Origin of the sequence: Streptomyces sp. Tue6028, from assembly GCF_002300165.1 — a bacterium.
GTDB lineage: Bacteria > Actinomycetota > Actinomycetes > Streptomycetales > Streptomycetaceae > Streptomyces > Streptomyces siamensis.
The window spans coordinates 57,672-114,468 of record NZ_MLCE01000017.1; the positions used below are offsets into that span (position 1 = coordinate 57,672).

Annotated in this window: 49 protein-coding genes, 1 tRNA gene and 1 riboswitch (2 of these 51 only partly in view); of the genes, 23 read left to right on the plus strand and 27 right to left on the minus strand. The window is 71.9% G+C overall.

Annotated elements, in window-relative coordinates; translation table 11 throughout:
* From BKI49_RS15160 to BKI49_RS15180, 5 genes are all read left to right on the plus strand, one after another.
* A protein-coding gene (locus BKI49_RS15160; protein ID WP_257004800.1) for a type III PLP-dependent enzyme domain-containing protein crosses the window boundary here: on the plus strand, positions 1-1,458 show its 3' portion. 66 nt of this gene lie to the left of the window's left edge; 1,458 of the gene's 1,524 nt are visible here — the last part of the coding sequence; its start codon lies off the left edge, out of view; it ends in the stop codon at positions 1,456-1,458.
* Between the two features lie 226 nt (positions 1,459-1,684).
* A complete protein-coding gene (locus BKI49_RS15165) occupies positions 1,685-2,083 on the plus strand; it encodes a hypothetical protein (RefSeq protein WP_028803869.1) in 399 nt (132 codons plus the stop codon).
* Positions 2,080-2,898, plus strand: a complete 819-nt coding sequence (locus tag BKI49_RS15170) for a hypothetical protein (protein WP_095934806.1) — start codon at positions 2,080-2,082, stop codon at positions 2,896-2,898. The genes BKI49_RS15165 and BKI49_RS15170 overlap by 4 nt, the downstream gene beginning before the upstream one ends.
* A 64-nt stretch (positions 2,899-2,962) precedes the next feature.
* Complete coding sequence (locus BKI49_RS15175; protein ID WP_095934807.1) at positions 2,963-3,478, plus strand: roadblock/LC7 domain-containing protein; 516 nt, start codon at positions 2,963-2,965, stop codon at positions 3,476-3,478.
* A gap of 16 nt (positions 3,479-3,494) precedes the next feature.
* Complete coding sequence (locus tag BKI49_RS15180) at positions 3,495-3,869, plus strand: roadblock/LC7 domain-containing protein (protein ID WP_095934808.1); 375 nt, start codon at positions 3,495-3,497, stop codon at positions 3,867-3,869.
* A 36-nt stretch (positions 3,870-3,905) separates the two neighbouring features.
* On the opposite strand, the gene BKI49_RS15185 is transcribed toward BKI49_RS15180, so the two are convergent.
* The 3 genes from BKI49_RS15185 to BKI49_RS15195 form a co-directional block, all read right to left on the minus strand.
* Complete coding sequence (locus BKI49_RS15185; protein ID WP_095934809.1) at positions 3,906-4,475, minus strand: hypothetical protein; 570 nt, start codon at positions 4,473-4,475, stop codon at positions 3,906-3,908.
* Between the two features lie 97 nt (positions 4,476-4,572).
* A complete protein-coding gene (locus BKI49_RS15190; protein ID WP_257004801.1) occupies positions 4,573-5,538 on the minus strand; it encodes a MurR/RpiR family transcriptional regulator in 966 nt (321 codons plus the stop codon).
* Positions 5,535-7,055 carry an aromatic amino acid ammonia-lyase gene (locus BKI49_RS15195; RefSeq protein WP_095934810.1) on the minus strand — a complete coding sequence of 507 codons (1,521 nt, stop codon included), beginning with the start codon at positions 7,053-7,055 and terminating at the stop codon, positions 5,535-5,537. Before BKI49_RS15195 ends, BKI49_RS15190 begins: the two co-directional genes overlap by 4 nt.
* Positions 7,056-7,197: 142 nt before the next feature.
* Between BKI49_RS15195 and BKI49_RS15200 the strand changes: the two genes are divergently transcribed.
* The 7 genes from BKI49_RS15200 to BKI49_RS15230 all read left to right on the plus strand — a co-directional run bounded on the left by BKI49_RS15200 (position 7,198) and on the right by BKI49_RS15230 (position 13,260).
* Positions 7,198-8,256 carry an ABC transporter ATP-binding protein gene (locus BKI49_RS15200; RefSeq protein ID WP_095934811.1) on the plus strand — a complete coding sequence of 353 codons (1,059 nt, stop codon included), beginning with the start codon at positions 7,198-7,200 and terminating at the stop codon, positions 8,254-8,256.
* On the plus strand, positions 8,253-8,894 hold the full coding sequence (locus BKI49_RS15205) for an ABC transporter permease (protein WP_095934812.1): 642 nt from the start codon (positions 8,253-8,255) through the stop codon (positions 8,892-8,894). Before BKI49_RS15200 ends, BKI49_RS15205 begins: the two co-directional genes overlap by 4 nt.
* On the plus strand, positions 8,894-9,556 hold the full coding sequence (locus BKI49_RS15210) for an ABC transporter permease (RefSeq protein ID WP_095934813.1): 663 nt from the start codon (positions 8,894-8,896) through the stop codon (positions 9,554-9,556). Before BKI49_RS15205 ends, BKI49_RS15210 begins: the two co-directional genes overlap by 1 nt.
* 13 nt (positions 9,557-9,569) lie before the next feature.
* Entirely contained in the window at positions 9,570-10,508 is a 939-nt protein-coding gene (locus tag BKI49_RS15215) for an ABC transporter substrate-binding protein (protein WP_095934814.1), read from the plus strand.
* Positions 10,508-11,929: a purine-cytosine permease family protein gene (locus tag BKI49_RS15220; protein WP_095934815.1), complete on the plus strand. Its 1,422-nt coding sequence runs from the start codon at positions 10,508-10,510 to the stop codon at positions 11,927-11,929. The genes BKI49_RS15215 and BKI49_RS15220 overlap by 1 nt, the downstream gene beginning before the upstream one ends.
* 102 nt (positions 11,930-12,031) lie before the next feature.
* Positions 12,032-12,697: a carbonic anhydrase gene (locus BKI49_RS15225; RefSeq protein WP_095934816.1), complete on the plus strand. Its 666-nt coding sequence runs from the start codon at positions 12,032-12,034 to the stop codon at positions 12,695-12,697.
* Between the two features lie 128 nt (positions 12,698-12,825).
* On the plus strand, positions 12,826-13,260 hold the full coding sequence (locus BKI49_RS15230; RefSeq protein WP_179332456.1) for a hypothetical protein: 435 nt from the start codon (positions 12,826-12,828) through the stop codon (positions 13,258-13,260).
* 448 nt (positions 13,261-13,708) lie between these two features.
* Here the strand turns inward: BKI49_RS15230 and BKI49_RS15235 are convergent, their stop codons facing one another.
* Positions 13,709-15,103 carry a cystathionine beta-synthase gene (locus BKI49_RS15235; protein ID WP_028803882.1) on the minus strand — a complete coding sequence of 465 codons (1,395 nt, stop codon included), beginning with the start codon at positions 15,101-15,103 and terminating at the stop codon, positions 13,709-13,711.
* 143 nt (positions 15,104-15,246) lie between these two features.
* On the opposite strand from BKI49_RS15235, the gene BKI49_RS15240 reads away from it, so the two are divergent.
* The 3 genes from BKI49_RS15240 (at position 15,247) to BKI49_RS15250 (ending at position 19,224) form a co-directional block, all read left to right on the plus strand.
* Positions 15,247-16,275, plus strand: a complete 1,029-nt coding sequence (locus BKI49_RS15240; protein ID WP_179332457.1) for an SGNH/GDSL hydrolase family protein — start codon at positions 15,247-15,249, stop codon at positions 16,273-16,275.
* A 611-nt stretch (positions 16,276-16,886) separates the two neighbouring features.
* Positions 16,887-18,107, plus strand: coding sequence for an acetyl-CoA C-acetyltransferase (locus tag BKI49_RS15245; RefSeq protein WP_095934819.1), 1,221 nt, complete (start codon positions 16,887-16,889; stop codon positions 18,105-18,107).
* A 319-nt stretch (positions 18,108-18,426) separates the two neighbouring features.
* On the plus strand, positions 18,427-19,224 hold the full coding sequence (locus tag BKI49_RS15250; protein ID WP_095934820.1) for a hypothetical protein: 798 nt from the start codon (positions 18,427-18,429) through the stop codon (positions 19,222-19,224).
* A 50-nt stretch (positions 19,225-19,274) separates the two neighbouring features.
* Here the strand turns inward: BKI49_RS15250 and BKI49_RS15255 are convergent, their stop codons facing one another.
* The gene (locus BKI49_RS15255) at positions 19,275-19,586 is read right to left on the minus strand and encodes a hypothetical protein (protein WP_179332458.1); all 312 of its coding nucleotides are present in this window, start codon (positions 19,584-19,586) and stop codon (positions 19,275-19,277) included.
* 104 nt (positions 19,587-19,690) lie between these two features.
* On the opposite strand from BKI49_RS15255, the gene BKI49_RS15260 reads away from it, so the two are divergent.
* On the plus strand, positions 19,691-19,921 hold the full coding sequence (locus BKI49_RS15260) for a DUF4287 domain-containing protein (RefSeq protein WP_095934821.1): 231 nt from the start codon (positions 19,691-19,693) through the stop codon (positions 19,919-19,921).
* Between the two features lie 159 nt (positions 19,922-20,080).
* Here the strand turns inward: BKI49_RS15260 and BKI49_RS15265 are convergent, their stop codons facing one another.
* The 3 genes from BKI49_RS15265 to BKI49_RS15275 form a co-directional block, all read right to left on the minus strand.
* Complete coding sequence (locus BKI49_RS15265; protein ID WP_028803888.1) at positions 20,081-20,962, minus strand: Bax inhibitor-1/YccA family protein; 882 nt, start codon at positions 20,960-20,962, stop codon at positions 20,081-20,083.
* Positions 20,963-21,274: 312 nt separating this feature from the next.
* Positions 21,275-22,450 (minus strand): 4-hydroxybenzoate 3-monooxygenase, encoded by a 1,176-nt coding sequence (locus tag BKI49_RS15270; protein ID WP_095934859.1) that lies wholly within the window; start codon positions 22,448-22,450, stop codon positions 21,275-21,277.
* 174 nt (positions 22,451-22,624) lie between these two features.
* Positions 22,625-22,707, minus strand: a tRNA-Leu gene (locus tag BKI49_RS15275).
* 387 nt (positions 22,708-23,094) lie between these two features.
* On the opposite strand from BKI49_RS15275, the gene BKI49_RS15285 reads away from it, so the two are divergent.
* Together BKI49_RS15285 and BKI49_RS15290 are read left to right on the plus strand one after the other, a co-directional pair.
* Positions 23,095-23,865 (plus strand): ABC transporter ATP-binding protein, encoded by a 771-nt coding sequence (locus BKI49_RS15285; protein ID WP_095934822.1) that lies wholly within the window; start codon positions 23,095-23,097, stop codon positions 23,863-23,865.
* 60 nt (positions 23,866-23,925) lie between these two features.
* Positions 23,926-26,454 carry an ABC transporter permease gene (locus tag BKI49_RS15290; protein WP_095934823.1) on the plus strand — a complete coding sequence of 843 codons (2,529 nt, stop codon included), beginning with the start codon at positions 23,926-23,928 and terminating at the stop codon, positions 26,452-26,454.
* A gap of 73 nt (positions 26,455-26,527) precedes the next feature.
* On the opposite strand, the gene BKI49_RS15295 is transcribed toward BKI49_RS15290, so the two are convergent.
* The 9 genes from BKI49_RS15295 to BKI49_RS15335 all read right to left on the minus strand — a co-directional run bounded on the left by BKI49_RS15295 (position 26,528) and on the right by BKI49_RS15335 (position 37,524).
* Positions 26,528-27,817, minus strand: a complete 1,290-nt coding sequence (locus BKI49_RS15295; RefSeq protein WP_095934824.1) for an SAM-dependent methyltransferase — start codon at positions 27,815-27,817, stop codon at positions 26,528-26,530.
* Positions 27,818-28,085: 268 nt separating this feature from the next.
* Positions 28,086-29,483 carry an NAD(P)/FAD-dependent oxidoreductase gene (locus tag BKI49_RS15300; protein WP_095934825.1) on the minus strand — a complete coding sequence of 466 codons (1,398 nt, stop codon included), beginning with the start codon at positions 29,481-29,483 and terminating at the stop codon, positions 28,086-28,088.
* Between the two features lie 520 nt (positions 29,484-30,003).
* Positions 30,004-30,960, minus strand: a complete 957-nt coding sequence (locus tag BKI49_RS15305; RefSeq protein ID WP_095934826.1) for a Ppx/GppA phosphatase family protein — start codon at positions 30,958-30,960, stop codon at positions 30,004-30,006.
* Positions 30,961-31,132: 172 nt separating this feature from the next.
* Positions 31,133-31,663, minus strand: coding sequence for a DUF501 domain-containing protein (locus tag BKI49_RS15310; protein ID WP_095934827.1), 531 nt, complete (start codon positions 31,661-31,663; stop codon positions 31,133-31,135).
* 29 nt (positions 31,664-31,692) lie between these two features.
* Positions 31,693-32,169, minus strand: coding sequence for an FtsB family cell division protein (locus BKI49_RS15315; RefSeq protein WP_095934828.1), 477 nt, complete (start codon positions 32,167-32,169; stop codon positions 31,693-31,695).
* A 117-nt stretch (positions 32,170-32,286) separates the two neighbouring features.
* Positions 32,287-33,573, minus strand: a complete 1,287-nt coding sequence (gene eno, locus BKI49_RS15320; protein WP_028803896.1) for a phosphopyruvate hydratase — start codon at positions 33,571-33,573, stop codon at positions 32,287-32,289.
* A gap of 495 nt (positions 33,574-34,068) precedes the next feature.
* Positions 34,069-34,743, minus strand: a complete 675-nt coding sequence (locus tag BKI49_RS15325; RefSeq protein ID WP_095934829.1) for a LysM peptidoglycan-binding domain-containing protein — start codon at positions 34,741-34,743, stop codon at positions 34,069-34,071.
* Between the two features lie 3 nt (positions 34,744-34,746).
* A riboswitch (cyclic di-AMP (ydaO/yuaA leader) is annotated at positions 34,747-34,910 on the minus strand.
* A 183-nt stretch (positions 34,911-35,093) separates the two neighbouring features.
* A complete protein-coding gene (locus BKI49_RS15330) occupies positions 35,094-36,068 on the minus strand; it encodes a LysM peptidoglycan-binding domain-containing protein (protein ID WP_095934830.1) in 975 nt (324 codons plus the stop codon).
* Positions 36,069-36,252: 184 nt separating this feature from the next.
* Positions 36,253-37,524, minus strand: coding sequence for a cytochrome P450 family protein (locus BKI49_RS15335; RefSeq protein WP_095934831.1), 1,272 nt, complete (start codon positions 37,522-37,524; stop codon positions 36,253-36,255).
* A 591-nt stretch (positions 37,525-38,115) separates the two neighbouring features.
* On the opposite strand from BKI49_RS15335, the gene BKI49_RS15340 reads away from it, so the two are divergent.
* A complete protein-coding gene (locus BKI49_RS15340) occupies positions 38,116-39,321 on the plus strand; it encodes a globin domain-containing protein (protein ID WP_095934832.1) in 1,206 nt (401 codons plus the stop codon).
* Between the two features lie 396 nt (positions 39,322-39,717).
* Here BKI49_RS15340 and BKI49_RS15345 read toward each other — a convergent pair whose 3' ends face one another.
* The 6 genes from BKI49_RS15345 to BKI49_RS15370 form a co-directional block, all read right to left on the minus strand.
* Positions 39,718-40,779 (minus strand): nucleoside triphosphate pyrophosphohydrolase, encoded by a 1,062-nt coding sequence (locus BKI49_RS15345; RefSeq protein WP_095934833.1) that lies wholly within the window; start codon positions 40,777-40,779, stop codon positions 39,718-39,720.
* Between the two features lie 185 nt (positions 40,780-40,964).
* Positions 40,965-41,624 (minus strand): SurA N-terminal domain-containing protein, encoded by a 660-nt coding sequence (locus BKI49_RS15350; protein ID WP_095934834.1) that lies wholly within the window; start codon positions 41,622-41,624, stop codon positions 40,965-40,967.
* A gap of 156 nt (positions 41,625-41,780) precedes the next feature.
* Positions 41,781-42,608 carry a glycoside hydrolase domain-containing protein gene (locus tag BKI49_RS15355; RefSeq protein ID WP_095934835.1) on the minus strand — a complete coding sequence of 276 codons (828 nt, stop codon included), beginning with the start codon at positions 42,606-42,608 and terminating at the stop codon, positions 41,781-41,783.
* A 310-nt stretch (positions 42,609-42,918) separates the two neighbouring features.
* On the minus strand, positions 42,919-44,406 hold the full coding sequence (locus tag BKI49_RS15360) for a serine/threonine-protein kinase (RefSeq protein WP_306453554.1): 1,488 nt from the start codon (positions 44,404-44,406) through the stop codon (positions 42,919-42,921).
* A 38-nt stretch (positions 44,407-44,444) separates the two neighbouring features.
* Positions 44,445-45,062: a hypothetical protein gene (locus tag BKI49_RS15365; RefSeq protein ID WP_095934837.1), complete on the minus strand. Its 618-nt coding sequence runs from the start codon at positions 45,060-45,062 to the stop codon at positions 44,445-44,447.
* A gap of 349 nt (positions 45,063-45,411) precedes the next feature.
* Positions 45,412-47,442 (minus strand): N-6 DNA methylase, encoded by a 2,031-nt coding sequence (locus BKI49_RS15370; RefSeq protein ID WP_095934838.1) that lies wholly within the window; start codon positions 47,440-47,442, stop codon positions 45,412-45,414.
* Positions 47,443-47,744: 302 nt separating this feature from the next.
* Between BKI49_RS15370 and BKI49_RS15375 the strand changes: the two genes are divergently transcribed.
* On the plus strand, positions 47,745-48,455 hold the full coding sequence (locus BKI49_RS15375; protein ID WP_095934839.1) for a hypothetical protein: 711 nt from the start codon (positions 47,745-47,747) through the stop codon (positions 48,453-48,455).
* Between the two features lie 68 nt (positions 48,456-48,523).
* Positions 48,524-49,273 (plus strand): hypothetical protein, encoded by a 750-nt coding sequence (locus BKI49_RS15380; protein ID WP_095934840.1) that lies wholly within the window; start codon positions 48,524-48,526, stop codon positions 49,271-49,273.
* A gap of 30 nt (positions 49,274-49,303) precedes the next feature.
* On the opposite strand, the gene BKI49_RS15385 is transcribed toward BKI49_RS15380, so the two are convergent.
* Both BKI49_RS15385 and BKI49_RS15390 read right to left on the minus strand, forming a co-directional pair.
* On the minus strand, positions 49,304-50,047 hold the full coding sequence (locus BKI49_RS15385; protein ID WP_095934841.1) for a GNAT family N-acetyltransferase: 744 nt from the start codon (positions 50,045-50,047) through the stop codon (positions 49,304-49,306).
* Positions 50,048-50,213: 166 nt separating this feature from the next.
* Entirely contained in the window at positions 50,214-50,939 is a 726-nt protein-coding gene (locus tag BKI49_RS15390; protein WP_095934842.1) for an HNH endonuclease family protein, read from the minus strand.
* Positions 50,940-51,099: 160 nt separating this feature from the next.
* Here BKI49_RS15390 and BKI49_RS15395 point away from each other — a divergent pair, with 160 nt between their 5' ends.
* Entirely contained in the window at positions 51,100-51,279 is a 180-nt protein-coding gene (locus BKI49_RS15395) for an Rv0909 family putative TA system antitoxin (protein WP_095934843.1), read from the plus strand.
* Between the two features lie 217 nt (positions 51,280-51,496).
* Here BKI49_RS15395 and BKI49_RS15400 read toward each other — a convergent pair whose 3' ends face one another.
* Entirely contained in the window at positions 51,497-52,432 is a 936-nt protein-coding gene (locus BKI49_RS15400; RefSeq protein WP_257004802.1) for an SCO6745 family protein, read from the minus strand.
* Positions 52,433-52,728: 296 nt separating this feature from the next.
* Here BKI49_RS15400 and BKI49_RS15405 point away from each other — a divergent pair, with 296 nt between their 5' ends.
* Positions 52,729-53,304: a TetR/AcrR family transcriptional regulator gene (locus BKI49_RS15405; protein ID WP_257004806.1), complete on the plus strand. Its 576-nt coding sequence runs from the start codon at positions 52,729-52,731 to the stop codon at positions 53,302-53,304.
* A 118-nt stretch (positions 53,305-53,422) separates the two neighbouring features.
* On the opposite strand, the gene mfd is transcribed toward BKI49_RS15405, so the two are convergent.
* Positions 53,423-56,797: the 3' portion of a transcription-repair coupling factor gene (gene mfd, locus BKI49_RS15410; RefSeq protein ID WP_095934845.1), read on the minus strand. 156 nt of this gene lie beyond the right edge of the window; the window shows 3,375 of its 3,531 coding nt (coding positions 157-3,531); its start codon lies off the right edge, out of view; its stop codon occupies positions 53,423-53,425.

A 56,797-nucleotide genomic window follows, 5' to 3' on the forward strand; every position in this document is an offset into this window, starting at 1 on the left:
CGGCGTGGCGCGCACGGGGCCGCTCCCGGCGGCGGTGGGACAGGCGCCCCGGGCGCGGGCGGACCCGTCCCGCCGCGGGCCCCGGCGGGGCGCGGCGGGACGGGCGGGAGCGGCTCGCCCGAAGGGGACGCCGACCGGGTCGCGCGGCGTGACGAGGCGGTACGGGCCGCGGTCGAGCAGGGCCTGACCGGGCCGGGAACGCCCGTCGTCGCGCTCCTCGACGTGCACGGCATCAGGGCGTCGGCGGCGGACCTGCGGGCCGCCTTCGCGGCGGTGACCGCCCCCGGCACGCCGGTGCTGCACGCCTTCGCGGTGAAGGCGACCCCGCTCGTCCCCGTCCTGCGGCTGCTGTACGAGGAGGGCATCGGCGCGGAGGTGGCGAGCCCGGGGGAGCTCGCGCTGGCGCGCGCGGCCGGAGTGCCCCCCGCGCGCACCGTCCTCGACTCCCCCGCCAAGACGAAGGCCGAGCTGCGCGAGGCGCTGGCGCTGGGGATCGCGGTCAACGCGGACAATGCGCAGGAGCTGGACCGACTGGACGCGGCCGTCCGGTCCGCGCCCACCCGCGCTCCCCTCGGAATCCGGGTGAACCCGCAGGTCGGCGGGGGTTCCATCGAGGCGCTGTCCACCGCCACGGCGACCTCCAAGTTCGGGGTCGCACTGCGCGACGAGGGCGCGCGCCAGTGGCTCGTCGAGGCGTTCGCAGGCCGTCCGTGGCTGACCCGGCTGCACCTGCACTCCGGGTCACAGGGCGTCCCGCTGTCCCTGATGGCGCAGGGGGTGGCGGAGGTGTACGCACTGGCCGAGGAGATCAACCGGCACGTCGGGCGGCGGCAGGTCGACACGATCGACATCGGCGGCGGGCTGCCGGTCAACTTCGGTTCCGACGCGACGACACCGACGTACGCGCAGTACGCGCGGCTGCTGTCGGAGGCGGTGCCGGGGCTGTTCGACGGACGGTACGGCCTGGTCACCGAGTTCGGGCGGTCGCTGCTCGCCAAGCACGGGACGGTGCTCGCACGGGTCGAGTACGCGAAGTCCGCCGGAGGGCGGAAGGTCGCGGTCACGCACGCCGGGGTCCAGGTGGCGGCCCGCACGGTGTACGCGCCGGCGTCGTGGCCGCTGCGGATCGCCGCGTACGACGCGAAGGGCCGGCCCAAGACGGGCCCGGACGTCGTCCAGGACGTCGCGGGCCCCGCCTGCTTCGCCGGCGACCTGCTCGCCGAGGGGCGCGCGCTGCCGCTGCTCGAACAGGGCGACCACGCGGCCGCGCTGGACACGGGGGCGTACTACTTCGCCCACCACTACGCGTACAACTCCCTGGCCCGTCCAGGGATCTTCGGGTTCGCCCGGGACGCGGGGGGCGGGGTGCGCTTCGCGGTCGTCCGCGAGCCGCAGACCGTCGACGAGATCGTCGCGGAGTCCGGCGGGGCGCAGCGGTCCGCCCTCACGGGACTCTAGGAGTGCCGTCGGGGGCGCTCACGGGAACGCACGCCGCCCCGCACTCCTGGGCGCCCCCGGCCACCCCTGCGCGACGACACTTACCGGCCACAGAATGTGGTCAGTTGACCCACCTTAGTCACCGCGGGCATGTTCCACAGGAAAATGCCGGATCCCTCACCCGTCACGCACACGTTGCGTAACTTCGGCGTCACTCGGCCGAACCCTTGGCGGGAGGGGAGAGACGGTGCCCGGAATCGACGAGTGCCTACTGGAAGCCATGACACTGCCCGGTGCGCGGGGTGCAGCGGTGGTCGACTGGACCAGCGGCCTGGCCCTGGGCACCGTGGGGGACGCGCCGGGCGGTGACCACGAGACGACGGCGGCGGAGGCCGCCGAACTCGCCCGGCTCGCCGCGGAACACAGCGCCTTCGCCCCATCGGACGGCTCCGACTGGTCGGAGCAGGAGACACCGGTCGAGGACCTGATCATCAGCAACCGCGACAGCTACCACCTGCTGCGGTTCGTACGGACGACCTTCGACAGCAGCGTGTTCCTGCACCTGTGGCTGGCCCGCTCCGACGGGAATCTCGCGCTGGCCCGGATACGGCTCGGCGAGATGGCCGGACGGCTGGTGCTGGGATGACGACGGTCAGAACACCTCCGCCGCCCCGCCTCCCCGTGCGGGACAGGGCGGCGGGCACCAGCGCCAACGGCGGCGTCTCGCCGATGCTCAGCCGCCTCGCCGACGAACGGGCCACCGGCGTCCTCATCCGCGAGCACGGCACCCTCTACCTCGCCGACGGTCAGGTGGTGCACGCCGAGAGCCCCTCCACCCCAGGGCTCGACGTACTGCTGGCCGCCCGCGGAGTGCTGGACGCCGAGGCGTGGCGGGAGGCCGTCGCTGCGGCCGGCGCCCGCCGCCGGGTCGGCCGGTTCCTCGTCGACCACGGCCGGATCGCCGAGGGCGCGCTGGAGCTGTGCCACCTCGGCGCGCTGTACGACGCGGCGTACTTCGTGCTCGGCCCGAGCGGCTCCCCGACCCGTTTCCGCTACGGGGCCGCGCACTGGCTGGGCCCCGTCCACCCCGTGCCCGTGGCCGCGCTGGAGCGCGAGACGGTGCGCCGCCGCGAACTGCTGCACCGCATCTGGCCCGACCCGGCGACGGACACCGCTCCGCTGCTGCGCTCCGGGCTGCCCGCCGGGCCGTCCGTGCCGCTGCGCCAGGAAGCCGTACTCGGCCGGGTCGACGGCGTACGGACCGCGGCCGACGTCTCCGTCGCGCTCGGGCGGCCGGCCTTCCACACCCTGGTCGACCTGCGCCGGCTGGCCGCCGCCGGACTGGTGGGGGCCGTACCCGCACCGCAGCCGCCTCCCCTGCCCGGCGTGCTCACCCAGCCCTCCGCCGATCCCGACGTCGCGCTGCTGCGGCGACTCCGAGACGCGCTGGAGGCCCTGTGAGTCCCAACCCGGGGGAGGCCTTGTGATCCGCGCGCTACGACAGCGTGCCGAGAGGAGACTGCTGATGGCGGCGGAGCCCGAAGTCCTGGACGAACTCCACCGGTTGAGGGCCCGGGTGCCCCAGCTGACCGGGGCGCTCGCGGCCAGCGCGGACGGTCTCGTCCTCGCCCACGACACCCCCGGTGTGGAGCCGGACGGGCTGGCCGCGCTCACCGCGGCGGCGCTGGGGGTCGCCGCACGGATGACGGACGCGACCGAACAGGGCGACTTCCGCGAACTGCTGGTCCGCGGCGTGCACGGCTATGTCGCCACGTACGCGGCGGGCACCTCCGCCGTGCTGACGCTGCTGGCCCAGGACCGGGTCAACGTCGGCCGCCTCCACCTGGAAGGGCGCCGTTCCGGAACCCGGATCGGGGAGCTCGTGGACGCCGCCACCGCACGCGGCGAACCGCTCGGCCCGGCCAGAGCCTCCGGGAAGGCCCCGTCCGGGGCCACGACCACACGTACCCGCACGGCGCGCGGCCCGGGGAACGCGCGCACCACCACCGCACCCAACACCCCGACCACATCGGAAAGCTGAAAGGAAGCAATCCACCATGGCGAACACCGAAACCACGCTGAAAGAGGCTATGGCGTCCATCGAGGGCGCGACCGGAGCGGCTCTCGTCGACTACACCAGCGGAATGGCGCTGGGCACGATCGGCGGCAGCAAGGGCTTCGATCTCAATGTCGCGGCGGCCGGCAACACCGACGTCGTCCGCGCGAAGATCCGCACCATGGAACACCTCGGCCTCAAGGGCGAGATCGAGGACATCCTGATCACGCTGTCCGACCAGTACCACCTGATCCGGCTGCTCAAGGGGCGCGGCGGTAACGGCCTCTTCCTGTACCTGGTGCTCGACGGCAAACGGGCCAACCTGGCGATGGCCCGGCACCAACTGCGCAGGATCGAAGCCGATCTGGAGGTCTAGCGCCCCGTCACGTCACCGGCACCCGCCATCTCGCGGTCAGCGGCGCCGCGCCCCTCCGGGCGCGGCGTCGCCGGCCGCGACGCCGGTGGCACGGCAGGCCTTGACGGGCTTGCCCACCGGTGCGCCCGCGCGGCGGCCGAGCCAGTCGACCCGCACCCAGATCAGCGTCTCCCCGGCGCGCTCGCGGCGCCCGAGCCAGCCGGCCTTGAACCACAGTCCGGTCCCCACGCCCGCCAGCAGCATGCCGCCCGCGGCGGGCACCGCGAAGGAGCTGCCGAACGCGGCCAGGAAGGCCAGGACGAGCCACCAGCGGTGGCCCCGGCGCCAGTTGCGCACCGTCACGGCACGGTCCTGGAGCACGTCCTGCTTGCCGGCACGGGCCGCGGAGCGGACCAGGGCCGCGTACCGCTTGCGGCGCACGCACGCCGTCACGGCGGCCGCCACGAGGAACAGCGCGGCCCCGGCCGGCACTCCGATCCGGCGGCCCGTCAGTCCGGGGACCAGCACCCCGATCCCGGCCGCGAACACCCCGCACCACCACAGTGGTGCGGCACCGGCCCGCACGACGACGGCCACCCGGGCCAGTCCCTGCCCTCCGCGCGCCACGCTCCGCCTCCTCAGCTCACCGTTCGCTCTGTCGGGCGGGCACGGTAGCCGAAGAAGGTGAGACGAGTCTGAGAGGCCGAGGGGCGTGCCGCGACGGCTACTCGGTGAACAGGCCCCGGGCCGCTGCCCGCGTGTCGAACTCCTCCAACCGCGCCTGCGCGTCGGGCAGGTCGTCGCACATGGCCTCCAGCAGGACGCGCCCCAGCAGCATCGGGGAGCACGCCGTGTCGAAGGCGAGGCCGGTGCCGACGGCGGCGGGCAGCAGCAGGTCCGACACCTTCGCCACCGGCGCGAAGGCGGAGTCCGCGACGGTGACGACGGTCAGCCCGGCCTGCTTCGCGTAGGCCAGCGAGTCGACGACCTCGCGCGGGTGGCGAGGCAGCGCGAAGCACAGCAGGGCCGTGGCACCGGCCCGCACGGCGGCGTCGATGCGGTCGTGGAGCATGGTGCCGCCCTCGTGCAGCAGCCGTACGTCCGGGTGGACCTTGGCGGCGAAGTACGCGAAGCCGTACGCCTGCGAGGCGGCGGCCCGCAGTCCGAGGACGGGCAGCGGGCGGGAGGCCGCGAGGAGCCGGCCCGCCCTGGCCACCGGACGGGGGTCGGCGAGCGCCTCCGCGAGGTGCCTCAGGTTCTCGATCTCGGCCTCGACGGCCTGCTGGTACTCGTTGTACGAGGCGGTGTCCGCGGCCGGCTCCGCGGGGGCGACCTCACGCAGATGCTTGCGCAGCGCCGGGTAGCCGTCGAAGCCGAGGGCGACCGCGAAGCGGGTCACGGAGGGCTGGCTGACCCCGGCGAGCTCGGCGAGCTCGACGCTGGACAGGAACGGCACGTCGGCGGCGCGCCGCACCATGCTGTGCGCGATGCGCCGCTGGGTCGGTGTGAGGCGGTGCCCCTCGAAGAGGGCCTGCAGCCGTGCGGCGGGGCTGTCGGACACGACGACGCCCGCGTCGTCCCCCGCGTCCGGGACGGTTCCCGCGTTCCCGCCCACGCCGTCCCCGTCCGCGGCCGTGCCGGTGCCCGCGTTCCTGCCCGCGTTCCTGTCCACGCTCTTGCCCGCGCTCATGACGTGCTCCCCCTCCAGATGTCCGTGAACCGGTCCAGCAGCGCGGCCGCCGCCGTCACGTCGTCCGTGAGCGGCCGGTCTGCCTGCTCCGGGTCGAGCACCGACTCGGCCAGCTCCAGCGCCCGGCCCACCGGAAGGTCCGGCTCGGGCCGCAGGTCGCGCTGGCGCAGCGCCCGTACGGCGGCGACCAGTTCACAGCCGACGACGAGACGGTACGCGCCGCACGCCCGCAGTGTCTGGCGCGCGGCGAGCGAGGCGAAGCTCGCCTGCTCCTCGACGCCCCGGGAGAGTACAGCGTGTCCGAGCGAGGCGGGCGCGGAGAAGGCCCGCAGGTCACCGAGCGCGGCACCGGCGGCGTACTCCAGGATCATCACCCCGGAGGACGCGGGCTCCGGGTCGGCGAGGAAGGGACGCAGGCGGGTGTAGGCCGGTTCGTTGAGGGTGGAGAGCCGGGAGGTGGACAGCCGCGCCACCTGGGTGACGGCCAGCCTGAAGTGGTCCAGGGCGAGCGCGAGTTGGGCCTGGTAGAAGCCGCCGTGGTGGTAGGCGGCCATGTCCTCGGGCGAGATCAGCGGGTTCTCGGCGGCGGCGTTGATCTCCACCGTGAGGACGCCGTCCAGCGCGTCCGCCGCGTCGTGCGCGGGGCCGTGGATCTGCGGCAGGCACCGGAAGCCGTACGGGTCCTGGATGCGGCCGAGCGGAGGCGTGGGCCGGTCCGCCGCGCCGATCAACGTCCGCATCCGCCGGGCCACTTCGGCCGATCCCCGGTGCGGGCGGGCGGCGTGCACGGGCTCCGCGTACGCCTCGTGGGACCCGTCGACGGCCAGCAGCGACAGCGCGGCCACCACCTGGGTGGCCTCGATCAGGGCACGCAGTTCGTGCAGCGCGAGGGCGGACTGGCCGAGGGTGAGCGCGTTGCTGCTGATGAGCGCGAGGGCGTCGTTGTTGTCCAGGGGCTGCGCCTCGGGGGCGCCCGGCCCGCGCCAGGGGTGCTCCCCGGCCAGCGCCAGGCCCACCTGGGCGAGTGCCGCGATGTCGCCCGTGCCCACCGAGCCGAATTCGTTGATCGCGGGGTACGCGCCGTTCTCCAGTGCCTCGCACAGGGCCGTGACGACGGTGGGCCGCAGGCCGGCGCCGCCCGCGAGGAGCTGGTTGGCGCGGACGGCGAGCATGGCGCGGACCTGGCGGGCGGGAAGCTCCTCGCCGATGGCTCCGGCGTGGCTGCGCAGCAGGCGCAGTCCGTGGTCGGCGGCCGCCTCGGTGGGCACATCCTCGTTCCGGTTCGCGCCGACGCCGGTGGAGCGGCCGTAGACGCGTCCGGTCGCGGCGATCTGCCGGGCGGCGTCCCACGACTCCTCGACCCGCTTCATCGCATCGGTGGCCGGCACCGGCCGCGCGGTCCCGTCGGCGAGGCGCACGACGTCCTCGACACCGGTGCCGCGCCCGTCCAGGACCACGAGATCGGTCACCGACAGGGGTGCCGCCGTACTCGACGTGTCCATAATCCGAGACGCCATTACGCCCGTACTCCCCTCAACCCGGACATTCAATCTTGCCTGGCGGTCATTGGTGACCAGCGATTAACGCCGGACCGTTGACAACCTATTCAGATACAGAGAACTCTGCATGACGATATACAGGCCGGGCAAGGGACACCTCATGATCCAGTTCGACACGGTCCACAAGCGCTTCCCCAATGGCACGACAGCAGTCCACGACCTCTCCCTGGAGATGCCGGAGGGTGGCGTGACCGTACTCGTCGGGTCTTCCGGTTGCGGCAAGACGACCACCCTCCGGATGATCAACCGGATGGTCGAGCCGACCTCCGGAACCATCCGCGTCGGCGGCAAGGACGTCCTGGAGCAGGATGCCGCGGAACTGCGCCGCTCCATCGGCTACGTCATCCAGCAGTCCGGGCTCTTCCCGCACCGCACAGTGCTCGACAACATCGCCACCGTGCCGCTCCTGCTGGGCTGGGGCCGCAGGAAGGCCCGGTCCCGGGCGGCCGAACTGCTGGAGACCGTCGGCCTGAACGCCGACGCCGGCAAGCGGTACCCGCACCAGCTCTCCGGCGGCCAGCAGCAGCGCGTCGGTGTCGCCCGCGCCCTCGCCGCCGACCCGCCGGTCCTCCTCATGGACGAACCCTTCGGCGCCGTCGACCCGGTCGTGCGCACCCAGCTCCAGGACGAACTGCTGCGCCTGCAGAAAGAGCTGAGCAAGACCATCGTCTTCGTCACCCACGACATCGACGAGGCGGTACGGCTCGGCGACCAGATCGCGGTCTTCCGCACCGGCGGCCACCTGGTGCAGTGCGCGGCCCCCGCGGAACTGCTCGCCCGCCCCGCGGACGACTTCGTCGCGGACTTCCTCGGCGCGGAGCGCGGTCTGAAGCTCCTGTCGCTGACGACCCTCGCCGACGTCCCGCAGGCCGCGGCCCCGCAGGACGGCCCCTGGACCCTCGTGCTCGACGAGGCGCGCAAGCCGCAGGCCTGGCGCTCCCGGTCCAAGGACGCCGAGGTGCCCCTGCGGCCGCTGAAGGACGGCGACTCCCTGCTGTCCGCGCTCAACGAGTCGGTCACCTCCCCGGCCGGCCTGGTGGCCCGCGTCGACGGCGAAGGCCGGCTCACCGGCGTGACCTCCCGCGAGGACATCCACGAGCACGCGGGCCGGGCGCACAGCGCGGCCGGTGCCGCGACCGGCGCGGGCGTGGCCGCATGACCGTCGACTGGTCGTGGATAGGCGACCACACCGACGACCTGACCTCGCTCACCGTCTCCCACCTCGAAGCCGCGCTCACCGCCGTGCTCCTCGGCCTGCTGATCTCCCTGCCGCTGGCCGTGCTCGCGCACCGCGTGCGCCCGCTGCGCGGTCTCCTCCTCGGGCTCTCGAACGTGCTCTTCACGATCCCGTCGATCGCGGTCTTCGTCCTGCTGCTGCCGGTGAGCGGGCTCACCCGCACCACCACGGTCATCGGCCTGACGATCTACACCCTGGTCGTCCTCCTGCGGAACACCGTCGAGGGCCTCGACTCGGTCCCGGCGAGGACGAAGGAGGCCGCGAAGGCCATGGGCACCCGCCCGCTGCGCACCCTGCTCACCGTCGAGCTCCCGCTGGCCCTGCCGGTGATCATGGCCGGCGTGCGGATCGCCACGGTCATGTCGATCTCGCTGGTCTCCGTCGCGACGTACATCGGCGACGGCGGGCTCGGCCAGCTGTTCACCGACGGTTTCCAGCGCGACTTCCCGACGCCGGTGATCGTCGGCGTCGTCCTGACCCTGCTGCTGGCCCTGGTCGCGGACGCGCTGCTGGTCGCGGTCCAGTACGCACTCACCCCTTGGACGAGGCGGCGCGCCTGATGTACGAACTCTTCGAGAACCTCGGCAGCTGGCTGGTCAGCGGCGACCAGTGGTCCGGCACGGACGGGATCGCCCACCGCCTGGCCGAACACCTCCAGTACTCCCTGCTCGCCACGCTCGTCGCCGCCGCCATCGCGCTCCCCGTCGGCCTGCTGATCGGACACACCGGCCGCGGCGCCTTCCTCGCGATCAACCTCGCCTCCTTCGGCCGCGCGCTGCCGACGGTCGGCCTGGTCGTCCTCGTCTTCCTGGCGAGCGGCCTGTCGATGTGGCCGGTGTACATCGCGCTCGTCGCGCTCGCCGTCCCGTCGATCGTGACGAACACCTACGCCGGAATGAACGCCGTCGACGCGGACGTGAAGGACGCGGCACGCGGCCAGGGCATGCGCGGCCACCAGGTGCTCCTCCAGGTCGAGCTGCCCCTCGCGCTCCCCCTGATCATGACGGGCCTGCGGCTCGCGCTGATCCAGGTCGTGGCGACGGCCACCATCGCCGCGTACGTCTCCTTCGGCGGTCTCGGCCGCTACGTCTTCGACGGCCTCGCCCAGCGCGATCTGGTGCAGGTCCTCGGCGGAGCGGTGCTCGTCGCCGTGGTCGCCGTCGTCCTCGACCTCGCCCTCTCCGCGCTCCAGCGCGTCCTGTTCCGCCACCGTCCCGCCTAGGAGCACCCCAGTCATGAACCGTCGCACCCTCCTCGGCGCGCTCGCCGGCGCGGCCGTCTCCGTCCCCGTCCTGACCGCCTGCGGCAGCGGCATCACCTCGCTCGACGGCGGGGGTTCCGCCGGCAGCGGCGGCAGCGGCTCCAGCAAGGGCGGCGTCACCATCGGCACCGCCAACTTCACCGAGAACCAGGTCCTCGGATACCTGTACGCCGCCGTCCTGGAGGCCGCCGGTGTGAAGACGACCGTCCGCCCCAACCTCGGCACCCGCGAGATCCTCATCCCCGCTCTCAAGGGCGGCGACATCGATCTGCTCCCCGAGTACCAGGGCGCCCTGCTCCACTACCTGGCCCCGAAGTCCAGGGCCACCGAGGAGGGCGAGATGCAGAACGCCCTCGCGATGGCGCTCCCGGCCGGCCTCCAGGTCCTCCCGTACGGCATGGCGGAGGACTCGGACGCCTTCGTGGTCACCCGGGAGACCGCACGGAAATACGGCCTGTCCACGCTCGCCGATCTCGCGAAGCAGAACGGCAGGCTCGTCGTCGGCGCCGCCCCCGAGGTCAAGAAGCGCGAGGTCGGCGTGGTCGGCCTGAAGGACGTGTACGGGGTGGAGTTCAAGGAGTTCAAGTCCCTCGACTCCTCCGGCCCGCTGGTCAAGGGCGCCCTGAAGAAGGGCGACGTCGACGTGGCGAACCTCTTCACCACCGACACCGACATCCAGGCCAACGACTGGGTGGTGCTGTCCGACCCCAAGAACCTCATCCCCGGCCAGCACATCGTGCCGCTCGTCGCCGACCGCAAGGCCGACTCCACGGTCCGCAAGGCGCTCGCCGAGCTCGGCAACGTGCTCACCACCGCTCAGCTCACCGAGCTCAACCGCCAGGTGGACAAGGACAAGAAGGACCCCGAGGACGTGGCGAACACGTACGCCCGGCAGCACGGGCTGGCCAAGTGATGGCGGGCGGCATCGTGGAGCTGCGCTCCATCGACGTGGTCCCCGACGAGGAACGCCACGGCACGGCGTTCTCCCAGTTCACCCTCTGGCTCGGCGCCAACCTCCAGATCACCGCCGTCGTCACCGGCGCACTCGCCGTCGTCTTCGGCGGCGACGTGGTCTGGTCGATCGTCGGCCTGCTGCTCGGCAATCTGCTGGGCGGCGCGGTGATGGCGCTGCACTCGGCGCAGGGCCCGAAGCTGGGCCTGCCGCAGATGATCCAGTCCCGGGCGCAGTTCGGGGTGCGCGGCGCGGTGATCCCCCTCCTCCTCGTGGTCCTGATGTACGTCGGCTTCTTCGCCAGCGGCAGCGTGCTGGCCGGGCAGGCGGTCGGCGAACTCACGCACACCGACGACACCACCGGCATCGTGGTCTTCGCCGTGGTCACGGCCGTGACGGCGGCGGTCGGCTACAAGGTCATCCACGCGCTCGGCCGGGTCGCGAGCGTGATCTGCGCCCTCGCGTTCGTGTATCTCGGGATCAGGCTGCTGGACCGGGTGGACGTCGGGGCCCTGTTCGGGGACGCCCGCTTCGACCTCCCCATGTTCCTGCTGGCGATGTCCCTGTCGGCGTCCTGGCAGCTGGCCTTCGGCCCCTACGTCGCCGACTACTCGCGCTATCTGCCCCGTACGACGTCGGCGCGCGCCACCTTCTGGTGGACCCTCGCCGGCTCGGCCCTCGGCTCCCAGTGGTCCATGACCTTCGGAGTCCTGGTCGCGGCCACGGCCGGCGAGAAGTTCCTGGCGAGCCAGGTCGGTTACGTCGTCGCCCTCGGCGGCACCGGACTCGTCGCGTCCTTCTTCTACTTCGTGATCGCGCTCGGCAAGCTGACCATCAACGTGCTCAACACCTACGGCGGCTTCATGTCGATGGTGACGAGCGTCAGCGGCTTCCGCGGCCAGCGGGTGCTGTCGCGAGCCGGCCGGGCGGCGTACATCGGCCTGATCATGGTGGCCGGCACGGCGGTCGCGCTGCTCGGCAAGGACAGCTTCCTGTCCTCCTTCAAGGACTTCCTGCTGTTCCTGCTGACCTTCTTCACCCCGTGGTCGGCGATCAACCTGGTCGACTACTACCTGATCTCCAAGGAGCGGTACGACATCCCCGCCCTGTCGGACCCGAACGGCCGCTACGGAGCGTGGCGCTGGGACGCGCTCGGGGTGTACGCGGCGGGACTGCTCGCCCAGCTTCCGTTCCTCGCGACGAGCTTCTACACGGGTCCGTTCGTGGCGCCGCTGGGCGGTGCGGACATCTCCTGGATCGTGGGGCTCGCGGTACCGGCGCTCCTGTACTGGCTGGTCGCGCGGCGCGACACGGCGCACCTCCCGGAGCGGACGGCGCACGAACCGGCCTCCGCTCCCCGGCCGGCGCACCAGGAGCGATGAGTCCGCCTCCGAATCACCGGATGCGGTGAAACGGGCAGCCGAGGAGGCGGATGCGTGCCTACGGTGAGTGAGCGTCACCAGCACTCCTCCTGAGGGAGCGTCATGCCCTCCAACCGCAGGGTCTTTCTCGCGGCGGCCGGCGCCGCGCTCACCGCGGCATCGGCGGCGGCCCCGGCCGCCGCCGCACCGCATCCCCGCCCGGCGTCCGCCCGCGCGGCCCTCGCCGAACTCCTCGCGGGCAACCGGCGGTACGCCGCCGGCACGCCCCGCCATCCGCACCAGGACCGCGACCGGCAGCGGCTGTTGGCCACGGGGCAGCAGCCCTTCGCGGTGGTCGTCGGCTGCATCGACTCGCGCGTCCCGCCCGAACTCGTCTTCGACCAGGGGCTCGGGGACCTGCTCTGCATACGCACGGCGGCACAGGTGCTGGACGAGGCGGGGCTCGCTTCCGTCCAGTACGGCGTGGCAGAACTCGGCATCCCGCTGGTGCTGGTCCTCGGGCACGAGCGGTGCGGGGCGATCGCGGCGGCCCTCGCGCACCTGCGCGACGGGACGCCCGTGCCGGGACACCTGCGGGTGCTCGTGGACGAGATCCTGCCCGCGGCACGGCGGACCCGGCCGGTCCCCGGGGACTGGGCCGACCACACCGTGCGGGCGCACACCTCGTGGGTCCGGGACGCGATCAGGGCCGACCCGGCCTTCGCGGCGGCCGAGGTGACCGCCGCCCGCTTCGACCTCGACAGCGGGCGGGTGCACCTGCTGCCCTGACCGGAACACGGCGCCTGCCGCCCCTCGGCCGCCCGGGCCCGCTGCCGCGCGTACGGGGGTGCGGCCCAGCCCGAACAGGGGGGCTAACCCCAGTGCCACGGCGGCCCCGGCTCCCTACCGTGAGCGGTATGACCGGTAGGGAAGCCCGCGGCGACGCCGAATTGAAGAAGGAACTCGACGCCACCCTGCACGCGCGCAGGGAACTAGGTGACGAGTACGAGTCCGCGCTGGTCGACTCGTTCCTGGAGAAGGTCGAGCAGCGCCTCGACGGCGCGGTCGACCGCCGGGTGCGGCGCCAGCTCGCCGAACAGCAGATGGTGGTGGCCCGCGGCTCGCGCTCACCGCAGTCGACCGACTCCTGGGGCGAGCGCTTCGGGTTCGGGATCGTCTCGCTCGTCCTCGCGATCCCGCTGTCCGCGATCGGTGGCGGCGTCGCGCACCTGCCCGGCCTGCTGGTCGCCTGGGGCGGCATCGTCGGCGTCAACGTGGTCCAGGCCGCGCGCCTGTCCCCCCATTTCTTCGGCCGCCGCAAGGACCGGCCGGAGTCCGACTGGGAGGACTGAGCGCACCGGCGCGAGGGCCCGCCCGCCGGCGTCGCGGACGACACACGAGGGCCCGGCACCTGTGAGAGGTGCCGGGCCCTCGTGACGTGTTGCGCGGGGACCGCCGCACCCCCGTCACCGGGGGGCGGGACGACGGCGGTCCCCGCGAGGGACGCGGGCCGGGTCAGGGCCGGGCTTGCGCGTCCGTGGCGTCCATGGAGGTCCGGGAGCCGCTCCGGAGGTCCTTGGCGCCGTTTCGGTGCCGGCCCGGGCGGGGAGCCGCTCCCGCCCTGCCGACATCCACCAATGTGCCGGACGCGTGTTAAGCGGGTGCTGCGCGGACGTGACACGCTCGTACCACTTCCGCGAAGTCCCGGCCGGCGCCGCCGGAGGATCCGTCACCCGACGGACACCTCGTACGCCCGTCGGGTGCCGCCCGTCCGCACATGACGGGCGGCGGCCCGGCGCGTCACTGCTTGGCGCCGCCCTTGGCCAGGAAGGACAGCAGGTCCTGGCGGCTGACCACGCCGGTCGGCTTGCCCTCGACGAGCACGATCGCCGCGTCGGCGGAGCCGAGCACCGACATCAGGTCGCCGACCGGCTCACCGGAGCCGACCTGCGGCAGCGGCGCCGACATGTGCTTCTCCAGCGGGTCCTGGAGGGAGGCGCGCTGGGTGAAGAGAGCGTCGAGCAACTCGCGCTCGACGACCGAACCGACGACCTCGGCGGCCATCACGTCCGGGTGGCCGGCGCCCGGCTTGACGATCGGCATCTGCGAGACGCCGTACTCGCGCAGCACCTCGATGGCCTCGCCGACGGTCTCGTCCGGGTGCATGTGGACCAGGGAGGGGATGGAGCCGCCGGCCTTGTCGTTCAGCACGTCACCGACGCGCGCGCTCGGGCCGGAGTCGTCGAGGAAGCCGTAGTCGGCCATCCACTCGTCGTTGAAGATCTTGCTGAGGTAGCCGCGGCCGCTGTCGGGCAGCAGCACGACGACGACGTCGTCGGGCCCGAGGCGTTCGGCGACCCGCAGCGCGGCGACCACGGCCATCCCGCAGGAGCCGCCGACCAGCAGGCCCTCCTCCTTGGCGAGCCGGCGCGTCATCTGGAAGGAGTCCTTGTCGGACACGGCGACGATCTCGTCGGCGACGGTCCGGTCGTACGCCGTCGGCCAGAAGTCCTCGCCGACGCCCTCGACGAGGTACGGGCGCCCGGAGCCGCCGGAGTACACGGAACCCTCCGGGTCGGCGCCGATGACCTGGACCTTGCCGTCACTGGCGTCCTTCAGGTAGCGGCCGGTGCCGGAGATGGTGCCTCCGGTGCCGACACCCGCCACGAAGTGGGTGATCCTGCCCTCCGTCTGCTCCCACAGCTCGGGGCCGGTGGAGTGATAGTGCGAGAGCGGGTTGTTCGGGTTGGAGTACTGGTCCGGCTTCCAGGCGCCGGGCGTCTCGCGCACGAGCCGGTCGGAGACGTTGTAGTACGAGTCGGGGTGCTCCGGGTCCACGGCGGTCGGGCAGACGACCACCTCGGCCCCGTAGGCGCGCAGCACGTTGATCTTGTCGGTGCTCACCTTGTCGGGGCACACGAAGATGCACTTGTACCCCTTCTGCTGAGCGACGATCGCCAGACCGACACCGGTGTTGCCGCTGGTCGGCTCGACGATGGTGCCGCCCGGCTTGAGCGCGCCGCTCTCCTCCGCGGCCTCGATCATCCGCAGGGCGATGCGGTCCTTCACGGACCCGCCGGGGTTGAAGTACTCGACCTTCGCGAGGACGGTCGCCTGGATGCCCGCGGTCACGCTGTTGAGCCTCACCAGCGGGGTGTTGCCGACGAGGCTGATCATCGAGTCGTGGAATTGCACCGTTGTCTCCGGAGCTGCGTTCTAAAAGGGATGGTCCCGTCAGCCTAAGGCCCTGGGGGACCGTTCACGCGCCGTTGAGATTGGCTGACCCTCTGCACGGGGCAAGCAGTGTTTGTACGGCTACGAGGAGGTGGCGGCCAAGGATGTCGAGCTTGTCGAGGGCGAGGGTGGCGCGGCGCATCGCGGCGGGCGCGGCGTACGGCGGTGGCGGGATCGGCCTGGTGGGCGCGGCCGCCGTCGGCCTGGTGCTGGCCGAGGTGCAGCTGGCGAAGCGCCAGGTGGGCAACGGGAACGCGCCCTACGCGCCGCGCGCCGACGGCCTGTACGGATACGACTACGCCGGCGCCGCCCCCGGCGAGGCCCCGCTCCGCCTGACGATGCTCGGCGACTCCACGGCCGCGGGCCAGGGCGTGCACCGCGCCCGGCAGACACCGGGCGCGCTGCTGGCCTCCGGGCTCGCCGCGGTGGCCGAGCGGCCGGTGGAACTGTGCAACGTGGCGCTCCCCGGTGCCCAGTCCGACGACCTGGACCGCCAGGTGGTGCTCGCCCTCGCGGATCCCGCCCGGGTGCCCGACGTCTGCGTGATCATGATCGGTGCGAACGACGTGACGCACCGGATGCCGCCGACCCGGTCGGTGCGCCACCTGTCCTCGGCGGTGCGGCGGCTGCGCACGGCGGGTGCGGAGGTCATCGTCGGCACCTGCCCCGATCTGGGCACCGTCGAGCAGGTCCAGCAGCCGCTGCGGTGGCTGGCCCGGCGGGCGTCGCGCCAGCTCGCCGCCGCGCAGACCATCGGCACGGTCGAGCAGGGCGGCCGGACGGTGTCGCTGGGCGACCTGCTGGGCCCCGAGTTCGAGGCGAATCCGCGGGAGCTGTTCGGGCCCGACAACTACCACCCGTCCGCGGAGGGTTACGCGACGGCCGCGATGGCGGTGCTGCCCACGGTGTGCGCCGCGCTCGGCCTGTGGCCGGCCGACGAGGAGCGGCCGGACGCCTCGCGGCGCGAGGGGTTCCTGCCGGTGGCCCGGGCGGCGGCGGAGGCCGTGTCCGAGCCCGGCACGGAGGTCACTGCCGCCATGCCCACCGGGCCGCGGGGGCCCTGGGCGCTTCTCAAGCGCCGTCGCCGCCGGAGGCTCCCCGCCACGGACCCGGCACCGGCGCCGTCCCCGTAGCCCCCTGGGGCCCACCGCCTCTGCGGCGCCGCAGCCCTGGGCGGGCTCCTGTTGCCGCAGCCCCGGGCGGGCTCCTGTTGCTGCCGCCCCGGGGTGGGCTGCTGTGCCTCAGCCCTGGCGATGGGCTCGGCCGCGTGCAGGCATCGGCCTGGACGGCCTCGTCCTCAAGCGCCGGACGGGCTGAGGTCTCCTGCCCTGGGCCGGAAGCACTCAGCACCCCGGGGGGCGGAGCCCAAGTTTCAGCCCCTCCGGCGTTTGAGGAGCGGGGTCCGGGGCGGAGCCCCGAACTTCAGCCCCTCCGGCGTTTGAGGAGCGGGGTCCGGGGCGGAGGCCCAGGTGTGGGACGGGTAGGGGCGGAGGGGGCGAGAAACAGGTCCGGGGTCCAGGCTGGAGTAGGAGCCCCGGAGCCCCTCACAAGCCGCCCCTCGCCGGAGGAGCCCACCTCCGGCCCCCGGACCGCCCGCTGAAGGCGCCCCCGCCAGAGAAAAGCAAGCGCTTAGAAAAGTGCGGCCCGAGTCACACCCCCACACCCGTGACCTCGCCCATACGTACGGGTAACTTCCCAACCAGCCCTGCTCGAAGGTTCATCCCCGTATGCCAATGGAGCCGTGATGCCCGAAGCCGTGATCGTCTCAGCCGCCCGCTCCCCCATCGGCCGCGCCTTCAAGGGCTCTCTGAAGGACGTGCGCCCCGACGACCTGACCGCCACGATCATCGAGGCCGCCCTCGCCAAGGTCCCCGAGCTGGACCCGAAGGACATCGACGACCTCATGCTCGGCTGCGGCCTCCCCGGCGGCGAGCAGGGCCACAACCTCGGCCGTATCGTCGCCGTGCAGATGGGGATGGACCACCTCCCCGGCTGCACCATCACCCGCTACTGCTCCTCCTCCCTGCAGACCTCCCGCATGGCACTGCACGCCATCAAGGCGGGCGAGGGCGACGTCTTCATCTCCGCGGGCGTCGAGATGGTGTCGCGCAGCGTGAAGGGCACCAGCGACGGCCTGCCGGACACCCACAACCCCCTCTTCGCCGAGGCGGAGGCCCGCACCGCCGCCGTCGCGCAGACGGAGGGCTCGACCTGGCACGACCCGCGCGAGGACGGCCTGGTCCCGGACGCGTACATCGCGATGGGCCAGACCGCCGAGAACCTGGCGCGCCTCAAGGGCGTCACCCGCCAGGACATGGACGAGTTCGGCGTCCGCTCGCAGAACCTCGCCGAGGAAGCCATCAAGAACGGCTTCTGGGAGCGCGAGATCACCCCGATCACGACGCCCGACGGCACGGTCGTCTCCAAGGACGACGGCCCGCGGGCGGGCGTGACCCTGGAGGGCGTGCAGGGCCTCAAGCCCGTCTTCCGCCCCGACGGTCTCGTCACGGCCGCCAACTGCTGCCCGCTGAACGACGGCGCCGCCGCCCTCGTGATCATGTCCGACACGAAGGCCCGCGAGCTCGGCCTCACCCCGCTCGCCCGCATCGTGTCGACCGGTGTCACCGGCCTGTCCCCCGAGATCATGGGCCTGGGCCCGGTGGAGGCCAGCAAGCAGGCCCTGCGGCGCGCGGGGCTGACCGTCGACGACATCGACCTGTTCGAGATCAACGAGGCGTTCGCCGCGCAGGTGATCCCGAGCTACCGCGACCTGAACATCCCGCTGGACAAGCTGAACGTGAACGGCGGCGCGATCGCCGTCGGCCACCCCTTCGGCATGACCGGCGCCCGCATCACCGGCACGCTCATCAACAGCCTCCAGTTCCACGACAAGCAGTTCGGCCTGGAGACGATGTGCGTCGGCGGCGGCCAGGGCATGGCGATGGTCATCGAGCGCCTCAGCTGACACGGCCGGGCACGCGGATCCGAACGGGCGGCAGATTCCGTACGGGTGACCGTTGTTGAACCGAACGTGATCGGATCGGCCCAGATCCCCGCAACCACCGGGGCTCTGGGCCGATTTGTGATCCAATCCCGCCCAAGATGTGACCTATCTCCCCCTGGAGAGCGATTTTCGCAGGTCAGAGCGCTTGCACGACTAAACCCCAGGCATAAAGTCCTGTCCCTTTCGTGACGTTACGCACTGACAGCCGGATGGTCCGCCCTTCAAGCTGATGTAGGAAGTCGGGGGCCGACCTTGAACCGGGAGTACGTCAGTGAGCGCCATGCCGATTGCTTTGCTCCTCACCACGGGTGCCACCGCGGCCGTGGGCATCGCCGTACTGCGCACCGTGCGGGGACTGCGTCGACAGGTCGCGGCTCTGCACACCGAGCTCGTCGAGAGCCGGGCGACGGCCACCGCGCGCGGTCTCGTGCCCGCCGCCCGCCCGGCCGCGGACACGGACGAGATACGGGCCGCGGTCGCCGAGGCGCTCGCCGAGGAGCGGGAGCGGGAGCTCGCCGAGGCGCGGGCCTTCTGGGCCGCGCAGGAAGCGCGTGACGCCTCCGAGGCACCCTCCCTGCTCGGTCTGACGGACAGCGAGATGTTCCTGCCGCGCCAGTCGGACTTCGTCGGCCTGGAGCCCCTGGAGCCGGTCACCGAGGCCGCCGCGGACGCCGAGGAGGGCTCCGCCGGCGCCCACGGCGAATCGCCGGAACTGGCCGCGGCCCGCCGCCGCCACCCCTCCCACCCGGACTTCGTACCGGTCCAGTCGCCCGTGGTGAACGACCATGAGCGCACGGTGGCGTGCCTGGAGGAACTCGCCGTGTCCGGCACGGAGCTGGCGGACGTCCGCCCCGGCCCGCTCGGCACCCTCGACGTCTACGTCTTCGCGGACGGTACGACGCTGTGCATGACGCCGGGTCACCGGGAGACGGCGGAGCGGCTCGCCACCGCGCTGCGCGAGGGCGAGACCCCGGTCCTGCTCGGCGGCTCGGGCGTGTCGGGCGCGTACACGCTGACGTTCGCCTGCGGCGAGGAGAACGTCTACATCCTGGCGGACCGCGTCATCGCGTCGCTGTAGGAGCGCGCGCCGCCCAGAAGCCTCACCCCGCGCCGGAGTCGGTCAGCCGATCAGACCCCGGCGCGTTTCTGTGCCTCCTCCACGAGGGCCACCGCCTGCGCCAGCTCCTCCTCGGTCGTCAGTACGAGAGCCAAGTCGTGCGCCGCGACGGTGATTTGGTCGGCGGCGGCGAACATGCCCGCGTCGGGCATCTCCCGAGGGGCCGCGGAGGGGTCCTCCAGATGCTGGGCACGCAGTGCCAACTCCCTGGCCAGACCCAGTGCCTCGGCTGCCGCGTTGCGTTGCAGGCGGCTCTGCGGCGCGGCCCGCAACCGGTCGGCGAAGTGATCCACGGCTCGGGTCAGCGGCGTCGTATCAAGCACGTCGCGAGACTACGCGCCGCGACAGGACTGTTGCCAACAACCCAACCCTCAGGCACGGTGGCGTGAAGGACCGGCTTACATCCCCATTGCGTCCGGAGGCGCCGATGTCCCAAGTCTTCTCCGAGGAGACCCATCGCAATCTGCTCGCCCGAATCCCTCACTGCACCGGTCGTGAGATCTCCGACTGGCTTCGCACCGTCGAGGACGGCCCCGCCCTCTTCCGCTTCGAGGAGAAGGTCAGCTGGCTCCGCGCCGAGCACAACCTCGCGTACGGCCACGCCAAAGCGATCATTCACGAGTACGACCTGAGGAGGGCCGCGCGCAAACTGCTCTGAGCGCGCACCGCAGTGACATCAGGCATCCGATGACAGGCATCCCACGACGAAGGGCCCGCGAACCGGTGGTTCGCGGGCCCTTCAAGTGCCTGTGGCCGGGTCGTCCGGCCAGGTGGCCGGCGGTGTGGCGACCGCTGTCGCCGCATCGCCGGCAGCCGGCTAGTCGTCGCCGCTGAAGATGGCGACCAGGCGCAGCATCTCGACGTAGATCCACACGAGGGTGAGGGTCAGGCCGAACGCGGCAAGCCAGGCCTCCTCCTTCGGCGCGCCGTAGGCGATGCCGTCCTCGATCTGCTTGAAGTCGAGGGTCAGGAAGAACGCGCCGATCAGGATCGCGAGGATGCCGACGATCGCGCCGAGCGGGCCCATGCTGCGCAGTCCGCCGTCCTCGGCGACGCCGAAGACGACCAGCAGCAGGTTGACCGCCATGACCACGACGAACGCGATGGCGATGGTCATGCCGATGCGCGCGTACCGCGCGGTCACACGGATCCAGCCCGCCTTGTAGACGAGCAGGGTCGCGCCGGTGACCGCCATGGTGCCGAGCACGGCCTGGAAGGGCGCGCCGGACCACTGGCTGTTGTACATCTCGCTGATGACCCCGAGGAAGACGCCCTCGAAGGCGGCGTAACCGAGGATCAGCGCGGGCGAGGCGGTGCGCTTGAAGGACTGGACCATGGCCAGCACGAAGGCGACCAGTGCGGCGCCGATCGCCAGGCCGTAGCTGGTGGACGACACCGGCAGCAGGGCCCAGGCGAGGATGGCGCCGACGGCGACCGTGCCGAGCGTCATGGCCGAGCGCATGACGACGTCGTCCATCGTCATGCGGCCGGTGGTGGCCGGGGCCTGCGGCGGAGCGCCGTACTGGAGGTCCTGCTGTGCGTACGGGTTCTGCGCGTAGGGGTTGCCGCCCTGCTGGGCGTACGGGTTGCCCTGGGTTCCGGCAGCGGGTCCCCCGGCCTGCGGCGCCGCGTTGAACCCCGCGTAACCGTTGTCGCGGCTGAACCCCCGTCGCGAGAAGACCGGGTTACTGCTCCTCATTTCACTCCTCCATGGCCACCCTGCGTGGCCTTGGCCTCAAGGGTAATAGGTAGGCAAAGGATTGACCCTAGTGCTTGGGGAGGATCTTTCCCTCGTGCTGCCACGGTACGCGTGCGGTCTCGAGGCCGCCCGCACTGGTACCAAGCCGTGACAGCGCCCGTGGCCTCCTCTTTATGCCCGCTGTCGCGCCGGGTGCCCGGCCCGGCCCTTCGCGGCCTGTCGTGCCCCCTCCGCCCCGGCGGGCGCTGCTCCGTCCGCGGCGGGCGCTGCTCCGTCCGCGGGGCCGCGCCTCCGGACGGCCCAGGAAACCCCCTAGTCCAGCGGGAAGCCGGTGTACCCCTCGGCCAGGTCGGCCTCGGCGGCCCTGGTGCCCGCGATCCGCTCCAGGCGGGCGAGCTGGATGCGGCCGTCGAAGGGCGAGGCCCCGGGGTCGCTGTGCAGCAGCGTCGTCATGTCGTACGAGAAGCGCTCGGCCTGCCAGACGCGGCGCAGGCAGGTCGCGGAGTACGCGTCGAGCAGGGCGGCGGAGCCGGTCTCCTTCTCGTGCGTGAGCGCCCGCGCGAAGGTGACGACGTCGCCGACGGCGAGGTTGAGGCCCTTCGCGCCGGTCGGCGGCACGATGTGCGCGGCGTCCCCGGCGAGGAAGAGCCGTCCGTGCCGCATGGGCTCGTGGACGTGGCTGCGCATCGGGGTGACGGACTTGGCGGTGATGGGGCCCCGGCGCAGCCGCCAGTCGTCGTGGGTCTCCAGGCGCCGCTCCAGCTCGTCCCAGATCGCCTCGTCCTCCCACTCCTCGGCGGTGGTGCCCTGCGGCACCTGGAGGTAGAGGCGGGAGACCTCCGGGGAGCGCATGCTGAGCAGGGCGAAGCCGCGCTCGTGGCGGGCGTAGACGAGTTCGTCGTGGGAGGGCGGCACGTCGGCGAGGACACCGAGCCAGCCGAAGGGGTAGGTCCTCTCGAAGACGCGGGAGAGTCCGGCGGGCACGGCCTGCCGCGCGACTCCCCAGAACCCGTCGCATCCGACGACGTAGTCGCAGTCGAGGACGTCCTCGCGGCCCTCGTACCTGAACCGGACGCGCGGCCGGTCGGTCTCGGCGCCCTCGACGGCGAGCGCCTCGGCGCCGAAGAGCAGCGGACCGCCCTCCTCGATCTGGAGCGCTATGAGGTCCTTGCAGACCTCCGTCTGGGCGTACACCGTCACGGAGCGTCCACCGGTGAGGGCGGGGAGGTCGACGCGGTGGCGCCGGCCGTCGAACCGCAGCTCGATCCCGTCGTGCCGCAGACCCTCCCGGTCCATGCGCTCGCCGGCCCCGGCGGCCCGCAGCACGTCCACGGTGCCCTGCTCCAGGATCCCGGCCCGCTGGCGCCGCTCCACGTACGCGCGGTCCCGGCTCTCCAGGACGACGGAGTCGATCCCCGCGTTGTGCAGCAGCCGCGCCAGCAGCAACCCGGCCGGCCCGGCCCCGACGATCCCGACGGTGGTACGCATCGGCACGCCCCTTCGCGTTCCCATGTTCGTCCAGTGAAATTTCCTTCACTGTTTTCTCCGGTGTGAGTCTCCGACCGCACCGGCCTGCTGTCAACGGTGTGGGACGAAGCTCCCGTGGGAACCCGCGCACGGCCGCGTTCCGCGGTGCGCGGGGATGAACGAAAGAGTCGGAGGTGCCCGGAACCGGACTTGAACCGGTACGCCCGCGAGGGGCAGCGAGGTTTAAGCTCGCCGTGTCTGCATTCCACCATCCGGGCAGGCCATGGGCTCCGCATCGAGGTTCCGAGCCTATCGGGGCGCATCCCCCGAACAGCGGTCGGGCGACCCGATGTTGTCTTATTTTATTGACGTCTGAGGGTGCATCAGCACCCGGTACGGGCCATCCGCACTTGCCAATAGCCTTTCGGACGCCCCACGACATCGCATGCGGAATGACGGAATTTCACCGTCCGAACGAGCGCACTGCGTGACGTCGCGCCCGGGGGTCCTCTCAGGGGGTTCCGTCATCCCCAGGTATGACTCGGCCGCCGCCGGTCCGACCGCAGTCTGTCCCCGGAACCGGAACAGCGGCTGACTACAGCGCGCGGATCGGGACCGACGATGGGAGACATCCCCGAACGTCGTCCCGACAGGAGCACTCTCCCGTGACCACCACGCCCCTCGCCGGCACCACCACCGCCGTGGCCGCCCGCGCCACGGAACTGTCGAAGGTCTACGGACAGGGCGAGACCCAGGTGGTCGCCCTCGACCGGGTCTCGGTCGACTTCCGGCAGGCCGAGTTCACCGCGATCATGGGTCCCTCGGGGTCCGGCAAGTCCACGCTCATGCACTGCGTGGCGGGCCTCGACACCTTCAGCAACGGCTCCGTGCGCATCGGCGAGACCGAGCTGGGCTCCCTGAAGGACAAGCAGCTGACCAAACTGCGCCGGGACAAGATCGGGTTCATCTTCCAGGCCTTCAACCTGCTGCCGACGCTGACGGCCCTGGAGAACATCACGCTCCCCATGGACATCGCGGGCCGCAAGCCCGACAAGCAGTGGCTGGACACCGTCATCAAGATGATCGGGCTGTCCGACCGCCTCGGGCACCGGCCCTCCCAGCTCTCCGGCGGTCAGCAGCAGCGCGTCGCCGTCGCCCGCGCCCTGGCCTCGCGGCCGGACATCATCTTCGGTGACGAGCCGACCGGAAACCTCGACTCGCGCTCGGGCGCGGAAGTGCTGGGCTTCCTGCGCAACTCCGTACGGGAGCTGGGTCAGACCGTCGTCATGGTCACCCACGACCCGGTGGCCGCCGCGTACGCGGACCGCGTGGTCTTCCTGGCGGACGGCCGCATCGTCGACGAGGTGTACGGGCCGACCGCCGAGTCCGTGCTCGACCGGATGAAGCAGTTCGACGGCAAGGGCCGCACGAGCTGACGCCCCGTCCGACCACCGCCCACCCCGCCGCCGCACCTTCCCTGGACTGAGAAAAGACCCATGTTCCGTACCGCCCTGCGCAACGTGCTCGCGCACAAGGCCAGGCTCCTGATGACCGTGCTCGCCGTGATGCTCGGCGTGGCGTTCGTGTCCGGGACCCTGGTCTTCACCAACACGATCTCGGACGCCTACCAGAAGAGCTCCGCCAAGGGCTTCGACCAGGTCGACGTCGCCGTCCGGCCCAAGAGCCAGGAGGACAAGGGCGACACGGTCGGCAAGGAGCACAAGCTCACCCGGCCGCTGCTCGACAAGGTCGCCGCCGCCCCCGGCGCGGGCACCGCCGTCGGTGTCGTGAACGGCTTCACCGCCATCGCCGGCAAGGACGGCAAGCTCATCGGCGGCGGCTTCCAGTCGCAGGGCGGGAACTACTGGGGCACCGACGACCCCCGGTACCCGCTGACGAAGGGTCACGCGCCGCACGGCGAGGACGAGGTGGCCATCGACTCCGAGACCGCGCGGCGGGCCGGCTACAAGGTCGGCGACACCGTACGGATCTCGGTCGACGGGCCCGTTCTGGCCCCCACGGTGACCGGCGTCTTCACCACGGACGACGGCAACGTCGCCGCGGGCGGCAGCCTCGCCCTGTTCGACACGGCCACCGCGCAGCGGCTGTTCCACTCGGTCGGCTCCTACGACGAGATCGACGTGAAGGCCGCCGCGGGCACCAGTCAGACCGCGCTGCGGGCCGCGATCGACCGGGTCGTGCCCGAGGACGTCGCCTCCACCACCACCGGCCGGCAGCTCGCCGACGACCAGGCCACCCAGATCGCCGCGGCGATGAGCGGCATGAAGACGGGTCTGCTGGTCTTCGCCGGTATCTCGCTGTTCGTCGGCACCTTCATCATCGCCAACACCTTCACCATGCTGGTCGCCCAGCGCACCAAGGAGCTGGCCCTGCTGCGCGCGGTCGGCGCCTCCCGCCGGCAGGTCACCCGGTCGGTGCTGGTCGAGGCGTTCGTGGTGGGCGCGGTCGCCGCCGTCGCGGGCCTGGCCGCGGGCATCGGCATCGGCGCGGGGATGCGTTCCCTGATGGGCACCTTCGGCGCCACCGTGCCCGACGGCCCGCTGGTCGTGTCGCCCGGCACCGTCGGCACGGCGCTGCTCGTCGGCGTCCTCATCACCATGCTCGCCGCCTGGCTGCCGGGCCGCCGCGCCGCGAAGATCCCGCCGGTCGCCGCGATGAGCAGCGTGCACGCGAAGGCGACGACGAAGTCGCTGGTGCTGCGGAACACGCTCGGCGCCCTGCTCGCCGCCGCCGGTGTCGCCGTGGTCCTGTACGCGACCACCATGGACGGCTCGGACGGCCAGGCCCCGATGGGCTTCGGCGCGGTCCTGCTCATCATCGGCGTCTTCGTCCTCACCCCGCTGCTGTCCCGGCCGCTGATCGCGGCAGCCGCCCCGGTGCTGCGCGTCTTCGGCATCTCCGGCAAGCTGGCCCGGCAGAACTCGGTCCGCAACCCGCGCCGTACGGCCGCGACCGCCTCCGCCCTGATGATCGGTCTCACCCTGATCACCGGCATGACGGTGATGGCGGGCAGCCTGCAGAAGTCCATCGACAAGATGGCCAGTTCGGCCATCCGGGCGGACTACGTCGTCTCGATGGCGAACGGCAACTCGCTCTCCCCCGACGTCGAGAAGAAACTCGCCGGGGTCGACGGGGTCACCGACACCAGCTCGCTGCGCAACGCGCCCTCCCGCATCGACCGGCAGACCGAGTTCCTGACCGGCGTCAACGGACCGGCCATCACCGAGCTCACCGATCTCGACGTCACCGACGGCTCCTTCCAGGTCGGCGGCACCCGGGTCGTCGTCGACAAGGACACCGCCGCCTCACACCACTGGAAGGCCGGCTCGCAGTTCACCGTCTCGTACGAGGACGGCAAGAAGCAGCGCCTCACGGTCGCCGGTGTCTACGAGGGCAACGAGATGATCCAGGGCATCATCCTGGACAACGCCACCCTCTCGCCCCACCAGACCGACGCCTCCGACATGCAGGTCATGCTGAAGACGTCGCACGGCGCGTCGGAGGCGACCAAGGACCGGCTGGAGAAGGCCCTCGGCGACAACCCGGCCATCAAGGTGCAGGACAAGCAGGACCTCTCCGACGGCATCGCGCAGATGTTCACCCTGATGCTGAACATGCTGTACGGCCTGCTCGCGATGGCGGTCGTCGTCGCCGTCCTCGGCGTCATCAACACCCTCGCCATGTCGGTCTTCGAGCGCTCGCAGGAGATCGGGATGCTGCGGGCGATCGGCCTCGACCGCAAGGGCATCAAGCGCATGGTCCGCCTGGAGTCCCTGGTCATCTCGCTCTTCGGCGGTGTCCTCGGCATCGGCCTGGGCGTGTTCTTCGGCTGGGCGGCCGGTGAGCTGCTGGGCAGCAGGATGTCGACGTACGAACTGGTCCTGCCCTGGGGCCGGATGGCCGTCTTCCTGCTCCTCGCGGCGACGGTCGGCGTCCTGGCGGCGCTGTGGCCGGCGCGCCGGGCGGCCCGCCTGAACATGCTGACGGCGATCAAGTCGGAGTGACGCCGGGCCGGCACGGACCACAGGGCCGGGGCCCCTCCCGTACGGATACGGGAGGGGCCCCGGCGCGTGCGGGTCAGTTCCAGGTCCGCGCCCGCAGCGGCAGCCCGGAGGCACCGGACGGTTCGGGTGTCCTGACCGCAAGGACCTGATTGACCCCGATGCGGTTGTGTTCGAAGGCGAGCGCGCTGGCCGCCATGTACAGGCGCCAGACGCGGGCGCGCGGAGGGCTGGAGAGCTTCACGGCCCGCGCCCACTGCGCCTCCAGGTTGGTGACCCAGCTGCGTAGGGTGAGCGCGTAGTGCTCGCGCAGGGACTCGACGTCGCGCACCTCGAACCCGGCGCGCTCCAGCTGTGTCACCGTGGTCCCGACCGGCGCGAGCTCGCCGTCCGGGAAGACGTACGCGTCGATGAACTCGTCCACGGAGTAGGTCGATTCGTCCCGCTGCGGGCGGCGGGCGATCTGATGGTTGAGCAGCCGGCCGCCGGGCCCGAGCAGCCGGTGCAGCACCTGCGCGTACTCCAGGTAGCGTTCGGCGCCTACGTGTTCGGCCATCCCGATGGAGGAGATCGCGTCGTAGGGGCCGTCGGTGACGTCGCGGTAGTCCTGCACCCGGATCTCGACCCGGTCGGTCAGTCCCTCGTCGGCGACCCGCTTGCGGGCGTAGGCGGCCTGCTCCTGCGACAGTGTCACCCCGACGACGCCGACGCCGTGCTCGCGGGCGGCGTGGATGGCCATCGATCCCCAGCCGCAGCCGACGTCCAGCAGCCGCAGACCGGGCTTCAGACCGAGCTTGCGGCAGATCAGTTCGAGTTTGTCGCGCTGGGCGTCCTCCAGGGTCCCGCCGTCCTCCCAGTAGGCGCAGGAGTACACCATGGAGGGGCCGAGGACGATCTCGTAGAAGTCGTTGCCCACGTCGTAGTGATGGCTGATGGCCCGCTTGTCGGTGCGGCGGGTGTGCAGATGGCGGTGTCTGCGCGTCTCCTCGCGCGGCGGGGCGGGCGGCAGCGGCGGGCCGGCCATGGCCACCAGCCCGCGGACGGCGGCCCGCACCTGGGGGTCGCGCAGCGACTCGACGAGCCCCCGGGCGTCCTCCCCGCGCTCCCACACCAGCCCGGACATCAGGTCCAGGGCGGCGTACAGGTCGCCCTCGACGCCGAGGTCACCGGAGACCCAGCCGCGTGCCAGCCCCAACTCGCCCGGCTTCCAGAGCAGTCGGCGCAGGGCCCGGCGATTGCGTACGACAAGGACGGGAGCATCCGGGGGCCCCGCCTCCGAACCGTCCCAGGCGCGGATGCGCATGGGGAGGGGGGTTCCCAGCATCTGCTCGACAAGGCTCTTCAGCCGCAGCGCGGCGTCCTGCATGGCGCACACCTCCGATGGGGGTCTCCCCCACTCGAACGAAGCCGAGGGCTCGGGGGTGGACACTCCCGAACGCTCCGACACCACGTAAACACCATCGCGCCCCTCGCGCAGTCCCCCTTACGCGTTACGGCTTCGCAAAATAGATGTAGCTGCCATGTTTTTCGTCGGTGCGGGGCGGCACCTCTTTGACCCGTCCGGCGGAACGCCGAAGGGGCCGCCCGCACCACGGATGGCGGGCGGCCCCTTCAGGGCGTTCGGTGACCGGAGGTCAGGAGGCCTTGGCCTTCTCCTCGGTCTTCACGGCGGGCGCCGGGGCGGCCGCCGCTGCGGGCGCCGGCTTGGCGGCCTCGTAGAACTCCTCGCGCGGAGTCTCCATGGCGCCGAGGGAGACGACCTCGCGCTTGAGGAACATCGCGAGCGTCCAGTCGGCGAACACGCGGATCTTCCGGTTCCAGGTCGGCATGGCCAGACCGTGGTAGCCGCGGTGCATGTACCAGGCGAGACGGCCCTTGAGCTTGATCTTCATCTTGCCCATGACGATCATCGCGACGCCCTTGTGGAGGCCGAGACCCGCCACCGCACCCTTGTTGGAGTGCGAGTACTCCTTCTGCGGGAAGCCCCGCATGCCGGAGATCACGTTGTCGCCGAGGACCTTGGCCTGACGCAGCGCATGCTGGGCGTTCGGCGGGCACCAGGCGTTCTCGACACCGGCCTTGCGGGCGGCGACGTCCGGCACCTGCGCGTTGTCGCCGGCGGCCCAGATGTAGTCCGTGCCCTGCACCTGGAGGGTGGTCTGGGTGTCCACGTGGCCGCGCGGGCCGAGCGGCAGACCGAAGCGGGACAGGACGGGGTTCGGCTTGACGCCGGCCGTCCACACGATGGTGTTGGAGTCGACCTCCAGGCCGTTCTTCAGCACCACGTGACCGTCGACGCAGGAGTCCATGGAGGTGGAGAGGTAGATCTCCACACCGCGGCTCTCCAGGTGCTCCTTGCCGTACTGGCCGAGCTTCGGGCCGACCTCGGGAAGGATCTTGTCCGCGGCGTCGACGAGGATGAAGCGCATGTCCTCGCGGGACACGTTGTTGTAGTACTTGGCCGCGTCGCGGGCCATGTCCTCGACCTCACCGATGGTCTCCGCACCGGCGAAGCCACCGCCGACGAAGACGAAGGTGAGCGCCTTGCGCCGCACCTCCTCGTCCGTGGTCGAGTCGGCCTTGTCCAGCTGCTCGAGGACGTGGTTGCGCAGGCCGATGGACTCCTCGATGCCCTTCATGCCGATGCCCTGCTCGGCGAGGCCGGGGATCGGGAAGGTGCGGGAGACCGCGCCCATCGCGATGACGAGGTAGTCGAAAGGCAGCTCGTACGCCTCACCCACGAGGGGGGCGATCGTGGCGACCTTGCGGTCCTGGTCGATGGTGGTGACCCGGCCGGTGAGGACCTCCGCCTTCGGGAGCACGCGTCGCAGCGGGACGACGACATGCCGAGGGGAGATGCTGCCGGCGGCGGCTTCGGGGAGGAAGGGCTGGTAGGTCATGTACGACCGGGGGTCGACGACCGTGACGGTCGCCTCTCCGTAGCGCATCTTCTTGAGAATGCGCCGAGCTGCGTACAGGCCTACGTACCCACCGCCTACTACGAGGATCCTGGGACGCTCCGTGGTGCTCATGCCATCGAGTATCCACCCGCCCCAGGGGGGTCGCTCGTGCGCCCCTTCACAAGCTTTGACAGGGGCTCTGCTACACTGCGCCGCCCACGTGACCCAGGTCATGTCGCCGCGGGGGAACCACTGTGCCATGAAGGCCGTTGTCAACACCGCGTGAGCTGCCGCTCCGGCCCCGCCGGCCGACAGGACCACTGCCCCGCGGGACCCTCCCGCGCCGCCCCGGAGACGCTCCGGTGAGCACGCTCCCCGGCCGCGTGAGCCCTCGTACTGGGCCCTGGGGGCCACATCCTCGCCCAGCAGGGCCTTTTTCCTTGTGAAGAACTTCACGAAGTTTTCCGACGGCATGTCGCCCGGTGCCGTTCCAGCCACCCCGAGGGGCGCTCATACGTTATTCGACCTGCTCAGCCGAGGCTACCGATTGGTAGTAAAAGGAGAGCCAGACCACGGCGGAGCCGTGGCCCGCGTCACCGCCGGACCGGCGCCGCCGAGGGCCGAGCCCCGGCGGACACCGCAGGCAGGGCCGCTACTCGCCGGAGTCCCCGGCCACACTCCAGGCAATGCCGTCGAGGATGTCGTGCTCGCTCACCACGACCTCGCGGGCGCCGATCCGCTCCATGATCGAGAGCAGGACGAGGGCCCCCGAGGCGATGACGTCCACACGGCCCGGATGCATCGAGGGGATCGCGGCGCGCTCGGCGTGCGTGGAGGCGAGCAGCCACTCGGTGATCTCGCGGACCTTGTCGTAGGAGACCCGGGAGTGGTGGATCGCCGCGGAGTCGTACTCGGGGAGGTTCTGGGCGATCGCCGACACCGTGGTCACCGATCCGGCCAGCCCGACGAGCGTGTGCGCCTCGCGCAGGGGCACCGTGCGCTCCGCGAGGTCCAGCGCGGCCTCGATGTCGGCGCGGATCGCCTCGACCTGGGCGGGCGTCGGCGGATCGCTGACGGCGCCCTCGTGCACGAGGTGCCGCTCCGTCATGCGTACGCAGCCGATGTCCACCGAGCGGACCGCGCGCACGTGCTCCTCGCCCACCACCAGTTCGGTGGAGCCGCCGCCGATGTCCACGACGAGGAAGGGCCGGGCGAGGTCGTCGCGTCCCGTCAGCTCCTTGGTCGCCCCGGTGAAGGAGAACTCCGCCTCCTGGTCCCCGCTGATGACCTCCGGCTCGACCCCGAGGATGTCCAGCACCCCGCGCACGAACTCGTCCCGGTTCTCGGCGTCCCGGGAGGCCGAGGTCGCCACGAAGCGCAGGCGCTGCGCGCCGAGCTCCTTGATGAGAGCCGCGTAGTCCCGGCAGGCCGCGAAGGCCCGCTCCAGCGCCTCCGGGGCGAGCCGTCCGGTGCGGTCGACGCCCTGTCCGAGCCGCACGATCGTCATCCGGCGGTCCAGCTCGACGAGTTCACCGGTCCGCGGGTCCGCGTCGGCGACAAGCAGCCTGATGGAGTTGGTGCCGCAGTCGATGGCGGCGACCCTGGTCATGGTCTCTGGTCTCCTGTCGTGTTCGTCCCCGCCGCCGGCCGTCCCGGCCCGGCTCTCCCGAAGGGCGGTCCCCCGGTGCGCGGGTGCGGGCCCGGGGCAGGGTCCCGGGGCGAAAGGTGCGCGGGCGCGGGGCGGCGGCCCGGAGGCGGCCGCTCCCGTCACCCGCGGCGAGTCAGTCCTGGTCCCCGTCCGGCAGGACCACACAGGCTCCCTTGCTCCACCACTCCGGGAGCATCGCGATCGCCTCGTCCCCGAGGGGGTTCACACCCGGCCCGGCGGCCAGCGAGTGCGCCACCAGCACGTGGAGGCACTTCACCCGGTCCGGCATGCCGCCCGCGCTGGGGAAGCCCTCCAGCACCTCGATGGAGTCGCGGCGCGCGATGTAGTCCTCGTGCGCGGCACGGTACGCGGCGGCCAGCTCCGGGTCGGTCGCCAGCCGTTCGGTCATCTCCTTCATGACGCCGTTGGCCTCCAGCGTCCCGATGGCGGACGCGGCCCGCGGGCACGTCAGGTAGTACGTCGTGGGGAACGGTGTTCCGTCGGGAAGACGCGGCGCCGTCTCGACGACGTCCGGCTGCCCGCACGGGCACCGGTGCGCGATCGCGCGCAGTCCGCGCGGCGGCCGGCCGAGCTGCTGCTTGAAGGCCTCGACGTCCGCGTCGGTCGGTTCGGTGCGCGGGGTGGGCGGCGGTGGCGTTTCCATGCCGTGTGTCACATGTCTTTCTGGTCAGTTCACTTGTCGGCGGCGTCGGACTGGTCCACGCCGTCCCAGACGTTGGCGTACCAGGGGCGCGGTGCCGCCCGCCGGTCGGCGCGGGACTGCTTCGCCGCGTCCGGGTCGACGACGATGTAGCCGGTCTCGCCGGGCATCACGTAGTGCAGCCGGTCCCGGATCTGCTGTTCGGCGTACGCGTCGTCCTGCCAGCGCGCCTTGAGATCGCGCAGCTGCTCGACCCGCCGGCGGGCCTGCTCCCGCTGGCGCTCCACGTCGGCGATCTCGGCGCGCTGGGAGACGTACTGCCTTATCGGGTACGCGAGCGCGACGATCAGGGAGCACAGGACGAGGGCGAGCAGCGCGGCCCGGCCGGTCAGCCGGGAACGACGGGCCTGCCGCTTCGTCTGCGAGCGGTACACCCGGGCCGCCGTCTGCTCACCGAGCAGCCGCAGCCTGGTCGCGGTGGAGAACCGGTCCCGGTCCTTCACGGCCATGTATCCCGCCTCCCCGGTGCTTGCGCGTCCGCCGGCCCGTCACGTGCGTACGTCCCCGCACACGGTACGGGACCGAGTACGGGGACGTACGTACGACGCTTCCTAAGCCAGTGCGACTCAGCCCTTGAAGCGGGGGAAGGCGCTGCGGCCGGCGTACACCGCGGCGTCGTCGAGGATCTCCTCGATGCGCAGCAGCTGGTTGTACTTGGCGACGCGGTCCGAGCGGGCCGGGGCGCCGGTCTTGATCTGACCGCAGTTCACGGCGACCGCGAGGTCGGCGATCGTGACGTCCTCGGTCTCGCCGGAGCGGTGGGACATCATGCACTTGAAGCCGTTGCGCTGGGCCATCTCGACGGCGTCCAGGGTCTCGGTCAGCGAGCCGATCTGGTTGACCTTGACGAGCAGGGCGTTGGCGGAGCCCTCCTCGATGCCGCGGGCCAGGCGCTCCGGGTTGGTGACGAAGAGGTCGTCGCCGACGATCTGGACCTTGTCGCCCAGCTTCTCGGTGATGACGTTCCAGCCGGCCCAGTCGTCCTCGTACAGCGGGTCCTCGATGGAGACCAGCGGGTACGCGGAGACGAGCTCCTCGTAGTACTCGGTCATCTCGGCGGCCGAGCGGGACTTGCCCTCGAACTCGTACTTGCCGTCCTTGTAGAACTCGGACGCGGCGACGTCGAGCGCGAGCGCGATCTGCTCACCCGGGATGTAACCAGCCTGCTTGATGGCCTCGAGGATGAGGTCGAGCGCGGCGCGGTTCGACTCCAGGTTCGGGGCGAAGCCGCCCTCGTCGCCGAGGCCGGTGGACAGGCCCTTGGTCTTCAGCACCTTCTTGAGGGTGTGGTAGACCTCGGCACCCCAGCGCAGGGCCTCGGAGAAGGACTCCGCGCCGATCGGGGCGATCATGAACTCCTGGATGTCCACGTTGGAGTCGGCGTGCGAGCCGCCGTTCAGGATGTTCATCATCGGAACGGGCAGCAGGTGCGCGTTCGGGCCGCCCAGGTAGCGGAAGAGGGGGAGGTCGGACGCCTCGGAGGCGGCGTGCGCGACGGCGAGCGAGACGCCGAGGATGGCGTTGGCGCCGAGCGAGCCCTTGTTGTCGGTGGCGTCCAGGTCGAACATCGCCTGGTCGATCAGGCGCTGCTCGGTGGCGTCGTAGCCGACGAGCTCCGGGCCGATCTGCTCGATGACGGCGAGGACGGCCTTCTCGACACCCTTGCCCTGGTAGCGGTTGGGGTCACCGTCGCGGAGCTCGATGGCCTCGAAGGCACCGGTGGAGGCGCCGGACGGGACGGCGGCACGACCGGTGCTGCCGTCGTCGAGGCCGACCTCGACCTCGACCGTGGGGTTGCCTCGGGAGTCCAGGATTTCCCGGGCTACGACGACGTCGATGGACGGCACGAGCATCTCCTTCTGGGATGTGACGCGGGTACGCCGGACACCGGGCCCGGCACGGCGCGGAGCCTGGGACGGCTTCGCGACATGAGCCTAACCGCCTCGGGGGGATCGGCCAGCCTGACGACCACCCCTTGAGCAGAACCGAGCGTAAATTGTTTCCGAACGGAACAAAAACCTGCCCCGTACATGAATACCGCCCCGCACGAAAAGCCCCGCCCCGACGCGTGCGGGGGAACACGTGCCGGGGCGGGGAGCCCGTGGGGACGGGGAGACCCTCACGAGGCCTCCGGTGCGGAGACCTCTTCTATGGGAGAGCCATGGACCGGCTGAGGCCTTTCGAGGACCGGTGCCGGACCGCGGCCGGCGGTGTGGGGCCGGGCCGGACGGCGTGGACGCCGGTCCGGACCGCACACGGCCGGTGGGGGCGCGGACGCAGGTGGGGGCTGCGGACGCGGACGGACGCACGGAGGCCGGTGGGGGGCGCGGCCGCCGCGCGAGGGCCGGTCAGCCGAGGTGCAGCTGCTGGCCCGGGAAGATGAAGTCGGCGTCGTCGACGATGCCCTTGTTCAGCTTGAACAGCTGCTGCCAGCCACCCTTGACGTGCTTCTTCTCGGCGATGGAGCTGAGAGTGTCGCCCTTGACGACCTTGTACTCGCCGTCACCCTTCTTGACCTTCTTGCCGGTCGGGGTGGTGACGGTCTTCTCGGCGGCCGGGCGCTCGGCGGAACGCGAGGCGGGCTGCTCCGTCGTACGGGTGGTGGTGCTCGGGGCGCTCGACGCGGAGTCGGCGGTGCCGCCGTTGTACGTGGCGCTCGACAGGCCCGTGCCGCAGGTCGGCCAGGCACCCTTGCCCTGCGCGGCGAGGACCTTCTCGCCGACGGCTATCTGCTGGGCCTTGGAGGCCTTGTCGGCGGTGGAGGCGTAGGCGGTGCCGCCGTACGCGGCCCAGGTGGAGGCCGCGAACTGCAGGCCGCCGTAGTAGCCGTTGCCGGTGTTGATGGCCCAATTGCCGCCGGCCTCGCACTGGGCGACGGCGTCCCACTCGGACGCGGTGGCGGCGGAGGCGTTGCCGGCGGCCATCAGCGGAGCGGCGATGGCGACACCGGTGACACCGGCGAGGGCGGCGACACGTGCGGCCTTGGACGGACGACGGTGCTTGCCCTTGTCGGAAAACAGCATGGAGGATCCCCTCACCGACGCCTGCGAGGTGAGCTGTCGGGTTCGGGCGGGTGAGTGCCCGGCCGTGCGCTCCAGCGCTCGGCTCCACCCCTAGCCGCTCCCGGTCCAACAACCGTTCGCGGCACTTACCTTGGGTCCCCCGCTCCTGCCCACGGCGCTTGACGCGTCGACTGTTCCCGTACGGCCGTCGGCAGGATTCGGCGTTGCGACCGTCGGGGCCCGCTGTGGCGAGCGATCACGACCGTAGGCATGCGATCGACGGAATTCCAAAGACGATCAGGGCCTCTGAGACTCATCTCTCACTCGCACCAAACCGGACATTCCACGGCGAACCGTGACGCGAACTCCCGCTACTTTTCGCCCGATTCAGCATCAACTGCAAGGCTCTGACCGGGAAGGATGAGGTCGGGGTCGGCACCGACCGTCTTCTTGTTCGCGTCGTACAGCCCGGACCATCCGCCCGGCAGGTCGAGGGCGTCGGCGATCGTCGAGAGGCTGTCGCCGTCGCGCACGGTGTAGGAGCCGTCGGCGGATTCACGCGAGGGGCCCGAGCCGCGGGAGGCGTGCCGCCCCGGAGCGCCGTCCTTGCGGGTGTCGCCCGCGCCCTCCGTCGCGTCCTCGTCGGCGCTGTCGCCGCGGTGGCGGCCGGCTCCGGCCGTGCCGCCCTCGGACGCCTCCGAAGACTCGTCGCTCCGGCCCGACTTGTCCGATTCATCGCTCTTCGGCGTCGCCCGGTCCGAGCGGTCCGAGTCCTGGGAGTCCTCGTCGGGCGAGGTGTCGGACTTGGTGGAGTTCCCGCCTTCGCGCGAAGTGTCGGTCAGGGAGGATGAACCGGACGAGAACGAGGAGTCGGAAGAATCAGATGAAGAGGATGAACCGGACGCGTCCGAAGAATCACCCTCGTTCGAGGAGTCGTCGCCCAGGCCCGTGTCGACCTCGACGTCACCGGAGTTCTTGCTGAGCCCGGAGAGCGGCCCGCACGTCGGCCAGGCGGTGAGCCCCTCACCGTCGAGGACCTTCTCGGCGATGGCTATCTGCTGCGAACGGCTGGCCTGGTCGGCGCTCGGGGCGTAGGCGAGACCGCCGTACCTCTCCCAGTTGTCCTGGGTCAACTGGAGGCCGCCGTAGTACCCGTTGCCGTTGTCGGCGCTCCAGGCGCCGCCGCTCTCACACTCCGCGACCCGGTCCCACGTGGTGCCGTCGGCGGCGCTCGCACTGGTGGCGCCGAGCAACGGGATCGCGATGGCCGATCCGGTCACTCCTGCGGCGACGATGAGGGCCGGGGCCTGACGGGGGCGACGGTGACGGCCGTTCCCGGAGAGCATGCGGAAGCCTTTCGCGTGACAGCAGGTGACTACAGCGGCTACAGCGACAGATGGGCCGCGTTGCTGGGTGAACGTATCCGTACTCGAACGCTTGTCACAAGTCGATGCAGCGCAGATCACGTGAAGATCACAGATGTGACGGTCCGTCATCCACCGGCCGCCGGGACGCCGTTCCGCGGCATGCCTACCTGATCGGCGTGAACTCCACCGGAAGCGTGCGCAATCCACGCATAATGAGGCCGCCGCGCCAGCGCAAATCGGCCGGATCCCCCGCGAGTTGCAGATCGGGCAGGCGGGTGAGGAGCGTGGCGAGCGCGGTCTGCCCCTCCAGACGGGCGAGCGGCGCGCCGAGACAGTAGTGAAGGCCGTGGCCGTACCCGAGGTGCTGGTTGTCACGCCGGGACAGGTCGAGCGTGTCCGGCTGTTCGAACCGTGCGGGGTCACGGTCCGCAGCCGCCAGGACGACGAGGACGGGGTCGCCGGGCGCGATGTCCTGCCCGCCGATCCGCACGGGCTCCGTGGCGAACCGCCAGGTGGCGAGTTCGACCGGCCCGTCGTAGCGCAGGAGTTCCTCGACCCCGGTCTCGAGCAGTCCCCTCTCCCCCGCGGCGAGGGAGGCCTGGAGGCGGGCCCGCTGCCCGGGGTGGGTGAGGAGGGCGTAGGTGCCGTTGCCGATGAGGTTGACCGTAGTCTCGAATCCCGCGAAGAGCAGGATGAACGCCATCGCGGCGGCCTCGTTCTCGGTGAGGTGCTCGCCGTGGTCGGAGGCGCGGATGAGTCCGGAGATGAGGTCCTCGCCGGGTGCGGGATGGTCGGGCAGCGCCTCCCGCTTGCGATGGATGAGGTCGGCCAGATAGCCGCGCATCTTCTTGACGGACCGCGCCACCCCGCCCCTCGGCCCCCCGCCGTGCCGGATCATCATGCCCGCCCAGTCCCGGAAGTCGTCCTGGTCCTCGCGGGGGACGCCGAGCAGGTCGCAGATGGCGTAGATGGGCAGCGGGAACGCGAAGTCGTGGATGAGGTCCGCGGAGCCCTCGGCCGCGAACCGGTCGATCAGCCGGTCGGTCAGTTCCTGCACGCGCGGCGTGAACTCGGCCACCCTGCGCGGGGTGAACGCCTTGCTGACCAGCCGCCGCAGCCGGGTGTGGTCCGGCGGGTCGATGTTCAGCAGATGGGTCATCAGCTCGGCCTTGCGCTCGCCGGGGATGCCCGTCTTCCCCTTGGCGTGGGCGGGTTCGTCGTGATGGGCGGGGTTCTTGGACAGCCGCTGGTCGGCGAGCGCCTGCCGGGCGTCCGCGTACCGGGTGACGAGCCAGGCCTCCACGCCGCTGGGCAGCCGGGTCCGGTGCACCGGGGCGTGCTCCCGGAGCCAGGCGTACGCCGGATAGGGGTCGGTCGCGAACTCCCAGGTGAAGAGTTCGGGGGCGGGGCTGGCGGAGGCGTGGGGCTCGGTCACTCCCCGACGGTATCCGCAGCGCCCGGAGGTGCCGGGACCGACCGGCGGCGGGGGCGGCCGTCGTGGCACGCACCGGCCGCGCGCACGCTCCCGCGACAGCGGACGGCTCGCGTCCCGCGCACGGTCCGGGTCCTCCGCCGCCGCGGCACGGCCGGGGCCGGCCGGCCGGGGCCCCACCTGCACCGGGCCAGGAGGCCGCGCGTACCCGACGGGGAACCATTCCCACCGGGCCGGCAGCAAGGCCGGGGGCGGCCCTCCGGGGCCCCGCCTGCACCGGACTCGGGCGCCGCGCGCACCCGACGGGGAACCATTCCCACCGAGCCGACCGCAAGGCCGGGGGCGGCCGGCCGGGGCCCGCGTGCGCCTCGCGCGGGCGCCGCGCGCACCCGACGGGGAACCATTCCCACCGAGCCGACCGCAAGGCCGGGGCCGACCGGCCGGGGCCCGCGTGCGCCTCGCTCGGGCGCCGCGCGTACCCGACAGGGAGCCGTTCCCACCGGGCCGGCGGGGTGCCGCGTTCCCTTCATCCGGACTGTCCGTAAATCGCCTGCTGTTTGACCACGCGGCTCGACGAGTCCATACATTCGCGCGGTGGACCCCGAGATACTCCGATCCAGCTTCGCGGTCGTCGAGAGGCGCGCCGAGTTCGCGGTCAAGTACTTCTACTCCCATCTGTTCCGCCATCGTCCGGACCTTCGCGCGCTGTTCCCGCTGGACCTCCCGCGGGACATGGAGCGGCAGCGGGACCGGCTGTTCGCGGCGCTCACCCATGTGACGGAGCGGCTGGAGGACCCGGGACTGCCCGACTATCTGCGGGAACTCGGCCGTGACCACCGCAAGTACCTCGCCGAGCCCGAGCATTACGCGGCCGTCGGAGCGAGCCTGGTCGCCGCGTTCGCCGCCGTCGCGGGCTCGGCATGGAACGCGGAGGTCGAGAAGGCCTGGTGCGAGGCGTACGAGGCGATCTCGGACCTGATGCTCCAGGGCGCGTGGGAGGCGCAGCACCGCGGTGAACCGCCCTGGTGGGACGCCGAGGTGACCGCGAGGACGCGGCACGGCGACGACCTCGTCGTCCTCACCCTGCGGCCGCGACGGCCACTGCCCTACTCCCCCGGCCAGTACGTCGGCGTCAACGTCCCTCATCTGCCGGGCGTCTGGCGGCCCTACTCGCTGGCCAACGCGCCCCGCCCCGACCACACGGTGGATCTGCACGTCAGCCGGGTCGAGGACGGGGTGCTGTCCACCGCCCTCGTCCGGCAGACCCGGGAGGGCGACGTCCTGCGGCTGAGCGCGCCCGGCGGCGAGCTGACCCTACGCAGCTCCGTGGAGCGGCCCGTCACCCTCATCGCGGCCGGCACGGGCTGGGCTCCCGTGAAGGCGCTGCTGGAGCAGCTCGACGCGTCGCACGAGGCCCGGCTGTTCCTGGTCGCCCGCGACATCGAGCACCTGTACGGCCGTGAAGCCGTGGAGCGGTTACGGCACCGGCTGCCCCGGCTCGCCGTCACCTTCATCACGCCCGCGCCCGGCCGCCCGCGGACACAGGCGACCGAACGCCTCCTGACCGCGCTGGGCAACCGGGCCGGCTGGGCCCGGCACGACGTCTATCTGGCCGGTCCTCCCGAGCTCGTCGAGGAGGTCTGCGAGACCCTTCCCGCCCTCGGCACGCCACTGGAGCGGATCTTCCACGACGTACCGGGGCCGGCCGGGCAGCCCCGGCCCCTGGGCGCCGCGGAGTGGCTGCTCGGCCGCCCACGGCCGAGCTGGCACAACCCGTCGGGCCGCACGGCCCGGACGTGACTCCGATGCGGACGTGCCCCGGCCGGGACGTGACCCCGGCACGGCGTGCCCCGGCCGGGACGTGACCGCGACCCGGACGTGCCCCCAACGGGACGTGACTCGGATCCCTACGTGCCCCGCCGGCACGCGACTTCGATCCGGACGTGCCCCGGCCGGGACGTGACCCCGGCCCGTCGTGCCCCGGCCCGGACGTGACTCGGATCCCTACGTGCCCCGCTGGCACGCGACTTCGATCCGGACGTGCCCCGGCCGGGACGTGACCCCGGCCCGTCGTGCCCCGGCCGGGACGTGACCGCGGCCCGGATGGGACCGCTGGCCGTATGCGACCGCGGGCCGGTGGTCCGGCGGATGTGACCGCGACGCAGACATGGCCGCGGCCCGGTGCGCGCCGGTGGGTCAGTCGGCGTCGGGGGCGGAGCCCTCGGCCGTGCGGATCGCGTCGCGGTAGGCGCGTGCCGCCGCCCGCAGCGCCGCCTCCGGGTCGACTCCCTCGGCCTCGGCGCGCGCGGCGACGGCCAGCAGCTCGTACCCCACGCCCTCGCCGCGCGGCAGCTCGACGTCGAGGCCCGCCGTGCGCACCCTGGAGACCAGCTTCGTGGCCAGCGCCAGCCCGGGCTGACCCAGGGGCACCCCCTCGGTCACGGACGACCGCTGCTTCTCCACCGCCTTCGTGCGCAGCCAGTGCTCCTTGACCTCCTCCGGCGTCGTGGCCGTCTCCTCGCCGAACACGTGCGGATGACGGTGGATCAGCTTGGCGACGATGCCGCCGGCCACGTCGTCGATGGAGAAGGGCTCGGAGCCGTCCTCCGGCCGGCCCTCCTGCGCGATACGGGCGTGGAAGACGACCTGGAGGAGGACGTCGCCGAGCTCCTCGCGCAGCTCGTCGCGGTCACCCGCCTCGATCGCCTCGACGAGTTCGTACGCCTCCTCGATGCCGTACTTGGCGAGGCCCTCGTGGGTCTGCCGGGACGACCAGGGGCACTCGGCACGGATGCGGTCCATGACCTGGACGAGGTCGAGCAGCCGCGCGCCCGGCAGATCGTACGAGGCGGGCAGCAGCTCCAGGTCCGGCATCCGTATGCGGCCGGAGCCGGCCAGCCGGGCCAGGCCGTCGGTGAGCCGCGGCTCCCCCTCGCCGGTGGCGACGACGACCACGGTGCGGCCGCCGGCGCAGGCGTCGACGAGGTCCTGCGCGGTCGGGGCTCCTTCATCGACGGTGACGCCGGCGTCGCGCAGATACGGCAGCTGGGGATGCGTGCCGTCGGCGCACACGACCTGGTCGGCGTCGCGCAGCACCTGCCAGGCGGGCCAGGAGAGCAGGCCGGGCGCCACCCGGTGGCTGGTGGTGAGCAGGACGACACGGCCCGGGTCGGGGGCGGTCGGGCCGTCGGCGGCGGCCGGGTCGCCTTCGGGGCCGGGAGCGGTCGGGGCGCCGTCGAAGCTGCTGGTTGCGTTCACCCCTCGAACGTAACCCACGCCGCCGACGGCCCGGACAGTTGTCCACAGGCTGTGGGCGGCCGTACGGCCGGCGTTCGCGAGCCGTCCGGCCGAACCGTACGGCCGGGCCGTCCGGGGTGCCCGGCGCCACCATCTCCGGGCCCCGCGGCCCGGCCCGGCACCGGCGCGTCCGGGCCGGCGGGCCGCTACGCGGTCTGCTGGGTGCCCGCCGCGGTGACCTCGCGCAGCCAGGGCGTCTTCGCGTCGACGCGGCTGCTCTTCTGGACGTCCCAGGCGCCGTAGCGCGGGTTCAGGTCGACGTCGAGCTGCTTGGAGGCGGCCGACATCGCCTTCCAGAAGGCGGCCTTGCCCTCGGTGGTGTTCATGTCGGCGCCGAGGGCGGAGGCCAGCTTCTGGGCCTCGATCTCGGTGCGCAGGCTGTCCTCCAGGCGCTGCGGCGCCACCCCGTACTGCTGGAGCCAGGCCGTCTCCAGGGCCTTCGCGCCGCCCGCCTGCTGTTCGAGGGCCGTGCGCATCTGCTGGGTGTCCTTGCGGGTCACGGTCACGCCCGCGTTCTTCGCGGCACGGTCGAGGACCCGGTCGAGGACCATGCTGTGCAGGGTGTCGCGGGTGAGGCTGCCGGTCTTCGCGACGGCCTGCTCGTACTGGGCGTCGTCCTGGGTGGCGGCCCGCTGCGCGTCGCGCACCTCGTTCACCCGGCTCTCCAGCTGCGCGACGGTGATCCGCTGGCCGCCGACGACGGCGGCCGCGCCCGGATGCGCGTCGCCACCGCACGCGGTGAGGAGGGGTGCCGCGGCGACGATCGCGGCGGAGAGGACGAGCGCGGTGCGACGGCGGCGGTGCAAGGAAGCCTCCCGAGGAGATTGTGCGACGGTGCACAAAGTCTTGCGGTGATCGATGGTAGGCAGTGGCCCAGCTCTCGGCCACCCTTTCGACCAACGATTCGCCCGGCCTTCGGGCACCGTCTCACTCTCACACGGGCATCACGTGTCACACGGTCGTCAGCCCGTGATCGCCACCGGCGCGTCCCACGCGTCCCGGTCCACGGTGATCGCGTAACCGCCGCGGGACTCCTTGCTGTTCACCATGTACTGGTGGGCGCGACTGTGGTTCGTCCACCGGTCGGCGGCGAACGGCCAGTCGGCGGTCGTGGTGTTCTGCTTGTCCCACAGCGCGTACCAGAGGTTGCCCGGCAGGTCCGTGCGGTCGCCCGCCTCGGCGACCGCCTTGGCGCTGGAGCTGCGGAAGCCGTAGAAGCCGGTGCGGTACGTCTTGGCGTGCAGCGCCTTGTCGAAGGCGCGCACATAGGTCAGCACGGCGTCGTTGCACGCCTTGTTCGTCGTGTCGTACGCCTCCATGTCCAGGTAGACCGGACTGCCGGCTTTCATGCCGAGGGCGGACGCCTTGGCGACGGCGTCCGCGCCGTCGGCGGCGCCGAGGGACGCCGCGGTGGACGCGGTGATCTTCTCGGGGCTCGTCCCGCTCTGGCAGGACGGCTGCGCGCCGACGTACAGGGGGATGAGTTTCCAGCCCATCGTGCTGACCGATTTGACCCAGGACGCGGTGAGGTCGGGCTGGCTGCATCCTCGGTTCTTGCCGCCCACGTAGACGGCGGCCGCGCCGTAGCAGCCGGTGTGCCACGCCTTCATCGCGGACAGCGAGGGCGCGGCGCAGGTGTCGAAGGCGCGCCCGGTGAAGGTGCGTTGCGCGGGCCAGGCGGTGGCGGCCATCGAGGTCTGCGCGGCGATCCCCGCCCCGGCGGCCACGGCGGCGCCGGCCACCGCCCATGCCACGTATCTGCGCTTCCTGGACTGCCGATGGCTGGACATGAATTTCCCACCCCATGGTTCGAATGACGGGTGCGCGCGGCACGGACCGCGCGCGGCGCACGGGCGACGGAGCGGCACGCGGACGGCACGTCACCCTCTCGTCCGGCGCGCCACGCGTGCGGCGGGCCCACGCGTCCGACCGCACGCGCATGTCACGCAGGCGCGTGTGGCGCAGGCGCGTGTGGCGCAGGCGCGTGTGGCGCACGAAAACGGATCGCAACGTGTCCGGCCGTGCCCCTCCGTTCGGGAAACCCGGCACCTTGATCATCACAAGCTTCGGCCAAGGTGGCGCAAAGAGTGCGGTGCGGTGTCAGCCCCGGACCTGGCCCAGCCACTCCAAGGTGCGGCGGATCTCCGCCACCATCGGATGCCCGGACCCGCGCAGCCGCTCCACGTCGTGCAGCAGCCGCGCCAGCGTGTCGTGGGCGGCGCCCCGGTCGCCGAGGGCGAGCAGCAGGTGGCCGATACGGCGGCGCACCTCCAGGGAGATCTCCGGGTCCCCGGCGACGTACTGGTTCTCGTAGTACGGCAGCAGGGCGCGGTACTCCGCGAGCGCCGCGGCGGGTTCACCGAGCTGCTCCAGGCACTGCGCGGCCTCGTAGCGGAAGCGCAGCGACTGCGGGTCGGCCTGGCCGGCCTCGGCGGCCCGCTCGTCGGCGAGCCGGCGCAGCTCGGGCAGGGCCCGCCGGTACTGGCCGTCGTCCATCAGCGTGGCCGCGTACTGCTTGCGCAGGGTCCGCACGACGGGCGAGTGCTCCCCGTGCTCGGCGGCGGCGGCCGGCAGGATCGACCCGAGGATGTCCACGGCCTGCGTGATGCGCCCCTCGCCCAGCAGCCGCTTCACCTCGTCCACGGCACCCGCGACATCGGCCCGCTCCACGGCGGGCGGGGCCTGCGGCTGCGGCTGCGGCGCCGGGATGCGCGCCCGGTCCGGCCATGGCGCGTGCGGGCGCAGGAAGGGGCGGGTGGGGTCGAGCGGGGCGCCGGTGGGCATACCGCGCGCGGGCAGCAGCGGCAGCAGCTGCTCGTACGTCTCCTGCGCCGAACCCGGCCTGTGCTGCGGGTCCTTGGACAGCAGCCGCAGCACGAGGCTCTCCAGGGCGGGCGGCACCTCGGGGCGCAGCCGGCGCACCGGGAGCGGCGGCTCGTAGAGGTGCCGGTGCAGCACGCCGAGCGCCGTCGAACCCGAGAACGGCACGTCCCCGCTGAGCAGTTCGTGCAGCAGCACGCCCAGCGCGTACAGGTCCGTGTACGGGCCGACGGCGCCGCCCATCGCCTGCTCGGGGGCCATGTAGGCGGGGCTGCCGATGGGTGAGCCGGTGTGCGTCAGACGCGTGGTGTCGGTGTCCATGACGGACGCGACGCCCAGGTCGAGGACGGTGACCGTGCCGTCCTGCTTGACCATCACGTTCCGCGGCTTCAGGTCGCGGTGCACGATCGGGACGGCGTGCACCGCGGACAGCACGGCGCACAGCTGCGCGGCGACCGCGACGGCCCACTGCCACGGGTAGGGGTCGTGCTCGGCGAGGTGGTCGGAGAGGTCGGCCCCGTCGACGTACTGCATGACGAGGAACAGCTCCTCGCCCTCGCTGCCCGCGTCGTGGACCGTGACCAGACCGGGGTGGTCGACCTGCGCCGTGACCCGGCATTCGCGCACGAAGCGGCGGCGCAGCTCGTCGGCCTCCTGGCCCGCGACCTTGTCCGGCCGCAGGAGCTTCACCGCCACCCGCCGGTCCAGACGCTGGTCGTAGGCCGTCCACACCTGGCCCATGCCGCCCTGCCCGATCAGCGTGGACAGCTCGTACCGGTCCGCGACCACACGTCCTGTCGCCACGCTCACCCCCGGTCCCTGCCGTCCCTGCCGTCGTCCTGATGTCCGTCGTGCTTGCGCAGATAGTCACTGAGCTCGTCGAGCTCCGCCCGCACCTGGTCGATCCGCGCGGGCGCGTGCCGCTGGGGCGGCGCCGTCGTCGCGGGCGGCGGCGTCGGCCGGGGCATCGGCGGCGGCGTGTGCGGTCCCTGGGTCTGCGGAACCGTCGTCGCGGTGTACGGGGACTGCGGGTAGCCGTACGCCTGCGGCGGGGGCTGGTGCGGTACGTAGCCCGGGAAGCGGAGCTGGTGGAAGTGGCGTATGTCCGCCGCCAGGTAGTACGCGATCTCGGCGACCAGCGAGCCGAGGAGCAGCGCCATGCCCGTCCAGCCGCCCGGCGTGTGGACCTCCTCGCCGGGCTCGGTGCCCAGCAGGACGAGGCTGAGGACCAGAGCCGCGATGGAGGCGACGAACAGCCCCCAGTCGACCGACTTCCGCGTCACGATCGCCAGGCGCAGCATCATCGTCCAGGCCAGCAGGCCGAGGGTGAACACGGAGATCACCACGAAGAACACGCGCAGGAAGACCAGCCACCCGGTAGGGGGTGGTGATTTCACCGGCTGCGCCTGGCCGTGGCCTTGCATGGCTGCTCCTGGAGGCCTGATGAGGACGGACGTACGAGTTCGGATCCGAGCGTATAGGCCGACAAGGACAAGCGGTTAAGGGTTGCGCCGAACCGTTGTCGTGCTGATCACATCGCGCCGTCCCGCAACACCCGCGCAGGCCACGACGGAAGTCCGCGTTCCGTCGGCCCGCCGTGCCCGGACCGACCGTCGGCTGCGCGCCGGACCGCCCGTCCGCGGTGGCCGGACCGCGCGCGGAGCCGATGAAACCCCTTGTGCGGAGCGGCCTCACCGCGTGCGCCGACCTGGCCTTCCCCGTGCCGGAATCCAACGGGCCGTCAGTGCGGCGCGCCATCAGTCCGCCGCGCCATCAGTCCGGCGCGACCGTCCCGTCCGTCAGGCCGTCGTACATGCCGCGCACCAGCTGCTCGCCGAGCCGGCCCGCGCGCCGCAGCGCGTCCTCGAACTCGGCCAGCGCGCGGAAGCGTTCGCCGTAGCGGCGCTGCTCGTCGAGCGGCAGCCTGGGCAGCTGGAGACGGCGCACGTCCAGCCTGGTCGCGGTGGACGCGTAGCTGCTGGCCTGCCGGTTGTTGGCGGTGCCGCGCAGGAAGCCGGCCAGGAACCACGGGTCGAGCGCGGCCGGGTCGGGCCGCAGGAGCGTGAGGTTGCGCCCCAGGGCGGCGCCCGCCGTGCGTTCGTCCACCACGCGCGCGACGGACCCTCCGCCGAGCACGGGCACGACGACGTCCCCCGCCTCGACCAGTACGGCTTCCTCCTCGCCCTCCGGCAGCGTCCCGGACGGGTCGGTTCCGGCGAGCACGTCGTGGTCGGTGAGCACCGGCACGCGCGCGGGCGCGCCGTTACCGCCCGTACGCAGCACCAGCGCACCCCCGCGGGCGAGTTCGCCGACGGTGATGAGGGGCCAGCGTGCGGGCTGGGCGCCCTGGGCCTTCGGGGGCGTCAGGTCGGCGGTGAGTCGCAGGGTCTCACCGAGCCGTTCCCGCACGCCGACCAGCTGCTCGGTGCCGCCGCCCGAGGCGGCGGGCGGCAGATGGCGGGCCGGCGCCAGGTCGACGTCGTCGTCGAGGAGTTCGATGACGGGTACCGCGCGGCTGAATCCCGGCTCCTCCCGCACGCTGCCGGTGCGCTCGAAGGGCCGCCACGCGTCGAGCACCGCCGTCCGCACGGCCTGCCAGTCCAGGCCGGCCCGCCCGTCGCCGGCCGACGCGCCGACGTCCACCAGCAGCAACTCGGGCTGCGCGGGCGCCTTCTCGGGACGGCGCAGCACCCACACGTGGAGCGGGATGTTGTACGGCGGCGCCGCTCCGACCGGCAGGGCGATCACCGCGCGCAGCGCCCCGCGGCGCAGCAGGTCGGCGCGGATACGGCGGCCCGAGCGGCGGGAGGCCGCGGCCGGGGGCATCAGCAGCACCGCGCTGCCGCCGTCCTTGAGGTGGGCCAGCGCGTGCTGCACCCAGGCCAGTTCCGACTCCGTACGGGCCGGGAAGCCGTACTCCCAGCGGGCGTCGTAGGCGAGTTCGTCGTGCCCCCAGTTGCGCTCGTTGAACGGCGGGTGGCACAGGACGGCGTCGGCCCTGAGCGCGGGATACGCGTCGGCGCGCAGGCTGTCCCCGGAGGCGGTGCGGACGGCGGCCTTCCCCTGGAGGGCGAGCCTCAGCGCGGACAGCGCCGCCAGTTCGGGTGCGCTGTCCTGCCCGTACAGCTCCTGGTCCGGTCTCGGCGCCACGGCCCGCAGGAGCGCGCCGGTGCCGCACGCGGGGTCGAACACCGTACGCGCCGGTCCCGCGAGCTCCGCCATCAGCGAGGCGAGGTCGCCCGGAGTGAGCGTGTACTGGCGCGGGTTGGCGTCCAGGTGCCGCCCCAGCAGGAACTCGTACGTCTGCCGCGCGCCCAGCTCGGCGGCGAGCTCGGCGGCACCGCGCAGGAGCGGGGCCGAGGGCAGCAGTTCGGGACCGGTCGGGGTGTGCACGGCGCGGTCGCGGGGCGCGCCGAAGCGGGGGGTGACGACCTGGTCGAGCGCGGCGGGCAGCAGTGCGGCGAGGCGCTCGTCGGAGCCCGCGCTCAGCTCCAGCCAGTCGGTGGGCCGGTCGTGGATGAGCAGCAGGACGCAGCCGGCGTGCACGAGGGCGGTGACCGGGCCCTGCGGGTGTCCGGCGAGCTGCTGCCAGACGCGTTCGCGCAGCGGGACCTCGGCGAGCTTGCCCTGCTCGCGCAGCCACGCCTCGACCTCGGCGAGCGCGAAGGAGGGGCTGGTCTCGGTGCCGCCGACGGGCTTGGGGAAGTCGGCGTGGCGCCGCCGCCAGTTGCTGACGGCGGCGCGGCCGACCCCGGCGAGCCGCGCGATCCCGGCAGCGGTCACCTCTGTCGCGTTGTCCTGCACCCGCCGGCTCCCCTCGTTCTGGTCTGTCGCGCCCGGGCCACGCGGCCCCTCGCCCTGTGCACCCATGCGGCCCCGGTCTTCGCGGCTCTGGTCCGTGAAGCGTCCTCGCCTGTGACGCCGAGCATACCGGCGTACGCAAGATCTACCCCTTCACAGGCGTGTACACATCCTTTCTCGTGAACTGTGTTGACTCGGTTCACACACTCTGTTCTTATTGACCCATCGAACGGGCGAGCCGCCGGAACGAGCCGGCAACTCCGTGCGTTCGAGGGATCTGTTCACAGCCAGGGGAGGGCACAGTCATGGGCATCAAGGCCAAGGTGGGTCTGGGAGCCGTGGTCGGCATCGTCGTCATCGGTGCCGTGTCGGCGAACGCCGGCAACAGCAACAGCGACAGCGAATCCAGCAACAAGAGCAAGGACACCACCGCCTCCGCCGACCACGAGTCCGGCAAGAAGGCGGACAGCAGAACGAGCGACAAGACGAAGAACGCCGACAAGAAGGCCGAGAAGAAGGCCTCCTTCGACGGCGACGGAGACTTCCAGGTCGGCTCCGACATCAAGCCCGGCACCTACCGCACCACCGGCAACGACGACGGCATGTGCTACTGGGAGCGCGCCAAGGACGCCTCGGGCGAAATGGACTCCCTCATCGCCAACGACAACGTCACCGGAACCAGCTACGTGACCATCAAGGCCGGCGACAAGCTCTTCAAGACCAGCAGCTGCAACGACTGGGAAGCCGTCGCCGCCAAGCCGTCCGGCTCACCCGCCACCCAGATCAAGGGCGACGGCGGCATGTTCCGCATCGGCGCGGACATCGCCCCCGGCACCTACAAGTCCACCGGCAACGAGGACGACGGCTGCTACTGGGAGCGCGACAAGGACGCCACGCACTCCATGAACTCGATCGTGGCCAACAACAACGTCACCGGCACGGCCGTCGTCACCATCAGCGCCAACGACAGCTACTTCAAGACCACCGGCTGCGGGGACTGGAAGAAGACGGGCTGACACCAGCCGCCCGCCGCCGTCCTCGCCCTCCCCCCACACCTCTTCACACCTCACACCAAGGAACTCTCATGCGTCGCACCGCACTTGCCGCCCTCTGCCTCGCCGCCGCGGCCACCGCGGGCCTCACCGGCTGCCTGCCCGGAGAGACGAAGGCGGACAGCAAGCCGAAGGGCCCCTTCGCCGGCCTCACCGGCGGCGAGATCGCCGACCGGGCCGTCAAGGCCACCACAGGCGCCACCTCGCTCCGCATGAAGGGCGACATCCCCGACGACGAGGACGGCGGCACGATCCGCATCGACATGGCCCTCGACAAGAAGGGCCGGTGCGCCGGCACCATGAACATGAACGGCCAGGGCAAGGCCGACCTCATCAAGAGCGGCGACACCATCTACATGAAGTACGACGAGAAGTTCCTGCGCGCCCAGGGCGAGGGCCAGTCCAAGTCCGAGACCGACGGAGTGGTGGCACTGCTCGCCGACAAGTGGACCAAGATGGCCGCCACCGGCTCCGACGCCAAGGACATCGCCGGCTTCTGCGACCTCGACAGCGTCCTCGGCGGCGCGGAGGACGTGAACTCCGACGCCACCCGCGGCAAGACCACCACCGTCGACGGCACCCCGGCGATCATCCTCCACGAGAAGGACGGCAAGGACCGCTACACCCTCTACGTCGCCACCGAGGGCAAGCCGTACGTGCTGCGCGTCGACAGCAGCTCCGCCAAGGACCCGGGCACGGTCACCTTCAGCGACTTCGACAAGCCCGTCCCCGCGCAGAAGCCCTCCGGCAGGATCCTCGACCTGGACAAGCTGTCCGGCTGACCCACCCCGGAACCACGCCGTACGTCGAGCTCACAGGGTGTGCCGCACCCACACATTGGGCTCGACGTACACGGCGTATCCGCGCGCCGGTTCACAGTGCACCGGCACCAGCGCGCCCGGCACCTCGACGAGGCCCGCCGAGTCGAAAGGCAGCCCCGTCCAGCCACGCCACTCCTCCAGCGACGCCGCCACCGTCATCGACGCCGGAGCCACCGCCTCGACGACACCGCCCGCCCGGGCATGGACACGCAGCCACGGATCGTGCGGCAGCCCGTCGGCACGCTCCCGGAACGCGTACTCCTCCATCGGCGCACGCGGCTCCAGATGCTTGGCACTTGGACGCACGGGCGCGACGACCTCGCCGAAACCGTGCGCCCGGGCGTTGTCCCGCATCGCGGAGAGCATCCGCGCCGACAGCCCGCCGCCCTGCGCATGCGGGGCGACGACGATCGAGACGGCACCGACCGTGTCCGGCGGCGTACCACGCCGCAGATCCGCGAACGCCCAGGACAACACCTCGTCCCAGCCCCGCGCGGGCAGCTCGCCCCGCTCCTCGTCCGCGAGGGCGAACGGCACGCTGTACGCGTGCGCCACCACACGTCCGTGCTCGTCCTCGGCGAACAGCACGTACTGCGGCAGCTCGGTGGCGATCCGCCCGTAGTGCGAGTTGCCCACCGGGTCGTGCAGCAGGAACTCCGGCCAACTGTCGGCCATCCCCACCACCGGCCCTAGCATCTCGGGACGTTCGGCAAGACTCGACACCTTCAGCTCCATGCCCGTCACCGTAGGCGTCGGTCCGACACAGCGAAACGGATTTCACGCCCGATATCGAGTTCCCTGGGGGGTGTGGGGTGTTCCGGAGGCTGGGCGATCCCGGGGACGGCGGGGCGGGGCGTTCCCGGGCGCGACGGGCAGATACGGACCGGCGCCCGGGACGCCGTCAGTTCGCGTGGAAGCGTGCCGGTGCGCTCGTCGGGTTGCCGCCCGAGGGAAGCTTCTGCCCGGGGCAGCCGGAGAGGACCTTCTTCATCGCCGCCTTCTCGGCACTCGTCACCCACAGCTCGTACTTCTTCTTCACCGCGACCTGCGCGGCGACATACGTACACCGGTACGCCTTGTTGGGCGGCAGCCAGGTCGCGGTGTCACCGTCGCCCTTGCTGCGGTTGGCGCTCGCGCCCACGGCACGCAGATTCATCGGGTCGTTGGCCAGCGCGATCCGCTTGCTCGCGTCCCAGTACTTGGCGCCCTTCTGCCAGGCGTCCGAGAGCGCGACCAAATGATCTATGTCGACCAGGCTGCGGCCACGGGCGAACTTCACGTCTTGACCGCCGTACGGGTCGGGGGTGAGGAGCCCGGACGACACCTTGCACGTGCCGTCGCTGAACTTCACGTCCTTCAGATCCCGCTTGAGGATGTCGTCCCGGGTGTCGCACCGGTTGGAGTCCGTGTCGGCCCAGGCCGTGCCGAACCGCTCCCGGCTGTATCCCGTCTTGGGTGCTCGCCCCTTGACGGTCAGCGAGTCCACGGCGGCGAGAGCCGCACCACCGGCCGCCGTCCCCTTCGCTCCCGGCGAGTCCTCGGTCCCCGTACGGCAGCCGGCGACACCGGTCCCCACGGCGAACATCATCAGTGCGGCCGCGACCGCCCCACCCCTCAGACGCACCACGACACCCCTCCCCGAGCTCCCCTGATCCGCCCCTGACGGGCGCGTTTTCCCAGTGCCCACCGTAGCCGCCGGTACTCCTCCCCCATACCTGCCCCCAACGGGCAATCGGTGCACCCCGGGCGTATCGTCGGTGGTGAGTCACCTCGGGAAGGAGCTCTGGATGGGCATCTTCGACAGGTTCAGGGGCCACGGACAGGACAAGGCCAAGGAAATGTCCGACGTGGCGGAGAAGAAGGTCAACGAGAAGACGGGCGACAAGTACACGGACCAGGTCGACGACGCGCAGCAGAGGATCGAAGGCGCGGCGGGCCTGAAGCGTGACCGCCCCGACCAGCCGTAACGCCAACGCCGAGGACTCAAGAAGCCCAGCGCCGGCCGGATCGACTGAACCCCCGCAACCCGAGCCGTCCGCCGAGACCGACACCATGAGGTCGGCGGGCGGCTTTCGGTGTGGGAAGGGGGCCGTCCGGCGGCCTTTTCGCTGTCCATCGGGGCCCCTCCCCCTCCCCTCCCCGCTCCCCCTGTGCTGCTGAGTGCCTGCCGGGCGTGCCCGCAGGTCACACCTTGCCGATGCCGAGGGTCGTCTCCGACGGGAGCAGGCCTGAGCCGAGTGCCGCGACCCAGAACTCGCCGAGCAGGTCGGCGAGATGGGCGGCGCCGTCCGGGCCGAGCGCGCGCCAGGGCGCGGCGGCGAGTTCGTCGGTGTGCTGTTCGACCTGGCGCCGCAGTTCGCGGCCGGCGGGTGTGGCGACGCCGTCCTCGTCCACCAGGCCCCGGGCGGTGAGGCGTTCGCGGGCGGCGGTCCATTCCTCCTGGCTCCAGCCGCGGCTTTCGAAGCGTTCCACGGAGGCCGCGCCTATCGCCGCGAAGGAGACGAGGGCTTCGACGGGGTCGAGGCCGGCGACGAGGAGTGCCGCGAGGTGGCCGTCGCCCCGGTGTTCGCGCAGGATCGTCGCCGCGTGCCACAACTGGAGGTGGGGGGCCTCGGGCCAGTCCGATTCGGCGTTGGCCGCGGCGAGGGGGCGGCCCGCGGTGTTCGCGGCTTCCGCGGCGCGGCGGGCGAGTGCGGCTGCCTCGGCGAGTTCGGGGGAGGTGATGCGGTCTCCGAATATCGCGCGGTAGGCGCGGTCGACGGCACGTTCTCGGGCGTTCAGAACCTGCTCCGGACTGGCGGTCTGCCAGGCGGACTTCATGTGTTCGGCGACCATGCGTGGGCTGAAGCTGTAGAAGGCGGAGGTGACGCGTTCGCTGCCGGCGGCGCCCAACGGGGCGGCGCGGTAGGGGAAGTAGCTCGGCCAGCGTTCCTCCGTGTCGTAGCCGAGGGCTGCGGCTTCCTCGAAGGTCTCCGGTGCGTAGTAGAAGACGGCGTGGAGGGGTTCGAGGAGGTGCCAGAGCTGGCGCACCCGTCCGAGCTCGACGTCCGTGCCGGCGCCCGCCCGGGCGGCTTCTTCGGTCTTGCTGGTTCCGCTGGTCGTGCTGACGCTCTCCGACATGACTCGTCCCCTCGTCACGGTCCGGCTCGATGCGTAACTTGACATTGACTAGATTGCCGGAGGAGGGGGAACTTGTCAATGCCTAGATTCCGCGTAGGCTTTTGAGCATGGCCGAGACCAGTAAGAACACCGGGACGAGCAGGACCGGCGGCACCGACGAGGCCGATGGGACCGCCACGGCAGCCGGGGCGACCGGGACCGCCGGTACCGCACCGACCGCCAGGGCCGCCAGGGCCGCCGAGACCACGGGGGGCTCAGGGGACACCGGGCCCCAACGCCCGTACCATCACGGCGATCTGCGGCGCGCGATCCTGCGGGCGGCGCTCGACGCCATCGCCGCCGACGGGCCGTCCGGGTTGAGCCTGCGCGACCTGGCCCGCAGGGCGGGTGTCTCGCACGCGGCCCCGGCCCACCACTTCAAGGACCGCACCGGCCTGCTGACGGCGATCGCAGCGGAGGGGTACGAGCTGCTCGCGGCCGCGCTCGCCGACGCCGACGACCTGCGGGACGCCGGCGTCCGCTACGTGCGCTTCGCGCGGGAGCACCCGGCCTACTTCCAGGTCATGTTCTCCCCGGAGCTGCTGCGGGCGAACGACCTGGAGCTGACGACGGCCAGGACCCTGGCGGGCGAGCGGCTGCGCAGTGCCGTCTCCGCCGTGCCGCAGGAGGGCCGGGGCCCCGACAGCCGCCTCGCCGGGGTCGCGGCCTGGTCACTGGCCCACGGCTTCGCGACGCTGCTCCTCAGTCACAACCTGGACGGCCCGGTGGGCGAGCAGGACCCCGACGAGGTGTTCCGCGCGCTCACCGGGATGCTGTTCCAGTCACGGCCGCGCGAGGACGGGGCGGCTTCACCGCAGCAGCCCCGGTCGTAGGAGCCCTGGGCCCAGGCGCACCGGGCCCAGGCGCACCGACCGTACGCACGGGCCGTACGCCCCGCGCCCGTTCGCCACCGGGCCCGTACGCTCTCGCGGCCGTACGCCCCCGCGGCCCCTACGACCCGAGGACCGACGCCAGGAACTCGCCCGTCCACCCGAGGAGTTCGCGTCCGACCAGCGGCTTGCCGCCGACCTTCGCGGTCTTGGGGCGGGGCACCAGGATCTGGTGGACGGCCGGCTTGATGACCGTCCCGGGGTAGAGCCGCTTCAGCCGCAGTTCCTGCGACTCGCGCAACTCCACCGGGGCGAAACGGATGTTGTTGCCCTGCAGGACGATCTCGCCGACCTCGCACGCCCGCGCGAGCATGCGCAGGCCGGCCACGAGGAGCAGGTTCTCGACGGGTTCGGGCAACTTGCCGTAGCGGTCGACGAGTTCCTCGCGGACGGCCTTGATGTCCTCCTCCGAGTTGGCGGAGGCGATGGAGCGGTACGCCTGGAGGCGCAGCCGCTCGCCGGGCGCGTAGTCGTGGGGGACGTGCGCGTCGACGGGGAGCTCGATCTTGACCTCCAGGGGCGGCTCCTCCTCGACACCGCCTTCCAGGGAGGCCCGGTAGTCGGCGACGGCCTCGCCGACCATGCGGACGTACAGGTCGAAGCCGACGCCGGCGATGTGGCCGGACTGCTCGCCGCCGAGGAGGTTGCCCGCGCCGCGGATCTCCAGGTCCTTCATCGCCACATACATGCCGGCGCCCATCTCGGTGTGCTGGGCGATGGTGGCGAGGCGCTCGTGGGCGGTCTCGGTGAGCGGCTTCTCCGGCGGGTACAGGAAGTAGGCGTAGCCGCGTTCCCTGCCGCGGCCGACGCGGCCGCGCAGCTGGTGCAGCTGGGAGAGGCCGAAGTTGTCGCCGCGCTCCACGATCAGCGTGTTGGCGTTCGAGATGTCGATGCCGGACTCGACGATCGTCGTGGAGACGAGCACGTCGTACTTCTTCTCCCAGAAGTCGACGACGACCTGTTCCAGCGTCTGTTCGGACATCTGGCCGTGGGCGGTCGCGATGCGCGCCTCGGGGACGATCTCGCGCAGCCGGGCGGCGGCGCGGTCGATCGACTCGACGCGGTTGTGGATGTAGAAGACCTGGCCCTCGCGCAGCAGTTCGCGGCGGACGGCGGCGCCGATCTGCTTCTCCTCGTAGGGGCCGACGAAGGTGAGGACGGGGTGGCGTTCCTCCGGCGGGGTGGTGATCGTGGACATCTCGCGGATGCCGGTGACCGCCATCTCCAGGGTCCTGGGGATGGGGGTCGCGGACATGGTCAGTACGTCCACGTTCGCGCGGAGCTTCTTGAGCTGTTCCTTGTGCTCGACGCCGAAGCGCTGCTCCTCGTCGACGACGACGAGGCCGAGGTCCTTGAACTTGGTCTCCGAGGAGAACAGGCGGTGGGTGCCGATGACGACGTCGACGGAGCCCTCACGCAGGCCTTCGAGGACGGCCTTGGCCTCCGAGTCGGTCTGGAAGCGGCTGAGTGCCCGCACGTTGACGGGGAACTGCGAGTAGCGCTCGGAGAACGTGCCGAAGTGCTGCTGCACCAGGAGCGTCGTGGGCACGAGGACGGCGACCTGCTTGCCGTCCTGGACCGCCTTGAAGGCTGCGCGCACGGCGATCTCCGTCTTGCCGTAGCCGACGTCGCCGCAGATCAGGCGGTCCATGGGGACCGTCTTCTCCATGTCGTCCTTGACCTCGGCGATCGTGGTCAGCTGGTCGGGGGTCTCCGCGTACGGGAAGGCGTCCTCCAGTTCGCGCTGCCACGGGGTGTCGGTGCCGAAGGCGTGTCCCGGGGCGGCCATGCGGGCGCTGTAGAGCTTGATGAGGTCGGCGGCGATCTCCTTGACGGCCTTCTTGGCGCGGGCCTTGGTCTTGGTCCAGTCGGCGCCGCCCAGGCGGTGCAGGGTGGGTGCCTCGCCGCCGACGTACTTGGTGATCTGTTCGAGCTGGTCGGTGGGGATGTAGAGGCGGTCGCCGGGCTGGCCGCGCTTGGCGGGGGCGTACTCGACGACGAGGTACTCGCGGGTGGCGCCCTGGACGGTGCGCTGCACCATCTCGATGTAGCGGCCGACGCCGTGCTGCTCGTGGACGATGTAGTCGCCGGCTTCGAGGGTGAGCGGGTCGATGGTCTTGCGGCGGCGGGCGGGCATGCGCGCGCCGTCCTTGCCGGCCGCCTTCTGCCCGGAGAGGTCGGTCTCCGTGAGGACGGCGAGTCTGAGCGCGGGGTCGACGAAGCCGTAGTCGATGGAGCCGCAGGAGACGTGGACCAGGGACGGGCTGATGTCGGTCAGCTCGGTGTCGAGGCGGGCGGCGATGCCTTCGCCGCCGAGGACCTCGACGGTGCGGGCGGCGGGGCCGTGGGCCTCGGTGACGAACACGGTGCGCCAGCCCTCGGCGAGCCAGCCCTTGGTGTCGGCGAGGGCGCGGGCGGTGTCGCCGCGGTAGGTCTCGGGGGCGTGCATGCCCAGCTTGAGGGTGTCCGCGTCGAGTTCCTCGTCGGCGGCGAACGGGGACACCGACCACCACATCATGTCCAGTTCGCGGGCGCGGTCCCGTACGTCGGCGATGGACCACAGGGATGCGGCGCCGACGTCGATGGGGGCTTCGCCGCCGCCGGCCGTCGCCGCCCAGGACGCCTGGAGGAACTCCTGGGACGTGGCCACGAGGTCGGCGGCCCGGGTCCGGACGCGCTCCGGGTCGCAGACGACGGCCATGGAGCCCTTGGGGAGGACGTCGAGGAGGAGCTCCATGTCGTCGACGAGGACGGGGGCGAGGGATTCCATGCCCTCCACGGCGATGCCCTCGGCGATCTTGCCGAGGAGTTCGGCGAGCTCGGGGTGGGCCTCGGCGAGGGCCGCGGCCCGCTGCCGTACGTCGTCGGTGAGGAGCAGTTCGCGGCAGGGCGGCGCCCACAGGCCGTGCTCGGCGACTTCGAGGGACCGCTGGTCGGCGACCTTGAAGTAGCGGATCTCCTCGACGTCGTCGCCCCAGAACTCCACGCGCAGCGGGTGTTCCTCGGTGGGCGGGAAGACGTCGAGGATGCCGCCGCGGACGGCGAACTCGCCGCGCTTCTCGACGAGCTCGACCCGGGAGTACGCGGCTGCCGCGAGTGCCTCGACGATGTCGCCGAGGTCTGCGGTCGAGCCGGTGCGCAGGGCGACGGGCTCCAGGTCGCCGAGGCCCTTGACCTGGGGCTGGAGCACGGAGCGCACGGGGGCGACGACGACGGAGACGGGGCCCGTGTCGGGGTCGTCGGTGCGCGGGTGGGCCAGGCGGCGCAGGACGGCGAGGCGGCGGCCCACGGTGTCGCTGCGCGGGGAGAGGCGTTCGTGCGGGAGGGTCTCCCACGACGGGTACTCGACGACTGTCTCGGACGGCAGGAGGGAGCGCAGGGCGGCGGCGAGGTCCTCGGCCTCCCGGCCCGTCGCGGTCACCGCCATGACGGGGCG

Bases quoted from the DNA above. Each gene is read 5' to 3' on its own strand.
- BKI49_RS15170 (WP_095934806.1), top strand. From the start codon at position 2,080: ATGACGACGGTCAGAACACCTCCGCCGCCCCGCCTCCCCGTGCGGGAC.
- BKI49_RS15175 (WP_095934807.1), top strand. From the start codon at position 2,963: ATGGCGGCGGAGCCCGAAGTCCTGGACGAACTCCACCGGTTGAGGGCC.
- BKI49_RS15180 (WP_095934808.1), top strand. From the start codon at position 3,495: ATGGCGAACACCGAAACCACGCTGAAAGAGGCTATGGCGTCCATCGAG.
- BKI49_RS15190 (WP_257004801.1), bottom strand. From the start codon at position 5,538: ATGAGCGCGGGCAAGAGCGTGGACAGGAACGCGGGCAGGAACGCGGGC.
- BKI49_RS15195 (WP_095934810.1), bottom strand. From the start codon at position 7,055: ATGGCGTCTCGGATTATGGACACGTCGAGTACGGCGGCACCCCTGTCG.
- BKI49_RS15200 (WP_095934811.1), top strand. From the start codon at position 7,198: ATGATCCAGTTCGACACGGTCCACAAGCGCTTCCCCAATGGCACGACA.
- BKI49_RS15205 (WP_095934812.1), top strand. From the start codon at position 8,253: ATGACCGTCGACTGGTCGTGGATAGGCGACCACACCGACGACCTGACC.
- BKI49_RS15210 (WP_095934813.1), top strand. From the start codon at position 8,894: ATGTACGAACTCTTCGAGAACCTCGGCAGCTGGCTGGTCAGCGGCGAC.
- BKI49_RS15215 (WP_095934814.1), top strand. From the start codon at position 9,570: ATGAACCGTCGCACCCTCCTCGGCGCGCTCGCCGGCGCGGCCGTCTCC.
- BKI49_RS15220 (WP_095934815.1), top strand. From the start codon at position 10,508: ATGGCGGGCGGCATCGTGGAGCTGCGCTCCATCGACGTGGTCCCCGAC.
- BKI49_RS15225 (WP_095934816.1), top strand. From the start codon at position 12,032: ATGCCCTCCAACCGCAGGGTCTTTCTCGCGGCGGCCGGCGCCGCGCTC.
- BKI49_RS15230 (WP_179332456.1), top strand. From the start codon at position 12,826: ATGACCGGTAGGGAAGCCCGCGGCGACGCCGAATTGAAGAAGGAACTC.
- BKI49_RS15240 (WP_179332457.1), top strand. From the start codon at position 15,247: ATGTCGAGCTTGTCGAGGGCGAGGGTGGCGCGGCGCATCGCGGCGGGC.
- BKI49_RS15245 (WP_095934819.1), top strand. From the start codon at position 16,887: ATGCCCGAAGCCGTGATCGTCTCAGCCGCCCGCTCCCCCATCGGCCGC.
- BKI49_RS15250 (WP_095934820.1), top strand. From the start codon at position 18,427: ATGCCGATTGCTTTGCTCCTCACCACGGGTGCCACCGCGGCCGTGGGC.
- BKI49_RS15260 (WP_095934821.1), top strand. From the start codon at position 19,691: ATGTCCCAAGTCTTCTCCGAGGAGACCCATCGCAATCTGCTCGCCCGA.
- BKI49_RS15265 (WP_028803888.1), bottom strand. From the start codon at position 20,962: ATGAGGAGCAGTAACCCGGTCTTCTCGCGACGGGGGTTCAGCCGCGAC.
- BKI49_RS15270 (WP_095934859.1), bottom strand. From the start codon at position 22,450: ATGCGTACCACCGTCGGGATCGTCGGGGCCGGGCCGGCCGGGTTGCTG.
- BKI49_RS15290 (WP_095934823.1), top strand. From the start codon at position 23,926: ATGTTCCGTACCGCCCTGCGCAACGTGCTCGCGCACAAGGCCAGGCTC.
- BKI49_RS15295 (WP_095934824.1), bottom strand. From the start codon at position 27,817: ATGCAGGACGCCGCGCTGCGGCTGAAGAGCCTTGTCGAGCAGATGCTG.
- BKI49_RS15300 (WP_095934825.1), bottom strand. From the start codon at position 29,483: ATGAGCACCACGGAGCGTCCCAGGATCCTCGTAGTAGGCGGTGGGTAC.
- BKI49_RS15305 (WP_095934826.1), bottom strand. From the start codon at position 30,960: ATGACCAGGGTCGCCGCCATCGACTGCGGCACCAACTCCATCAGGCTG.
- BKI49_RS15310 (WP_095934827.1), bottom strand. From the start codon at position 31,663: ATGGAAACGCCACCGCCGCCCACCCCGCGCACCGAACCGACCGACGCG.
- BKI49_RS15315 (WP_095934828.1), bottom strand. From the start codon at position 32,169: ATGGCCGTGAAGGACCGGGACCGGTTCTCCACCGCGACCAGGCTGCGG.
- eno (WP_028803896.1), bottom strand. From the start codon at position 33,573: ATGCTCGTGCCGTCCATCGACGTCGTCGTAGCCCGGGAAATCCTGGAC.
- BKI49_RS15325 (WP_095934829.1), bottom strand. From the start codon at position 34,743: ATGCTGTTTTCCGACAAGGGCAAGCACCGTCGTCCGTCCAAGGCCGCA.
- BKI49_RS15330 (WP_095934830.1), bottom strand. From the start codon at position 36,068: ATGCTCTCCGGGAACGGCCGTCACCGTCGCCCCCGTCAGGCCCCGGCC.
- BKI49_RS15355 (WP_095934835.1), bottom strand. From the start codon at position 42,608: ATGTCCAGCCATCGGCAGTCCAGGAAGCGCAGATACGTGGCATGGGCG.
- BKI49_RS15365 (WP_095934837.1), bottom strand. From the start codon at position 45,062: ATGCAAGGCCACGGCCAGGCGCAGCCGGTGAAATCACCACCCCCTACC.
- BKI49_RS15375 (WP_095934839.1), top strand. From the start codon at position 47,745: ATGGGCATCAAGGCCAAGGTGGGTCTGGGAGCCGTGGTCGGCATCGTC.
- BKI49_RS15380 (WP_095934840.1), top strand. From the start codon at position 48,524: ATGCGTCGCACCGCACTTGCCGCCCTCTGCCTCGCCGCCGCGGCCACC.
- BKI49_RS15385 (WP_095934841.1), bottom strand. From the start codon at position 50,047: ATGGAGCTGAAGGTGTCGAGTCTTGCCGAACGTCCCGAGATGCTAGGG.
- BKI49_RS15395 (WP_095934843.1), top strand. From the start codon at position 51,100: ATGGGCATCTTCGACAGGTTCAGGGGCCACGGACAGGACAAGGCCAAG.
- BKI49_RS15400 (WP_257004802.1), bottom strand. From the start codon at position 52,432: ATGTCGGAGAGCGTCAGCACGACCAGCGGAACCAGCAAGACCGAAGAA.